We start from the raw sequence: 57,671 nt of genomic DNA, 5'->3' as shown, positions 1-57,671 counted from the left end.
GGCAAGTACTGTAATTGAATTTTCAGTTGTTCTCTCCACTTCAAAATAACCACCTGACATTGAAAGTTGACGCGCATTCAATGCGTCGGAGCCAAGTTTTTTAAACCAATACGGTGCAAGAGAGCATTGTGCTGAGCCTGTTGCTAAATCCTCAGATATGCCAATTTTGGGAGCAAAGTATCTTAAAACATAACCACTATTACCATTTGCAGCCGTTACAATCAGAGCATGGTATTCGTTGATTTCTCTCAAGCGATCGTCATCTGGCTGGAAATTCATGACAGCCTCAACCGAAGGCAAAACCAAGACTAAGTCTCGGGTAGAAAAAACATCAATCGCATCCATCGCTAAATCAGAGATTTCTACTGGAACGGCACAAGGCTTTGCTTCCCAGCTTGGTAATACCAATGAATATTGGTCATCTCTTTTAGAAATCACCACTTCACCGTATTTACTGTTGAAAACTACATTCTCCAGTTGGTACTTAGAAAGGATCGCTGCACCAGCGCCTAAACTCCCGTGACCACAAAGATTAATTTCACCATCCAATGCAAACCAACGAATGTGAAACTGTCCGTCAACGTGAGTAATGAAAGAAGTCACAGGCAGTCCAACTTCACGGGTTATTTGATGTAACTCGCTATCGGAAAGCCAGCCATTTAGCTCTAGTACCCCGCAAGGATTACCAAAGGCCGATTCGCCAATAAACACATCATAAATATCAATTTTGATAATCCACCATCCTTGACTGAAATTTAACGCCCAATTAAGGTGTAAAGCACGCAATACCGATGCTACCGCATACCGCCTTAATTAATAAAACTAATGCATAGTAAAAATGCTACGCGTGCTGAATCACTCTTAAATTGTTTGTTATGCGCACGTACCAAATGTTAGCTACCAACTTTTTTGTAAGCAACTATATGGGAAAGAAATAGTAACGAATACCTTTCGTTAAATCTTATCTTATATTCATACTCATCTTCAGATAGCTTTGCCCAACCCTCTCCAAAGTAGTCGTTTATGTCATTAACAGCTTCACTCTCTTCTTTTAAATGCTTTTTGTTCCACTGATACGTACATGATAAAACTAACACTCCATTAAAAGCAGTTGCATCCATCAATGCGTTTACTAAAGTTTTAGGCGATTCACATTGATCCAGTACATTTAGGCAAACTGTTAAATCAAACTCTTTCTTAACAACACCAGGCTCGAAAGGTGCTTCAATTAAAGTAAATGATACATGATCACACGCTTTTGCTATTGTTGAAGCATCAAAGTCCAAACACCCCAACTCTTTCAAGCTCTTGATATAAGGAAATTCACATTTAGTACCGTCAATTAGTATTTGTTTGAGATTTGATAGCAAGCGGTGAGACGGCTCAACAACTGTGACAGAACTAATGCTTGGTATGTTAGTAACTAACTCGTAGCTATTTCGTCCCAAAGCTGCCCCTACCTCTAATGCGCCAATAGGATTAATACTTTCAGCTTCGAGAGAATCAATAATAAACTTAGCTACACTTTGTGTGTGGTTTGACGAGATAAACGACTCAGGTACGTACTTGGATTTGCTCTCGAATTGTTCAGACACTCCACTTAAGCGAAGTTTATCAAGCCACTGAACTTCATAGTATGCCGCCAATCCTTTTTGATCTATGTAAAAATCGTCCACTTATAATTCCTCCTATGAAGCTTCATCTTTCGGTGCGCATAACGCCCTGTCGGCAAACAGAACTGGGACACCCACCTTTTGCCATTAGGCTGAAGTAAGCCACTATTAGGCTACTTGCAGGCCCCATAAGGGGTGTGTATTCGAACTAATGTCTTCAAAAATTGGCTGGAGAGAGATTTTCAGTCAAAAAGCTGGGTGTCCCAGATTTCCAAGATTTCCAAGATTTCCCCCTGTGAGGAACCTTGTGCGGGCCCCAGCTTGTCACTCTTTTAAGGCAAGGCTACCGCCCCTGAATTTCAGCCCCCAGTCTGCTGCTTTTCACCCGCGAGAATAGTAACCATCGCTGCCATGACGCTCTCCCTAGAGGTTGATTGTCGTTTGGCTATCATAAAGTGCCTGTTCGAGGCATGGGAAGAGGTAGTTGATAAAACCTGAGCTGGTTCAAACAATTAGTGAGCAATTGCTGTTTGAAGTCAGCTGGTTTTTGGAAAAAGGGCGGAAATAACCCTCACCCCAGCCCTCTCCCGGGGGGAGAGGGGGCATATTGGCGGTTAGGCGAGCGTTATAGGCTGACAGGGTTATGGCATGTACTCACATTGTGGGGAGTTGTAGCGCCAGCGAACACTGTCGTTGGTGGAGATCTCCGAGCGATTGGGGGACACTCCTCAGGCGTGACGGCACCCCAATCGCTCGGGCCAGCATCGAGAAAACGGATTACTCCCTATCTGGCGCGTTGTGTACGCCAAGTCCCGGCCGGTAAACGGTTACCGACTGATAGCCCGCAGGTTGCGCCAATCAACCCGACTCCGGTGACATGGGCAGCACCTGACCATCCAGCGCCTGATCACTGTTGCATGGATAGTCCGGCATCGGCTTGCAGTAGGGAATACGGCTTAACACCGGCGCATTGACCAGGGCGGCCAGTTGATCGGAGCGGCGCAGGCTGGTATCCGCCAGTTCGGCCACCAGCGCCAGACCGCAGCCGAGCCCAAGCCCGCCCACAATGCCCGCCAGCAGAAACAGTTTGAGCGGGTAGTTGCTTGGCTTGCTGGGGGCAAAGGGTTTGTCAATCACCTTGATCCGCTCCCCTTGCTCGAAGCTGCCCAGATCGCCGGTCACCTTGGCCTTCTCATAGCGCAGCAGCAAATCCTGATAGAGGGTGCGTTTGACCGCCAGATCCCGCTCCAGCTCGGCGAGCTGGCGTTCGGTATCCCCCTGGGAGTCGACCACCTTGTCCAGTTCATCCAGCAGGCTCTTCAAACCACTGGCGTGTTGCTGTGCTTCCCTCAATTGCGTTTGGGCCTGCTGCCATTCGGCCCCGCGCGTCATATCCGGCCGAGATTTGAGCTGATCAAACTCCTGCTGCAACTGGTCAATTTGATAGCGCAGACTCTGCACCTTACTATGCTCGTCACTGTAGCGGGCCCGCAGCAATACCAGATCGGTGCGCATCAGTTGCAGCTTCTCATCCAGTTGGCGGGCAAGCTGACTCTCCTGCCCCAGCGATAGCTGATCGACCCGAGCCTTGGCCTGTTGCAAGGTGATCAGACTCCCGGCATAACGCTCCTGCAAACCATAGAGCCGGGCGACGTTGGTACTCTGTTGTTGCGGCAGGGCGCTGGCATGCTCCCGTTTAAAATCTGCGAGCTGCTGCTCGGCCTCTTGCAGTTCGCTGCGGCGGCTGTCGAGCTGGCTTTGCAAAAAGCGCTCGGACGATTCTGCCGACTGGCGCCCCTTGCTGAGCAGGTTGAAAAAGAAGCGGCGGGAGATGGCCTCCAGCAGCCCGGCGCTGTTTTCAGGCGAGTCGGCTCTCACCTTGATTTCAATCACCTCGTCCCCTATCAGCCGCAGGGAAACCGAGCTGGAGAGCCAGTCCATGATGAGGTCGCGCTGGGTTGGGGGGGTCTCGTCAGTGACCAGCCCGCGATCCCGCGCCACCCCGTCCAGCACATAGCGGCTGCGCAGCAGGGCTTCGAGCACCGCAAAACGATCTTTGAGACTCTCCTGAGTCATAAGATCCTTGAGGGTCGGGGTATGGTTGGCATCTTGCGGCACCATAAAGGTGGTACGGCTCTCGAACACTTTTGGGCTGAGCAGACCGATTGTCACCCCCACCAATGGCATCACCAGCAGCGGGATCACCAGCAGATAGCGACGGCGCCAGGCGGCGAAGAGAATGATGTAGAGGTTGTAATAGAACTGGAGAGGCATGGCATCACTCCCAAAAAAGGCCTGCAGCGCTACAGTGCAAAGAGAGTCGTGCAAAGAGAGTGCCACTCTATCACTCCCTCATCCGGATCTGGGGCTGCGATGAGCTGTGTGCAAGAGTGGTACAAGATTCGCATTCTCCCGCTATCCGGGGTGTCACCCCTTCCCTTGCCGGAGCGCGAACCATGTTGTCATCAACCCCGTCGCACAGACCCCATCCCCGCAGGGGCGCCAGCGCCCAGTCCGTCGTGCAACCTGTTGTTCAACCTGTTCTGCAACCTGTCGTGCAAATCGTGCAGCACCTGCAGCCTGGCGGGCTGGAGACCATGGTGCTCAACCTCACGCAGGCGAGCCCCGCCGAGCAACCGGTGCATATCATCTCCCTCGAAGGGCGCACAGCGGATGTGCTAAGGGCATGGCCGGCCCTGCATCCCTTCGCGGGCAATATTCACTGTCTGGAAAAGCCCGCTGGCTGGTCGCTCGCAACCCTCTGGCGGCTCACCCGACTGCTGCGCCAGCTCAAGCCGGGCGCGGTGCATACCCACCATCTGGGGCCCATGCTCTATGGCGGCCTCGCCAGTCGGCTGGTCCGGGTGCCCACCCTGGTACACACAGAGCACGATGCCTGGTATCTCGATGATCCCCATCAGCGCACGCTGGCCCTGTGGGGGCTGCGCGCCTTCAAACCGCTCCTGGTAGCCGATGCCACACCGGTCGCCAACCAGCTGCTGGCCAAGCTGGGCCAGCTGTCGCCAACGGTGATCCCCAATGGCATTGATGAGCAGCGTTTTGCCCCGGGCGCGGCCACCCTCGCCCGTCAGGTGATGGGGTTGCCGCAAGGGGTCAGGTTGATTGGCTGCGCCGCCCGCCTTGAGTCGGTCAAGGGTCACACCTTGCTGCTGGAGGCGATCCGCACCCTGCCAGAGGAGGTGCATCTTGCGTTGGCAGGGGTCGGCAGTTTGCAAAATGCGTTGCAACAACAGTGTCAGCAGCTGGGGATCGCCCATCGGGTCCATTTTCTGGGGCTGGTCGAAGACATGCCGCGCTTCTATCAGGGGCTGGATCTCTTCTGCCTCCCCTCGCTGGCGGAGGGGATGCCGCTTTGCGTGCTGGAAGCCCAGGCGTGCGGGGTGCCGGTGGTGATGAGCGATGTGGGGGCGGCCAGAGAGATGGTCTGCCAGGCCAGCGGCCATATCCTGTCGGAGCGGGATCCCGACCGCCTTGCCCAGCTTCTGGCACAAGGGTTGCTGCAGTGCCATAGCCTGCGTGCCGTCACCCGAGAATTTGTGTGCCAGCAAGGCAGCTTGAGCCAGATGGCTAAAGCCTACCAACAGATTTATAGCCGTTGAGTCAACGGCCCAGTGACCGAAGGAGCATCCCATGGAGTGGATCATGATCGTGTTCTGGTTGTGCGCTGTTCTGGTGGTCTACCACCATGTCGGCTATCCCCTGCTGCTCAAATTCGGTGGTCGGCAGGCGCGCAAGGTAGCCAATCCGCCCCGCCCCCTGGATCGGGGATTCAAAACAGACGCAGCCGATGAGGCGCTGCCGACCATCACTTTGCTGATGCCGGTCTACAACGAGGCGGCGACCATCGCGGCCAAGCTGCAAAACCTCGCCAGCCTCGATTACCCCGCCGACAAGCTATGGGTGCATGTGCACTTCGACGGCTGCAGCGACAACAGCTACCCCATTGCGCTGAGTCAGCTCGGTGATCCCGCCCTGCAGCAGTTGCAGATCAGGCTGTTTGATCACCCCCGCAATCGCGGCAAGGTCGCCGTGCTCAACGAGGCCATGACCCGGGTGCACAGCGATCTGGTTGCTTTCAGCGATGTCTCGGCCCTGCTGCCCATCGACAGCCTGTTGCTGGCGGTTGCCCACTTTGCCGATCCCAAGGTCGGGGTGGTCGGAGAAGCGTACCGCTTCTGGCAACCGGGCTCCCAGGGTGAGGAGAGTTACTGGCACTATCAAAGCCAGATCAAGCTCTGCGAGTCGGCCCTTGGCGGTATGCTGGGTGCCCACGGGGCCTTTTACATGATGCGTCGGGAGTGCCTCACCCCGCTGGCCGCCGATACCATCAACGACGATTTCATCTTGCCGATGCAGGCCATCGCCAAGGGGTATCGGGCTATCTATGACAATCGCTGCGCCGCACTGGAGCTGGAAGTTTCGGATGCCGCGCTGGAGGCGACACGGCGCAAGCGGATCGGGGCTGGCAACACCCAGCAGCTGCTGCGGTTGCTGCCCCTGCTGCACCCCAAGTTCGGCTGGGTTGCCTTCAACTTTGCCAGTGGCAAGGGGCTGCGGGTGTTGATGCCGCTCTGCCTGACCCTGCTGTGGCTCTGCGCCATCCCGCTGGCCACCCAATCCCTGCTGTTTCAGCTGCTGCTGGGGCTGCAACTGCTCGGGTATCTGCTGGTCATCCTGATCCAGCTGACCCCTGTCCACCCCTGGCCCAATCTGTTTCGCAAGATCCACTATCTGGTGATCGGACACTGGTACAACGGCATGGGCACCTTGCGCTACTGCCTGCGCGCCCCCATTCGCTTCATGTCACAGGAGAAAGCGGTATGACACCCCCCATTCCAAGATTGACCCTGGTGGTCAAACGCAGCATGGATCTGCTCGGTGCTACCCTGGGGCTACTGCTGACACTGCCGCTGTGGCCGCTGATCATGCTGGCCATCCGGCTCGATAGCCCGGGTCCGGTGTTCTTTCGTCAGCTGCGGATCGGGCGCAGCCACGCCAGCCATACCGAGCTCTTTTTCATGATCAAGTTTCGCACCATGCGCGCCGATGCCGAGGCGGCTACCGGGCCGGTCTGGTGTGGCAAGGGGGACAGCCGGATCACCCGCAGCGGCGACTTTCTGCGCAAAACCCGGCTCGATGAGCTGCCGCAATTTATCAATGTGCTCAAGGGGGAGATGTCGCTGATAGGCCCCCGCCCGGAGCGGCCCGGGATCGCCAACCGGCTGGAAGATGCAGTGCCGTACTTTATCGAACGCACCTATGAAGTGGCCCCCGGCATTACCGGTCTGGCGCAGGTCAATCAGGGTTACGACGAGTCGCTGGACGATGTGCGCAGCAAGCTGGCGTTCGATCTGGCCTACTCGGTTGCCCTGCTCCACCCCTGGCGCTGGCTGGTGCAGGATGTGCAGATCATCGGCAAAACAATCGCCATCATGGTTGGCAAGAAGGGGCGCTAATTCCGCCAAGCCCAACCACATCTCAACGCCCATCAGGCCATTGCCACTGCAATGGCCTTTTTTATGGTTCTTCGCTTCATTGTGGCGCATCAACGGTGATCACAGAGAAGTCAGCGACCTGATCGCCATCATCTGGCCCCATTCATCCAAAGGCCTGATGTCCGCTTGACTCACCGCAGAAATCCAAGCGTTGCGTGATCAAAGAGGCGATCCGCACTCCTAACACCGACACATAAAAAAACGAGTGGCCAGCGGCCACTCGTTTTGGCGGGTTTCCCCTGGGGATTCAGGCGCCGTAGACAGCCAGAATATCGGTCACTCGGTTGTTGACGCTGTACCCGCGGGCGATGGTGTTGCGGGCCGCCTGACTCATTTTGCTGCGCACCACCTCATCGCTGCGCAGCCAATAGTTGACCAGCTCCGCCATATCCCGCACATGGCCAGGCTCTACCAGCCAGCCATTGGATTTGTGATCGATCAGATTGACCAGGCCCCCCACTGCAAAGGTACAGACCGGTATGCCGTGGGCCATCGCCTCAAGGGCCACCAGCGGCAACCCTTCAAAGCGGGAGGTGATGCAGAGCAGGTCGATGTTGTGCCACTCATTGGCCATGTTCTGGAAACCATGAAGCTGGACGCGATCACCATACTGCTGCAACAAGGCGCTTTTCATGGGGCCATCCCCGTAGAGATGAAACGCACCGTCCGGGCAGAAGGCGGCCAGCTGACAGAACGCCTCCGGCCCCTTTTCCGGCGAGAGGCGACCGACAAAGGCAATCCGGTTGCCTGCCACCTTAGCCGGCGTCGCAGGCATGGGCACAAAGTTGCTGATCACCGTGCTTGGCACCGGCAATTTGCGAGCGATGGGCTCGCTCACTGCAATACACTTCGCAAAACGCGCTGTGGTGCGATCCAGCCAGCTGTAAAACTTCAGCAAGCCTTCCCCGTCATCCCCACTGTGAAACGTCGAGACCACCGATTTGCCGGTGAGCCAGGCCGTCAGCCGCCCCAGCACCCCGGCTTTGTAGCCATGGGTATGAAGTAGCAGGGTGGCAGGCTGGCGGGCCAGACGGCGCATAAAGTCACGGCTGTTTTGGCACACCTCGTAGGGCAAGCCCTGCTGTTTGAGCAGGGTCGTAAAGGGGGTCATGCCGTGGTTGCTCACCAGTACTATGGTGGGACGAAATCCTCTGGCCAGCAGATCCCTGGCCAGATGGATAATGTGCACTTCAATTCCCCCGACCTGACGTGCATCGATGGCCAGCCAGATGTGATGTGTCGGCAGCATAGGCTCCTCCTCCCGTGGCTCCATGCCACTGAGACGAAGCACTGCATAGTTCGGGCCAGTCAGGCAAAGAGGGGCAAGATCAGGCGCCGGGACAGGCAACCAGCAGGAGGGTCATGTCATCGAGGGGGGCATCATTGATACGCTCATCAAACCAGCGAGCAATATGATGAGCCAGTTGCTCAAGACCGGGCCCCGAGGCCTGACAGATCTCTTTTAGCTGCGACTCCCAGCGCTGGCGCTCTGTGGCATCACGGCTATCGAGCAGGCCGTCGGTCCAGAACAGCAAGATCTCGCCGGGCTTGAGTTGACGCTCATTGGTCACGAAATGGGGATCCGGGCGCAAACCGGGCAAGGGGCCGGTCACCCCGACCTGGCGGATAGCATCAGGGCTGATGAGCCAGGGCGCCGGATGGCCCGCACTGGCCCACTGCACCCGCCCCTCGTTGCCGAGCTCAATGCAGAGGGTGGTGAGCAGGGTGGCCCCCAAGAGCGGATCACTGTGAACTGCATTGGACAAGAGCGTCAGCAAGCTGGCCGGGGCGCGAACCAGATCATGCGCCGTCAGCAAGCCACGCAGATAGCCCGCATAGGCATGGGCAAAAAACTTGGCTTCCGCATCGTGACCCATCACATCCCCAAGCCACAGCACCCGATCCTTGACCAGCAGAAAGTCTCCGCCCCCTACGGCAGCCGCGCGGGTTTGCAACGCCAGCTGGTATCCCCCTATGGAGTTGGCGGGCAGTAACGGACGCAGCGCCGAGGTCATGCGCTGATCCAGCTGCTCGCCCCATTGTGACTTGAGCTGCTGCGAGCGTTGCAGCACCCGTGACACCGCCAGCAACAGGTTCTGTTTGGTGATGGGCTTGACCAGAAAGTCATCGATCCCCAGGGCCCCTGCCCGACTCTGGGTCCACTGATCCTGATGACCGGTCAGAAAGATAAAGGGCACCCCCTTCATCTTGGGATCCTTCATTAACTGCTGGCGCAGCCCAAAGCCATCGATCCCCTCCATCTCGATATCGGAGAGCACCAGCGCTGGCGGATATTTCCCCAAAGCCAGCAGGGCGGCATGGGAGTCGGCATAACTTTCAACCCGGTAGTGCTCATGGAGATAGGCGGTGAGCAGGGCACGCATCACCTTGTCATCGTCGATCACCGCGATCACTGGCAGTTGGGTGACCGGGCCTTGCTGGCGAAGGGTCACGCGATTGCGATCACCGTCGCGAGAGAAGTGCACCTCGGCAAACAGCTGGTGCACCAGCGCCAACCCGTATCCCCCCTCCTGCAGCTCATCGGGTAACGGCGCACTGGCAAGGGCGGGCTGGGGGCCGCCATCATCCTCCAGCACCAGACTCAATCCCATCTCATCTGCTGTCAGGGTGAGCCAGAGCCGGGTAGCAGAAGGGGTTGCGTGCTTGACGATATTGGTAGCCAGCTCACTGAAACAGAGCAGCCAGTTGGCTTGATCCTTTGGGGAGACCTGAAACAGGGAGAGCCCCTGCGCCAGCCGGTTGCGCAGTTCGCGCACCGACTGCAGGGTTGCCGGAGCAGATCGCAACCAGTCATCCATAGCGGGCCTCCATCAGCGGGCGATCAGATCCGGAAATTGAGCAAGGCGCTGCGCCGGCACCAGCGCTTGAGCCATTCGGTCACCCGGTTGCTGGGCAGCCTGTTGAGTTCGCGCAGGATCTCGCTAGCCAGCCCCGGGTTGAGTTTGTCGTTATAGACAGCGCCAAGCAGATTGGCCTCGGCACGGGTCAGTTTATCTACCGCACTTTGTACCACTGTGGTCGGCGTCACTCCCGCCAGCACTACCAACAGCGCCCCTTCACAGGCACCGCATACCTGATCGGCCGGAATATTGCCCCGATTGAGGGCGGTGAGCGGGGAGGTATCGAAGATCACCACATCGTAATGCTCCAGCCAGCGAACCAGCAGCTGGCGCAAGGTATCCTTGTTGCGAAAGGCCATCAGATCCTTGCCCGGCGCCGGGAGCAAGGACAACGACCGGCCAGTGGCCACCGGCTCGGGCACATCATTGGGCCCCCAGGCAATCGCCGCGGCGCGGCCGGGATGATAGAGGTTGAGATCCACCAACAGGGTGCGCAACCCATCCGCCTCCGAGCGCCTTGCCAGCGCATCGCAGATGGAACTCACCCCCTCTCCCCCTTCCGATGAGGTGACCGCCAGCGAGCGGATCCCCCGGGCGACCGTCGCCGCGTAGAGGGATTCAAGCTCCAGATATTGAATGGGGATGCTCATATCAAAGCGTCCCGACCAGGGCCACCACCGAGATCGTGGTCAGAATGTCGCGCATGCCATCCATAAAGATGGCCCAGTTGCTGCTTTTGCTATCAGGGATAAAGACGGTGTCCCCTGCGCGCAGCACCGGCAACCGGCTAAAGTCGGGCTGTTTGGCAAAGCCGTCGAGATCGAAGCTGCGGGCCTGATCTCCCTGACCACTGGTGGCCATATTGATCACCACAATCTTCTTGATATAGGCGCTGCTGGTCGGGCCCCCCGCCTCGGCCAGCAGATCCAGCAGGGTCATGGAGGAGTCAAAGCGGTAGCGACCGGGACGGGCTATCGCCCCCAGCACCCGAACGGTGTTCTCCTTGGGCTCGTCGAGCCAGGGACGATTCTTCTCCGGCAGGTAGATGGAGTCGCCAGGCAGCACCTTGGGCAGCAAGGTTTCATCGCCGGTTTCAAAGTACAGCCCCAAATCCAGCTTGCTGACCCGCGCCGTGCTGCCACTGCGATGGGCAATGCGCACATTACGCAGGTCCGCCGCCGCCGTCGGGCCATCGGCGGCCGACAGGATGTCGATAAAGCCCATCTGCTCATTGAAGGCATAGCGACCGGGGGCCCCGACCTGACCAAAGATATAGATGGAACTGTCCGGCGCCTGGCGCACCCACTGGGACTTGTTGTCACTGGGATCGGTGGGCAGCTCGGGGATCATGATGGTAAATCCGGCCCGGATCTTCGGCAGGCTGGCGAGCGCCCCCCCCTGATGGAGAAACTTGTCGAGATCAAACAGGGTCGGCGTGGCCTGCCCCCCTTCGGCAGTCAGGATCTGCACCTTGGCGATATCGGCCCGCTCGTTGGGGCCACCGGCGTGGGCGATCAGATCCAGCAGCGACATTTCGTCAGACCATTCATAACGACCCGGGATCCGCACCGCTCCCATCACCATCACCGCCCGCCCGGGCGCCACTTTCAACCAGGACTTCTCGTTAATATCGGTCTTTTCCGGCACAAAGATGGCGTCACCGGGTTTGACTTGGGGTAGCGCCTTTTGCATCCCTTCGGTATAGGCCTGCAGGTCGATGGGTTCGATCGTGCCATCGGTGCGCAGCAAACGGATCTGGCGACTCTCGGCATAGCGGGTCGGGCCGCCGGCATTGGCCAGAATGTCGAGGAAGGAGTCCCCTTCCCGCCCCTCATAGGCGCCGGGTTTGAACACCTCACCCATGATGTAGATGGTGCGTGCCCCCCGTTTTATCTGCTCTTCATCCTTGGGCACGAAGATGGTGGCGCCCGGCGCCAGATTGGGCAGCAACTTGTTGTTGCCGGAATCAAGATAGGCTTTGAGATCGAACAGCTCGGGGGCATCACCATTGATCACCCGGATCCGCTCCACCCCGGCAAAACGGGTCACCCCACCGGCCCGCATCAGCAGATCCACGATGGAGTTGCCACTCTTGAAACTGAAAGCGCCGGGGCTGTTGACCTCGCCAAACACCTTGATCGCCTTCTCGGTATCACCATCCCCCCCGGCCGCCAGGGTTGCCGCATCAAAATCGATCTGGACGTTGCCGATCAGCGGAGAAGCGGGTACGAACACCACATCCAGAGATTGCAATGGCGGCAACACGCTGGCATCGCCGGTATCGAGATAGCGCTTGTAGTCAAAGTGCGAGACCGTACTACCACGACGCACCTGCATATTGTTGAGCTGGGCACCGGGCACCAGACCGCCGGCGGCATCAAGCGCCATCTGCACGTTGCCATCGGGTGCCAGATCATAACTGCCGGGTTTTCTGACATAGCCCATCACGCTGATCAGCAGCCGCTTCTCCAGCAAGGTGACGGTCAATTGGGAGAGGTTGTTGTAAACAGGTTTGAGGGCGGAGCGGATCAGCTCATCCGCCTGTGGCAGGGTCTTCCCCCCCACCACTATGTTGCCGACTTCAGGCAGTGCAATCTCCCCCTGCTTGTTGATCTGGAAAGGTTGATCAAAAGCAGGCTCACCGGGTTGTGCTATGGCCAACCGATCACCGGGAGCCAGCAGGGTGGAAGCCAGTAACGGGCAGGTGAACAACAGCAAGAGAACACAGATCAATCCTTCGCGCGCGCCCCGTTTCATAGACATCCTTTTCGTCTGTTACGTCTGCCCCCATTGGCGTAAGGGGAGCCCTGACCAATCAGCACGACAGCCATCCGCTGTTGTCTGTTGTAGCCGCAAACGTACTTGTTGTAGTGATTGTGCCAACACGCTCTGACGCCAGGCTACCTCCGCCCAGAGCCGTCCGTGCATATCCCGTTCGATATCAATACGTTGAGATTGTAGCCGTTTCAACTCGCCAGGCATACATCCCCGCAAGCTCGCTTGCTTTAATTGCGTCAGCTGCAAGTCGAGTTCCTTCTGACGCTCATCATAACCAGACCAGACCCGCCGTTCATCCTCATTGACCGGAATACGGGTGGGTCTTGCCTCTGCCATGCCGCCATATCCCTGTGGCGGCCACTGCGCACAGCCCGACAGCATGATGGAACAGAGCAGAATACCCCGGCGTTTCATGATGAGGTCACCATCATGCCACGGGCTCTCATATAGGCTTTGATGCTCTCATGGCAAGGGATCACCCGGTCGATATGCAGCATCTCGAGCAGGTCGTGAGGTTGGCCGGGCCCACAAACAAGGGCCATCTGATGCCCATTCATAATCAGTCTCTTATAGAGGAACACCAGGGCACCGATACCCGACGAGTCGATAAAATGGACATCACTGATATCGGCCAGGATATCCCCGGGATGGGTCGAAAGGGTTTCAAACAGCGGGCGGAGCTCACTGATGGCCATCGCGTCAAGCTCGTTTTCCAGTACCACTACCTGGGTATCATTAAGGGTATAAGTCATGCTTTCCATCGCTAGCTCCTTGTCGATTCTCAGACTCTGCTTTGTCACGGCATCCACCTCGTTGCAAATGTTATGCCTGGTAACGGCCTGCCTGTTGCCCTCCATATAATTCGCTTTTGAGACGCTTTATGGCTTGTTTGCCCACCACGGCCCCTCTTTTTTGTTACCAAATTGCAATTGACAGATCCAGAATGTTGCAAACTGCAATTCTCTCCCTCAATTCCCCTCTCGGTGACAGCTTAAATTGCTGATTAATCGGACGTATTACACCAGGCCCGATAATTGCTTACCTCAGCATTAACCACACCACTTTCGGCTCTGCAAGCACACCGCCCTGTTCCAGGAAGGAGAGAATATGAAATCATGCCTATATATCGCACCGCTGCTAGCAGCCCTTTGTGGCACGGCGCAGGCTGCCCCTTCACCTGAAAACGCCCTGCTAAAGGTAGAAGGCGCCATCAGCAGCCCGACTCATCAGGCCCTGGTCCTGTGGGACAGCGCCATGCTCGATCAATTGCCGGTACACGAAATCAAAACCCATACTCCCTGGTATGACGATGCCAAGACCTTTAGTGGCCCACTACTTAAAGAGGTGTTGGCCAAAGTCGGGGCAACGGGCAAACAACTCACCATTACCGCCCTTAATGACTACTCGGTACAAGTGCCGGTCAGTGATGCTGAACAATATCAGGTCATCCTCGCCCGCACGATCAATGGCAAGCCCCTGTCGGTGCGTGACAAAGGGCCGCTGTTTCTTATCTATCCGTTCGATCAATATCCCGAACTGCAAAACAAGCTCTATTATGGTCGGGCTATCTGGCAGATCAGTACGATAAAAGTGGAGTAGATCTCATCATGCGTTCCATGGCCGCGAGTCAACGTTTCTTGTTTGTGGTGCTTTGCGTGCTGCTCCTGGCCTTTGCCGGTATTGGTACCATCCAGTATCGGCAATTTCAGGATCTGCAGCGCAGCACCAGCCAGGGCGAAGACAACGTGATGTGGAGCTATTTCCAGCTCTATAACGAAGCGCTGCGCTTTCAGAATGCGTTGCTGCATGAGTCGCAACCGACCTTTCAGCTCAGATACGATATTCTGGTCAGCCGCATGGACCTGGCGCTTGAGAGCAAGGATCGCGGCCTGCTTCAGCAAACCGAGATCTACCAGCAGGCAAGCAAGGCTATTCGCGCCTACATCTCTCTGGCAGATATCTGGCTCGGCCCGGATGCCACCAAACCGCTGGACACGCTGGCCCATCAGGAGCTACGCCAACAGCTTTCCTCGCTGCTCCCTCTGCTCCATCAGCTGACACTGGAGGTGAACCAGCAGGTGACCCTGTTTGATGTGGCCCGCCGCGACAACGTCAGGGAGCAGATCATCACCACGACGCTCATCGCAACCCTGCAATTTGCTCTGCTCTTTGTGCTCGCCCTGCTGATCTGGCGGCAAATGAATATCTCGTTTCTGCAGCACAAACTGATGCAGCAGCTCAATGACAAACTGCTGCGGGCAAATCAGGCTGCCGAGGCCGGCACCAGAGCCAAAAGCAGCTTTTTAGCCAACATGAGCCATGAAATTCGCACCCCCATGAATGGCATTCTCGGCATGCTCTCACTGCTGGCCGACCGGGATATGGACCCGAGGGAGCGCGACTATCTGGAGACGGCACGTGAATCGGCGAACCATCTGCTCGGCCTGCTCAACGACATTCTGGATGTATCCAAGCTGGAAGAGGGCAAGATCGAGCTGCAACTGGCCCCCCATCACCTGCCCCAGCTGCTGGAGGATATCCGGGCCCTGATGCAGAGCAGCTGCGATAAGAAAGGGATCAAACTGACCCTGACCCTTGCCCCCGATACGCCGGAGTGGTTGATGTTCGATCCGCTGAGAGTGCGCCAAATCCTCTTCAACCTGGTGAGCAATGCCATCAAGTTCACCCATCAGGGGGAAGTAAAGATCCACGTTGATAGCACCCTGTTGGAGCAGGATCGCCACTCGATACGTATCTCGATTCAAGACTCAGGGATCGGCATGAGCAAACGTCAGCTGAAAAACCTGTTCCAACGTTTCGCCCAGGCGGATGTCTCGATCACCCGCCAATACGGTGGTTCGGGCCTGGGGCTTGAAATATCCCGTAACCTCGCACGGCTGATGGGCGGCGATATCTCGGTAGAGAGCAGCGAAGGGCATGGCAGTACCTTTACCTATATCTGGCCTGCCAGAGCCACGACCCCCTCGATTGTTTGCCTGCCGTCCAAGCCGATTGATCAGGAGAGCCATCGCATCTTGCTGGTTGATGACAATGCCACCAACCGCAAGGTGATCGGCGCCATGCTCGACTCCGTGGGTCATCAGGTCACACTGGCCGTTCAGGGAGAAGAGGCGCTGGAGAAACTGGGTCACACCGAATTTGATCTGGTGTTGATGGATGTCCAGATGCCAGTGATGGATGGCCTGGTGGCCACCACCCGGATCCGCACCTCCCAGACGACTTGGGCAGATATCCCCATTATCGCCTTGACGGCTGATGCGATGCCGGAATCCAGGCAATATTATCTCTCCCATGGCATGAATGGATATATCACCAAGCCCATCAATAAAGAGACGCTGCTCAGCGAGATAAACAGACATATTTCCCATGGGCGGCTCAAATACAACGCCACCCTGCGTGTCACCAAGCAATAAACACCCCCGGATCCCGGGCTACTGATTGCTCATGTGCGGCAACATTGACCTCTGCAGGCAACTGCATGGGCTTGGGTCTGGAACGCACACAGGCAAGCAGCTGGGCAACCTTGCTTCGTGCCGTCAGCTTGTCTCGGGTATGCAGGGATTTTTTGATCTCTTTGCGGCGACCACAGGGGAGCGTGGTGACTTTCCGGTAATACCAGATGCCGTGGGGACTGAGCCAGAGATTCATCGATGAGCTCCTCGTCGTCCACACAAAGTGGATGACCAAGGGCTTTAGGAAGCTAACTTATTGAATAGCAGAAACAAGTGGTGGCCCTACCAGCCACATCCCGGCACTCGAGTCCCCCGCCTTGGCTGCTACCTTCCGGTCCTGACCAGGTCGACGGGTTATCAATGCGAGAGGACCAATAGGACCACCGGCGAGGAGAATAGGCAAACTGACCTCGCAATGCAATGGCTTTCTACCCTTCGACAGTTCGTTTGCCTTATTTTTCAACAATCTGCCGAATGAATCAGCTAAACAGCATAAATTTGGCCCCTACCAGCAGCATCAGCAGGGCAAATGCCTGCTTGAGGCGTTTGGGTGACAATCGGTGTGCCAGCTTGGCACCAATGCGGGCGAACTGGGTACTGGTCAGCACAATGCCGAGCAGCGCGGGCAGATAGATATAGCCCACACTCCATTCGGGCAGATCGGCATGATCCCAACCCGCATAGAGGTAGCTGAGGCTACCTGCAAACGCGATAGGCATGCTGCAGGCGGCGGAGGCGGCCACCGCATTGCGCATCGGCACCGAATTCCAGCTCAGATAAGGGACGGTGAGCGAGCCCCCGCCAATGCCAAACAGCGCCGACAGCCAGCCAATCAGGGTGCCTGCGAGGCCGGTACCGAGCGGACCCGGCAGATGGCGCTCCGCTTTGGGTTTGAGGTTCAGCCCCATCTGCAACGCCATGGTCCAGGCGAAACAGCCGATGATGATATTGAGGGTACTGGCACTGAGCAGATTGGCGGTCATGCCGCCAAGCCAGGCGCCAACCAGCATGCCCGCCCCCAATCTGCGGATCATCACCCAGTCGACAGCGCCCGCCTCTTGGTGGGCCCGCAGCGAGCTGAATCCGGTGAAAATCATGGTGGGCAATGAGGTGCCGAGGGCCAGATGGGTAATTATTTCGGGCTCAAACCCCATCGCACGAAAACTGACCACCAGTACCGGAACGATGATCAATCCACCGCCGATCCCGAACAGTCCCGCCAGCATGCCGGCAAAGGCCCCCAGTAGGAGGTAACCCATAAACAGCATAAAAATTCCTGCGTTAAACGAAAAATGGCCGCAACGGCCGGACAACAGTAAATATCAGCATGAAAAAAAAGAGATGGCGCCAGGGCCATCTCTTTATTGTGCCGGTTAGCTTAAGGGAATGGTACCGTCCATCACCTTGTAGAAGGCCAGTACGGCACAGCCGAGCAGCGCCGCCGTCATCCCCTGCTCCAACCGGTTAAGGCCACGCAGACCGTGATGCTGGCGCGCCTTCCAGTAGATGAAGATACCCGGACTATAGAGCAGCGCCACCAGCAGCAGGTACTCCACACCGGCAGCATAGACCAGCCAGCAGCCGTACACGGTCGCCACCAGGGCCAACAGCAGGTCACGCTTGCGCTGATGGGGTTGACCCTGATAGGTCTCCCCTTTCAATGCCAGCTTCAGTCCATAGGCACCGGAGAAAACGTAGGGCACCAGCGCCGCCGAGGTAGCGATATTGACCAGCGCCAGATAGGTGCTGCTCTGGAAGTAGATGATGATCAGGAAGATCTGCACCAGACAGGTGGAGCACCAGAGGGACACCTGCGGCGAGCCGTTCTTGTTCTCCTTGGCAAACCAGCCCGGGAACACGCCAGTCTTGCCCGCAATGTAGGGTACTTCAGCGGCCAGCACGGTCCAGCTGAGCAGCGCCCCCATCACCGACACCACCAGACCGATGTTGATAAGCCAGGCGCCCCAGGGGCCGACCACGGCTTCGAGGATCATGGCGGTCGAAGGGTTCTTGAGCGCCGCCAGTTGCGGCTGGCTCATGACACCCAGCGAGAACAGGGTCACCATCACGTAAAGCGTCAGGGCGCCGAGCAACGCCAGCACGGTAGCACGGCCCACATCCTTGCGATGACGGGCACGGGCGGAGACCACCACGGCCCCTTCAATCCCGATAAAGACCCAGAGGGTCACCTTCATGGTGGACTTGACCTGATCCATCACGGAGCCCAGCTCCATGTTACTCTGGCCCCAGATATCCAGAGTGAAAGTATCCATGTTGAAGGCGAGCAGGATCGCGACACAGAAGACGATGAGCGGCACCATCTTGGCGATAGTCGTGACGATGTTCACCAGCGCAGCGACCTGTACCCCGCGCAGTACCAGCGCATGGACCGACCAGATCAGGATGGAGGCCAAGGTGATGGCCACCGGTGTGTTGCCATCACCGAAGATAACGTTGTCCGGCGTATCGAAGAAGTAGCTCAGGGCGCTGAACACTACGATGGCGTAGGAGACGTTGGCCAGCAGCTGGCAGAGCCAGTAACCCCAGGCGGCGTTGAAGCCGATAAAATCGCCGAAACCGGCTTTGGCATAGCTGAAGATACCGCCATCGAGATCCGGGCGGCGCATGGAGAGGTTCTGATAGACCAGCGCGAGACAGATCATGCCAAGACCAGTGATGGCCCAACCCAGGGCGACCGCCCCGGCACTGGCATGCGCTGCAATGTTTTGCGGCAGACTGAAGACCCCGGCGCCGACCATGGAGCCGATCACCAGCGAAATGAGGGCGCCCAGCCCTAGTTTCTTGTCCATCTCAATCCTGTTTTTTTAGGCGGCGGCAGAGCGTCCGTATTCATACTGCACGCAATATGGGAGGGGCTGGGAATCCTGACCCCGTGAAAAAGGTGGCAACTATATTGCATGACTATGCCGACCGCAATCCCTCGTCCCGTCAATCATGCACCGCCTTGACCGGGCGCAATTTTACAGCACTGACCCATATGGCCTGTGAGCTGGCTCAAATTAACCAAGACCGATTGATATTTCTCATTTTTCTGCCAACACAACCTGACTCGCATGGTTCCTGTGCATCGTCATTCAGGCACGCTTTGTATAAATAATCTGCATAAAAAAGCCCCGGTGGAAACACCGGGGCCCATTATGTAAATCCCTATAAACGCAAACCGCCATCCAGCTCTATCATCCGTCCCGACAGGTAGTCGTTGGCGAGAATAAAGCTCACCGTCTCGGCCAACTGCGACGCCTCGCCAAGGGTGCCGACCGGAATGGCCTGCTGCATCCGCGCCATCGCCTCCGGTTTCATCACCGCCGTCATGTCGGTGGCAAACACCCCGGGGGCGATCCCCATCACCCGAATACCGTGGCGGGCCAGCTCCCGCGCCCAGGTCACCACCAACGAAGCGACCCCCGCCTTGCTGGCGGCATAGTTGCTCTGGCCGATATTGCCGGCGCGGGCAATGGAGGAGATATTGATGATAACGCCCCCCTGCCCCCCTTGCGCCATCAGCACCGCCCCTTCGCGACCGCAGAGAAAAGTACCGGTGAGGTTGACATCAATCACGCTCTGCCACTGGGCCAGCGTCATCTTATCCACCAGCTCGCCCTCTTTCACCTTGATCAGCATGCCGTCGCGCAAAATGCCGGCGCAGTTAATGAGAGCGTGCAGCACACCAAAACGCCCCTTGATGGCAGCAAACGCGGCCTCGACCTCGGCTTCGCTCGCCACATTGCAGACAAACAGCTCGCACTGGCTATCTTGAGTGCCCTGATCATTCTGGCTGTGCACCATGGCGGCGGTCGCCTCCAGATCGGCGCGATTGATGTCGAGCAGTGCCAGCGTCGCCCCCTGTGCGCCCAGGGCCAGCGCAATGGCCCGTCCCAAGCCACGTCCGGCGCCGGTAATAACGATGACCTTATCTTTGATATCCATCAATGCTCCTTGTAGCTGGCAGAAGGGAGATGCTTTGAAGAGAGGTAACCCGTCAGGCGGGATCCTGTTTATCCAGATAGAGTTCGACGATGCTGGAGAAATCGCGGCTCCCCTGCCCACGGGCGGCATGGAGGTTGAACAGGTTGCGGGCCAAGGCCCCCATGGGCACCGCGCTGTGGCCATGCTCGGCCAGCGCCATGGCCAGCCCCAAATCTTTCACCATCAGGCGGGTCATAAAGCCCCCCTGATAGTGGCGGGCAGCGGGCACATTCTCCATCACCCCGGGCCAGGGGTTGTAGCGCTCCAGACTCCAGTTGTTGCCGGAGCTCTTGCCCATGATGCTGGAGAGCACCGCAGGATCCAGTCCCTCCTTCACCCCGAGGGCCAATGCTTCGGCAGTACCCGCCATATGGATGGCGAGCAACATGTTGTTGCACATCTTGGCGATCTGCCCCGCCCCCAGCGTCCCGGCGTGAAACAGGTTCTGCCCCATAGAGGCGAGCAGAGGTTTCGCCGCCTCGAAATCCGCCGCGTTGCCACCCACGATAAAGGTGAGCGTTCCGGCGGCCGCACCGGCGACACCACCAGAAACAGGGGCATCGATAAAGCGCAAACCGCGGGCGCGAGCGGCCTCCCCGACCTGACGGGCAGAGGCCACATCAATGGTTGAGCAGTCGATCACCAGTGCCCCTTCTCGCAATGCTGCCAGCAGATCCTGCCCACCCCGCTCACCATCGCTCTCGCCCAACCAGAGGGCGCGCACATGCTCCCCCGCCGGCAACATGCTGATCACCACTTCGCAGTCAGTCATCGCTTCGCGGGCATCCCCGACCGCAATGCAGCCAGCAGTGATAGCACGTTCAATGTTTTCGGCAACCAGATCAAACACCTGCACTGTGTGGCCTGCCTTTGCCAGATTGGCTGCCATGGGGCCGCCCATATTGCCAAGCCCGATAAATCCTATCCTTGTCATCCGCTTGCTCCTTGCGTTGCTGATGGCGGCGTCCGCCGGTTGCCAACTGTTATTTCTTGCAGGCCAACGGATTGCGCCCCTGCGGCCAGCGATAATACTCATCCAGCCACTCCCCCTCCGGGGGTAACTGCTGCCAGCGGGGATCTTTATCCTTGTCGATCAGCAGTGCCCGTACCCCTTCCACAAAATCCCCCTTGAGCACACAGTTGACCGAGAGGGTCAGCTCCTCGGCAAATACCTCGGCCAGGGAGTAGCGGCGCGCTCGCCAATATTGGCGCCACAAAATGGCACGGCTGATGGGGCTGCCGGTGCGGCAGAGCTGCTGCGCCTGCTGGAGTACCGCCTCCTGTTCATCGAACTGAGCTTCGAACAACCGCGCCAATACCCCTTGCAACGTGCGTCCCGCCAGCAGGGCATCGATCCTCTGTTGATGGGGCAACAGCACTGGCGCAGGCAAGCGAGCCGCCACCTCAGCATGCAACCCCCTGAGGAGCTGATCGATCTGCGCACGGGGCTCACCACTGCCAGCCCACTCGAGTACGGCGAGGCGTGCCAACAGCGCACTGCGCTCACCACTGGCGATGGCGTGATCCGCCAACCCGACCCCAAGGGCATCGGTGCCATTAAAGCGGGCGCCAGTCAAACCAAGCCAAAGCCCGAGTCGCCCCGGCATCCGGCTTAAAAACCAGCTCGCCCCCACGTCGGGGTAAAGTCCTATGGTTACCTCCGGCATGGCGAACAGGCTCCTTTCGGTCACCACCCGAAAATCGGCGCCGGCAAACAGGCCAATCCCCCCCCCCATGCAGATACCGTCCGCCACGCAAATAAGGGGCTTACGGTAACAGTGGATGTGGTGGTCAAGCCGGTACTCCTGCTCGAAAAAGTCGCGGGCATACTCGAACAGTTCCGATCCGCTTGCCTCCTGTTTGCGGTAATAGAAGGAGCGGATATCGCCACCGGCACAAAATGCCTTCTCACCCGCCCCCTGCAGCAGCACACAGACGATGGCGGGATCCTGCTCCCAACGAGTCAGCGTCTGTTGCAGGATCTGGATCATCGGCAGGCTCAATGCGTTGAGAGACGCAGGGCTGTCGAGGGTCAACACCCCGATCTGATGGCCATCTTCGGTGGGATAGTAGCTAACTTTGACCGGCTCACTCATAAACGGCTCCGTATGGATTATTTTGTTGGGCCATATTGCCAGCGCGGGGAACGTTTCTCCAGAAAGGCGGCCACCCCTTCACGCTGGTTGGCATCGCTGAAGAGATCGAGAAACAGCGACCGTTCAAGGGGCAAGGCCGCATCGCGCGGGCCGCTGCGGCCCTGATTGATCAGGATTTTGCAGGCGCGCAGGGCGCTCGGGCTCTGGCGCTCCACCAGATGGGCCATCTGATGAGCAGCCTCCCACCCCTGACCGGTTTTCACCACTTCTTCCACCAGCCCCATCTCGTAGGCCAGGGTGGCGCTCACCTTCTCACCACAGAGGATTATCCGTTTGGCCCAGCCTGGCCCCACCAGTTCGGTGAGACGTTGGGTGCCACCGGCACAGGGGAGCAAACCCACCGAGGCTTCCGGCAGTCCCAGCAATGCCTGCTGCTCGGCGATGCGGATATCACAGGCCAGCGCCACTTCCAGCCCACCTCCCATGGCATAACCATTGATGGCGGCGATACTGACCCCGTGAAAGCGGGTCAGCGCGTCGAAGGCCTTGCCAAAGGCCTCGGCTACTTCACTGGCCTTCTCGATGTTGCCATCGACAAACATATTGAGGTCGGCACCGGCGCAGAAAAATTTGTCGCCTGCCCCGCGGATCACCAGCGCCACCACATCGGGGCGGCTGTCGAGCTCCACCATCATCTGCAAGAAGGCCTGCAGGCTGGCGAGAGTCCAGGTGTTGGCGGGTGGATGGTCGAAGGTGATATAGGCCACATGGCCATGATATTCGAGTCTGATCCTGGTCATAACCTTGTCCTTGTCGATGAAGCTGCTGCCATGATGACAGGCTTGAATGACGCCAACCTGTGGCTGGCTCACCAAGCCGAAACCGGCATCGCATGGTGCAAATCGGGTGGCAGGCAACACCCCCTTGATGCGACCACCGGTTAGCCCAGCGACAAACCGGGATCGGCCAGCATGCGGCGCGCGATGATGAGTCGCATCACCTCGTTGGTGCCCTCCAGAATGCGGTGTACCCGGCTATCGCGCAGATAGCGCTCGAGCGGATACTCGCGGATATAACCATAGCCGCCAAAGAGTTGCAGAGCCTCATCGCAGATTCGATAACCCACATCGGTGGCAAACCGTTTGGCCATGGCGCACCAGGCACTCTTGTCCGGTGCCCCGCGATCCAGCTTGTCAGCGGCCTGACGCACCAGCAGACGAGCGGCAGCCAGCTCGGTCGCCATGTCGGCCAGACGAAACTGCACGCTCTGGAATTCGCTGATCGGGCGCCCAAATTGCTGGCGCTGCTGCACATAGGCCAACGCATCATCCAGCGCCTGCTGGGCGGTGCCCACCGAACAGGTGGCGATATTGATGCGCCCCCCATCGAGGGCCTGCATGGCGAATTTGAACCCTTCCCCCTCCTCGCCCAACCGATAGCAGGCGGGAATACGCACCCCGTTGAAAACAACCTCCCGGGTCGGCTGGCTGTTCCAGCCCATCTTCTCTTCTGCCTTGCCATAGCTCACGCCGGGGGCATTAGCCGGCACCATAAAGGCAGAGATCCCCTTCGCACCTTCACCACCGGTCCGGGCCATCACCACCAGCACGTCAGTGCTGCCCGCCCCCGAGATAAAGACCTTGGTCCCCTCGATGAGGTAGCTGTCACCCTCGCGCACCGCCCGGGTCTTGAGGGCCGCAGCATCAGAGCCCGCCCCCGGCTCAGTGAGGCAATAGGAGCCCAGCAATTCGCCGCTGGCCAGTTTCGGAACCCACTCCTTGGCAACCTCGGTGGGCAACCAGCTGCCCAGCATCCAGCTCACCATGTTGTGGATGGTCAGATACGCCGTAGTCGAGGTACAACCCATGGCGAGGCGCTCGAAGATGAGGCTCGCATCGAGGCGCGGCAGCCCCAATCCGCCAAACTGCTCCGGGGTATAGAGACCACAAAAACCTAGCTCTGCCGCCTGCTTGATGGTCGGGATCGGAAACTCGTGCTCTTTATCCCAGCGCGCGGCATGGGGTTTGAGCGCCTCATCGGCAAAGGCGGCGGCCGCCTCCACATACGCCTGTTGATCATCGGTCAGGGTAAAATCCATCTTGTCGTTCGCTCCCTTGTTGCCCCGCGCTTATTTTCCTGCGTTAGCGCTTTATGACGCGGCGCCCACACGCTGCGTCAGTCGGATCTGCCACTATGGCGCTGTTGTCGTGGTAGCTGATAACGCGCTCACTACCACCGCTTTATCGATACACAACAGATTAACAATTGATTTACGTTTACGCTAACGTAAACTTGTGGCAGAAGTGAAGTACAAAATGGACCGACCACTGCCAGCCTTGAAGCCGAGTCAGCAGGTCGAGCCAACCTTCCTACCCGATTGTCATATCCGCAAGGAGAGCATGGATGCAGATGGATGAGACCCTGAATGCCCTGACCGAACAGGTTGCGGCCTTCTGCCGACAAGTGATCGCCCCGCGCGCCAGCGAGATCGATCAGAGCAACGCCTTCCCCCGCGATCTCTGGCCCCGGATGGGTGAGCTGGGGCTGCACGGCATCACGGTGGCGGAGGAGTATGACGGGGTGAACCTTGGCTATCTGGCCCATGTGCTGGTGATGGAACAGGTAAGCCGCGCCAGCGCCTCGGTCGGCCTCTCCTACGGCGCCCACTCCAACCTCTGCATCAACCAGATCCACCGCCACGGCACGGCGGAGCAAAAAGCGCGCTACCTGCCGCCGCTGGTGAGCGGCGAGCATGTGGGGGCACTGGCCATGAGCGAGCCGGGCGCCGGTTCAGATGTGGTCAGCATGCGCCTGAACGCGGAGCGCGAGGGCGATCACTTCGTGCTGAACGGCAACAAGATGTGGATCACCAACGGCCCGGATGCCGACACCTTCGTCATCTATGCCAAGACAGATGCAGCTGCCGGTCCCAAAGGGATTTCTGCTTTTATCGTCGAAGCCGGCACTCCCGGTTTTTCTACCGCCCAGAAGCTCGACAAGCTGGGGATGCGCGGCTCCAGCACCTGCGAGCTGGTGTTCGACAACTGCCGGGTGCCGCAGGAAAACCTGCTGGGTACCCTGCACGGCGGGGTCAAGGTGCTGATGAGCGGGCTCGATTACGAGCGGGTGGTGTTGGCTGCGGGCCCCCTTGGCATCATGCAGGCCTGCATGGATGTAGTGCTGCCCTATGTGCGTGAGCGCAAGCAGTTTGGTCAAGCCATCGGCGAGTTTCAGCTGGTGCAGGGCAAGCTGGCCGACATGTATACCCGCCTCGCCAGCAGCCGGGCGCTGGTCTACTCGGTGGCGAGCGCCTGCGATCAGGGTCGCACCAGCCGTAAAGATTGCGCCGCAGCCATCCTGTTTGCCGCCGAAAACGCCACCCAGATGGCCCTCGACGCTATCCAGCTGCTCGGCGGCAACGGTTACATCAACGAATACCCCACTGGCCGCCTACTGCGGGACGCCAAACTCTACGAGATAGGCGCCGGCACCTCGGAGATCCGCCGCTGGCTCATCGGCCGCGAGCTGATGGGAGAAAATGCATGAGTCGTATCCACTCCCGCCTCGACACGGCGAGCCCGGAATATGCGGCCAATCGAGCCGCCATGCAGGGGCTGGTCGACGATCTCCATGCCCGCATTGCCGAGATCGCGCAAGGGGGCGGCACGGCCAACAACGCCCGCCATCAGGCCCGCGGCAAGTTGCTGCCCCGCGAGCGCATCAATCAACTGCTGGACCCGGGCTCCCCGTTTCTCGAACTGTCGGCGCTCGCTGGCTGGCAGGTCTATGACGAGCCGGTGCCCGCCGCCGGCATCATCACCGGCATCGGCCGGGTCTCGGGGCACCTGTGCATGCTGGTGGTGAATGACGCCACCGTCAAAGGCGGCACCTACTATCCGCTCACGGTGAAAAAGCACCTGCGCGCCCAGGCTATCGCCGAGCGGCTGCGCCTCCCCTGCCTCTATCTGGTGGATTCCGGCGGCGCCTTTCTGCCGATGCAGGATGAGGTGTTCCCCGACCGGGATCACTTTGGCCGCATCTTCTACAACCAGGCCCGTATGTCGGCCCGGAACATCCCCCAGCTGGCGGTGGTAATGGGGCTCTGTACCGCAGGCGGCGCCTACGTCCCCGCCATGGCGGATGAGTCGATCATGGTCAGGGAGCAAGCCACCATCTTTCTGGCGGGCCCACCGCTGGTCAAGGCCGCCACCGGCGAGGAGATCAGCGCCGAGGCCCTGGGCGGCGCCGAAGTGCACTGCGCCCACTCGGGGGTGGCAGATCACATGGCCCGCGACGATGCCCACGCACTGGCTATCGCTCGCACGCTGGTGACTCATCTGGGTAACGAGCCGGTAGAGACCAGCCCCGGCTACGAGCCCCCCTGCTACCCGATCGAGGAGCTCTACGGTCTGGTGGGCACCAGCCTCAAACGCCCTTACGACGCCCGCGAGCTGATCGCCAGGCTGGTGGATGGCTCGGATTTCGACGAATTCAAGGCGCTGTTCGGCACCACCCTGGTGACCGGCTTTGCTCGTATTTGCGGCATGGCGGTGGGGATCCTCGCCAACAACGGCGTGTTGCACAGCGACAGCGCCCAGAAGGGGGCCCACTTTATCCAGCTCTGTAACCGCCGCGCCATCCCGCTGCTCTTTTTGCAGAACATCACAGGTTTTATGGTGGGGAGCAGCGCAGAAAAGGAGGGGATCGCCAAGCACGGCGCCAAGCTGGTCACTGCCGTGGCTTGCAGCCGGGTGCCCAAGATCACCCTGATCGTCGGCGGCAGCTTTGGTGCCGGCAACTACGGCATGTGCGGGCGCGCTTATGAACCCGATTTTCTCTTTAGCTGGCCCAACAGCCGCATCTCTGTCATGGGTGGCGAACAAGCTGCCGGAGTGCTGGTACAGGTGCGTCGGGACAAGCTGGCGGCCGAGGGCAAAGATTTGAGCGAGCAGGAAGCGGCCGCCATCCGCGCGCCGGTGATCGAACAGTATGAGCGCCAGGGCCACCCCTACTACGCCAGCGCTCGTCTGTGGGATGACGGTGTTATCGACCCGGCCCAGAGCCGCACCGTGCTGGCGTTGGCATTGGCGGCCTGTCAGGGGGTCCGCATTGAACCCGAGCAGTACGGCATCTTCCGGATGTAAGGAGCAAACCTATGTCAGACCCACTCACTTCCTCCCAGAACCCGTTTCGGCTGGAGCGACATGGCCCGCTGGCCGAGCTGGTGCTGTCGCGCCCGGCCCGCCACAACGCCTTTGATGCCAACCTGATGCTGGGGCTGCTCGACTGCCTCGATGATCTCTCCCATCTCCATGGCCACTCCCTTGCCGAACGCCCCCACGCCTTGCTGCTGCGGGCCGAGGGCAAACACTTTTGCGCGGGCGCCGATCTCAGCTGGATGCGCAATCTGGCTCACGCCGATTTCGAACACAACCGGGAAGATGCCCGAGTATTGGCCCGGCTGATGCAGACCCTGGACGAACTCCCCTTCCCCACGGTGGCACTGGTACAAGGGGCTGCCTATGGCGGGGCGCTGGGCTTGATCTGCGCCTGCGATCTGGTGCTGGCCAGCGACGATGCCCGCTTCTGCCTCTCCGAGGTGAGCCTCGGGCTGGTGCCTGCGGTGATCAGCCCCTACGTGGTGCGCACCATGGGAATGCGTCAGGCGCGCCGCTACATGCTCAGTGCCGAGCCATTCGATGCCATCACCGCCTGTCGGCTCAATGTGGCGCATCAACTCTGCAAACCGGATCAACTGCTGGCACAGGGGCGAGCGCAGGCCCTGCGTCTGTGCCGCAACGGGCCGGAAGCGATGAAAGAGACCAAACGACTGCTGGCGGCGATAGAAGCCCATCCGGCCCGCCTCTACGAAGAGAAAACCGTCGAGACCATCGCCCGGGTACGGGTCGGACTCGAAGCCCAGGAGGGGATGCAAGCCTTCTTCGACAAACGTCCTCCCGCCTGGCGCCCCCGTTTCAAGGATGAAGCATGACTCAATACCAGCCCATCAAACGCTTGCTGATCGCCAACTGTGGTCAATATCACTGGCGTGTGGATCAACACGCTTCGCATTTGTGCGCCTTGAACAACAGGGAGCCAGCATGACCCATCACACTCCAATTAAGCGCCTGCTGATTGCCAATCGCGGCGAAATCGCCGTGCGCATCATCAAAACGGCGAAACGCCTCGGCATTCACACCATCGCCCTCTACTCGGACGCCGACGCCCGCGCCATGCATGTGCGCGAAGCCGACGAAGCCTGGCATTTGGGGCCGCCCCCCGCCCGCGAGAGCTATCTCGACACCGGCAAGGTGCTGCACATTGCCAAAGCTGCACAGGCCGATGCCATCCATCCCGGTTATGGTTTTTTGTCTGAAAACAGCGATTTTGCCACCGCCTGCGAGCAACATGGTCTGCGCTTTATAGGACCAAGCGGCGCCGCCATTCTCGCTATGGGCGATAAATCGGGCGCCAAGGCGCTGATGCAGGCTGCCGGTGTACCTGTGCTGCCCGGCTATCACGGCACCGATCAGCGGCCGGACTTCTTGCGCGATCAGGCGAGCCAGATTGGCTTCCCGCTACTTATCAAGGCCGCCAGTGGCGGCGGTGGCAAGGGGATGCGCCGGGTCGATCAGCTGGCCGACTTTGCCGAGTCGCTGGCGGCAGTCAAACGGGAAGCCAAGGCCGCCTTTGGCGACGATCTGGTGCTGCTGGAGCGCTATCTGCCCCAGGCTCGCCATGTTGAGGTGCAGGTGTTTGCCGATAGCCTAGGTAACGCCATCTATCTGGGGGACAGGGACTGCTCCTTGCAGCGGCGCCATCAGAAGGTGATCGAAGAGGCGCCCGCCCCCGATATCCCTCCTGCGCTGCGCCGCGCCATGGGCGAGGCTGCCGTGGCCGCCGCCCGGGCCATCCACTATCAGGGGGCGGGCACCATCGAATTCCTGCTCTGCAAGGATGAGTTCTTCTTTATGGAGATGAATACCCGACTGCAGGTAGAGCATCCGGTCACCGAAGCGGTGACCGGGCAGGATCTGGTGGCCTGGCAGCTGGCGGTGGCCGAAGGCAAGCCGCTGCCACTCACCCAGGATGAGGTGGTGCTGCGCGGCCATGCGGTGGAGGCACGTCTCTACGCCGAGGATGTGGCGGCCGGTTTTCTGCCCGCCAGCGGGCCTATCCATTGGCTCCACTGGCCCGTTGGCGTGCGCATCGACACCGGCGTTACCGCAGGCGATGAAGTCAGCCCCTATTACGATCCCATGATCGCCAAGCTGATCGCCCACGGCCAGAGCCGTGCCGAGGCGTTCGCCAAACTGGCCGATGCGCTGGCAGCGCTGGATCTCGGCCCGCTGGTACACAACGGCCCGCTGTTGCTGCGCCTGTGTGAAGAGCCTGACGTCCTGGCCATGGGTCACCATACCCAGTGGCCCATTCCCACCGATGCCCTGCCTATCCCAACGCTTGCCTGGCCGCTGGCAACTCTCTGGCTGGCGAGCCGCCCTGGGGGCACCTCCCCCTGGCAGCAAGCCTGCGGATTTCGGCTGGGGCCGGATCGCGGCTGGACGGCGGCGGTGCGCATCGGCGATGAGCGCCGGGTATTGACCCTTCACGATCGTGACGGCCAGTTTGCGTGGCAAGGGGAGACCCGTTGCTACCAAAAAGGCGATGACCATATGCGGCTGCAACAGGGTGGTTGCTGGCAGCTAATCCCCATTCAGACAGTCCCAGGCTCGGAGGCAACCTTCATCATGACCCTGGGGGGCCAGCGCATCCGCTTCACGGCCGATGATCAGCTGCACAGTCACCACCATGATCAAGCAAACGAGAAGGCGCAGGGCGCCATCGCCCCTATGCACGGCATCGTGGTAGCCGTGCTGGTCGAGCAGGGACAAACTGTCAGCAAGGGGCAACCCCTGCTGGTGCTGGAGGCGATGAAGATGGAACACCAACTGCGTGCAGAGCGGGACGGGGTAATTGAAGCCCTGCAGTGCAAACAGGGCGAGCAGGTGAGCCAGGGGGCCGTTCTGGTGCGCTTTGCCGAAGAGATAGCTTCACAGGAGGATCACCCATGAATCGATCGCAGCAACCCCATGACGACAGGGTCAGTCTGGTGGAGATGGGTCCGCGGGACGGCTTGCAGAATGAAGCCGCGCCCCTCTCCCTGGTGCAGCGGCTGGAGCTGATCCAGCGCCTGGCTGACAGCGGTCTGCAGCGTATCGAGGTGGGCGCCTTTGTATCGCCCAAAAAGGTGCCGCAGATGGCGGACTCTGCAGCGCTGTTCGAGGCACTGCCGCGCAAGGGACCGACCCGTTACGGCGCTCTGGTACCCAATCTGCAAGGCTTGCAGGCCGCCATTGCCGCCCGTGCCGACGAGATTGGCCTCTTCACCGCCTGCTCCGATGGCTTTACCCGGGCCAATATCGGCATCAGCGTGGAGGAGTCGCTGGTGCGCTTCGCCCCGCTGGTGCAGGAGGCACGCCGCCTCGGCATCAAGGTGCGCGGTTATCTCTCTACTGTCATCGCCTGCCCGTTCGATGGCCCGACCCGCCCGAAACGGGTCGCCGCCATGGCCGAGCAGTTGTTCGATCTCGGCTGCCACGAGATATCGCTGGGGGACACCATAGGCGTCGGCACCCCGGGCACGGTGGCCCCCATGCTGGATGCGGTGCTGCACGAGATCCCGGCGGGGCGGCTCGCTGTCCATTTTCACGATACCTACGGCCAGGGGCTGGCCAACCTGCTGCCCGCACTCGAGCGCGGCATCCGCACCATCGACTGTTCGGTGGCGGGGCTCGGCGGTTGCCCTTATGCCCCCGGTGCCTCTGGCAACATCGCCTCGGAGGAGGTGGTCTACCTGCTGCACGGCCTTGGCATGAGCACCGGGGTCGATCTCGACAAGCTGGCCGCCACCGGCCAGTGGGTCAGCGAGCAGCTCGGTCGCCCCAACGGCTCCCGGGTAGGCCGGGCCCTGCACGCCAATGCCGAGCGGCTGCGGGCCCGTCTCTGCCAATCCACCTCCCTCTGACAGGAGCCAGATCATGTCCAAGCCGCAGGCAGGGAATGAGACCACCTACAGCATTTCGGAGCTGGCCCATGAGTTCGATGTTACGCCCCGTACTATCCGCTACTACGAGGATGAGGGGCTGCTGACCCCACAGCGGGAGGGGCAAACCCGCATCTACCACCACAGGGACAAGATCCGGCTCAAGTTGACCCTGCGCGGCAAACGGCTGGGGTTTAGCCTCGCCGAGATCCGCGAGCTGTTCGATATGTACGACACCGACAAATCGAGCAAGACCCAGCTCCACTCCATGATCCAGTTGATAGAGGCAAAACGCGGCGTGCTGCGCCAGCAGCTGGAAGATATCCAGATGGTGATGGCCGAACTGGCGGCCGCCGAACAACGCTGTGTTAATTCCCTTAACAGCTTGAAAAAACGCGCAGATTAACCGAATCTGGGAGCACGCTATTGCCCTGGGGATCCCATGAGATATTGGTGCTGTTTTTTGCTTTTATTCAGCCTCTCTGGCTGGAGCCATCCCCTCGTCAAGGTTGGCGGTTACCCCTATGCCCCCTTTGTGGTCAAACTCTCCGATTCGCACTATGAAGGGCTCACTCTGGATCTCATCACCAAGCTCAACGAAATCCAGCAAGAGGTGAAATTTATCTTTGTGCCCACCTCGGCCGCCAACCGTTACAAGGCGCTCGAGCTGGGCCGTTTCTCGCTGATGCTGTTTGAAGACACCAAGTGGGGCTGGAGCACTGATAACATCAAGATGACCGCGCCCTTTCTCGGTGGTGGCGAGGTCTACGTGGCCCTGCGCAAAGCGGGCCGGGATCAACACTTTTTCGATGACCCCTCCCGGCACCACCTGATCGGGGTAACCGGCTATCACTACGGCATCGGCCAGTTCAATGCCGACCCCGTCTACCTGCATCGCAGACTCAATATCACGCTGTTCAAAGACAACATCAGCGCCCTGCAAGCGCTACTCAAAGAACGTGGCGAAGTGGCCATACTCAACATCTCGTACCTTAACCAGTACCTGCTGGCCCACCCCGACACAGCCGAGCGGCTGCTGATCTCGCAAAAATGGGATCAACACTATCAGCACCGCGCCATTCTTCACCCTGCGGCCCCCATCACCCCTGCTCAGCTGGAGCAGTGGCTGGCAGCCCTGCAACAAAAGGGGGAACTGGATCGCCTTTGGACAAAGTACGGCGTACAACAGCACGCAACCCCATGATTTTTATCCGGCTTTTCTGTACCATGGCGGGAACCGAATGGGAGTGCACCAAATGAACACCACCAAACCCGCGTCCCCCAAGTTTCGCTTGCTGCGCTACCTTGCCTACGCTTTTCTACTGCTGCTTATCCTGATCACCCTGCTGCTGTGGCAGACCCCCCGTCTGGTCCAGCACTATCTGCCCGGCTGGCTGGCCGAGCACTATGGCCTGCAACTAACGCTGGGGGAGATTAATCTAGGACTGCGCAACCCTTCTCTCACCCTCGGCGCCACTGCCCTGCTTGATGCCAAACAGCAGCCCATCATCGGTTTTGAACAGCTCTTTATCACCCCAGACCTGCAAGCAAGCTGGCAGCAGCAAGGGGTCGTGCTTTCCACTGTCACCCTGACCAAACCCGTGGTGCAGTTGCAACGGCTGGCAGACAAAGAAGGGGATGTTCGACTCAATCTCACCGATGCCCTGACCACCCTGCTTGCCCCCTCTCCCGAGCCCGACACAACCAGCGCCCCGCTGCTGGTGGACATTGCCAGTCTCGCGATCATCGACGGCCATGTGCGCTATCGGGATCAACGCAAGAAGAGCGAGCCCGGCTGGTTACCGCCCCTCACTCTGGAAAAAGTGACCCTTAAGCTCGATAACCTGCGCACCGAGGCAAACCATCCAACAACCTATCAGCTGAGCGCCGCCATCAACGGCAAAAGCTGCCTCACCGCTCACGGCAAACTCGATATGATGAGCGGCATGGGTCAGGGCAAGGTGAGCCTCAAACAGGTCGAGCTGAAACCCTTCGCCCCGCTCTGGGCTCCCTATCTCAAGCTGGATCTGGCCAAGGGCCACGCCAATGCAGAGGTGGAGTACCTGTTCAAAGAGGGCAAGCAAGGGGTGCAGTGGCAATTGTCCAAAGGCAAGCTGACCCTGGACAACTGGCAACTTAAAAAACACCAGGGCGACGAGTTTGCCCGCTTCAGCCAGCTGGCCCTGAGCGATCTGGCTGTCGATGGCCAGAAACAGTCGCTACAGATCGGCAAGATAACCCTGCAACAACCCCTGATCAAAGCCACCCTCACCCCACAGCTGGAACTGGATCTGGCTGACTTGCTGATTGAACAGGCCCCCGCCAAGCCCGTCAAAGAAACCAACACCGCAAACGAGGTGCCCAGCAATGCGGCGCCCAAGTCGGCACAACAAGCAAAGGCAGCCGGTAACGGCAAGCAAGAGACGGCTGACACCCCCTGGCAGTGGCAGATCAGGCAGATCGCCATCGACAAGGGCGATCTCACCCTCACCGAGTCGAGCAGCGGAAAACCGCTGGTCCGCCAGCTCTCCGCTCTCCAGCTGACACTGGGGCCGTTGGGCAACAAGGAGCAGCAACCGAGCAAAGTGACCCTGGCCACCCACATCGATCAGAGCAGCCCCCTCACCTTTGATGGCCAATTGACCCTGACCCCTTTCGCCTTAAGCGGCGACATCAACCAGCAGGGACTGCCCCTGACGCTGGCGCAGCCCTATCTGACCGATCTGGTCCGTATCAAGGTGCAAAACGGGCTGCTAAACAGCAAGACCCGACTCGAGCTCGCCACCACGGAACAAGGAGAACTGAGCAAGCTGACCCTGCAAGGGGGGCTAGATATCAACGGGCTCAAGGTAGTCGATCGGGCAGACAATCAGCGGCTGCTGGAGTTCAGCACCCTGGCCCTCACCGGTCTGGCCTATGACGGCATCAGCCAGCAGATGCGAGTCAAGGAGATAACCCTGAACAAGCCCTTCGCCCGTATCGAGATCAACGAAGATGGCACCACCAACCTGCAACAGCTGCTGTTGCCGCAATCGACGGCGAGCAACAAGCCACAAGCGGCTGCAGACAACAGGACGAGCGCAGACAGCAAGGCCCCTGACTTTCGTTTCACCCTTGACCAGCTGCGCACCGAGCAAGGCAACCTGCGCTTTGCCGATCGCAGTCTGAGTCAGGATTTTGTGGTGGACATCGCCTCGCTGGACGGCCAAAGCAGCCATATCAGCAATATTCCGGGACAACGCTCCGATCTCGCCTTCAACGGCAAGGTGGATCGCTATGCACCTGTGACCATTCGCGGCGGCACCAACCTGCTGATCGATAATCCGGTTCTCGACATCGCGGTGGCCTTCAATAATCTGGAGCTCACCACCTTTACCCCCTACTCGGGCACCTATGCCGGTTATGCCATCGACAAAGGCCAGCTCTCCATGAAGCTGCACTACAAGCTGGAGGGCAACCGGCTTGAGGGGGATAACGATATCACCATCAAGAAGCTGCAACTGGGTGAGAAGATCAAAAGCGAGCAGGCCAAAGAGCTGCCACTGGGGCTGGCCATCGCCCTGCTGAGCGATGCCAACGGGGTGATAAAGATGAACCTCAAGGTGAAGGGCGATCTCGATCAACCGGACTTCAGCATCGGCAATATCTTCTGGGATGTGCTCGGCAACACCCTGCGCAAAGCCATCACTTCTCCCTTCTCCCTGCTCGCCTCGCTGAGCGATGGCACCGATGATCTCGATGAACTCCCCTTCCTGCCGGGGGATCCCAATCTCACTCCCACCCAGCAGGAGAAACTGATCAAGCTGGCGCAGGCCCTCAAGGAGCGCCCCAAGCTCAGCATGAACATTCGCGGCAAGGTCAACTTCAACGAGGAGCGCCCCATCCTGCAACGGCAAAAACTGGAGCGGGTACTGACCAAGCTCACCGGCAATCAGGCCAACCTCAACCTGCTGGAACAAGACCCAGCGCTGCAACAGGCGCTGGCCCGGGCTTACGAGGAGCGTTTTGGCGAAGACCTTGATGAATTGGCCGAGCGTTTTGAACTGGATAGCAAGAGTGCCGCACTGCGGGATCTGGCGGTGACCCTGCTACGAGATCAGCAGCTCATCACCGCCAAATCCCTGCGCAGTCTCGCCATGCGCCGGGCGCAAAATACCAAGGAGTTTCTGGTCGACAGCCAGGGGATCACGCCGGAACGACTGTTCGTGCTCGACAGTCAAGTCAAAGAAGGCGACAAGGAAGCCAAAGTGATCCTGACGCTGGATCAGTAACGCCGCCGCACTGCGCAAAAGCGTAATAAAAATACAAGCCTTCAACTATTTTGACACCAAATGCTCACCAAACCGCCTGATTTGGTGAGCATTTGGCCGCTGACGCAAATAAATACGTAGTTTTTTTACGATTTATCCCCCTTGCCCCCTTGCAGGCGCGCCCTAGCCTGCCTAAAATCGCGCGTCTTTTGTTAACCCCCACCTCTATGTTTGGAGAACGCCACGTGAGCGAAAAATTGGCCAACCCTGCCCCTCTGGGTCTGATGGGTTTCGGTATGACCACCATCCTGCTGAACATCCATAACGCAGGTTTCTTCCCCATCAGCGCCATGATCCTGGCGATGGGCCTGTGCTACGGCGGCATCGCCCAGATCATTGCTGGCATCATGGAGTACAAGCGTGGCAACACCTTCGGTGTAACCGCGTTCACCTCCTACGGCCTGTTCTGGCTGAGCCTGGTGTTCCTGCTGATCATGCCGACCATGGGTCTGGCCGAAGCCACGCCGCACGCCTACATGGGTTGGTATCTGCTGATGTGGGGCATGTTCACCCTGTTCATGCTGGTTGGCACCATCAACTACCCGCGCGCCAAGCAGTTCGTGTTCGCCTCCCTGACCGTGCTGTTCTTCCTGCTGGCCGCCCGTGACTTCACCGGCAGCGAACTTATCGGCACCATCGCCGGTTTCGAAGGCATCATCTGTGGCGCCAGCGCCATCTACCTGGCCATGGCCACCGTGATCAACGAGCAGTTCGGCCGCACCGTGATGCCGATCGGCGATCACAAGAAAGCCGCCGCCGTACAGCTGAAAGCCGCTGCCTGATAGGCAAGCCATTCAGATTGTGAACAGGCACCTTCGGGCTTAATACAGGTCAGTTAAGGATCCATTGATTGACCCTTCTGATCAGTAAAAATCCGAAACCAGTTGATTGGTTTCGGATTTTTTATGCGCATCGAGCAGGCCCTCATCCTCCTTTATACCAGTAATACCGCCCGCTTTGAGACACTCGCCGACCTCATGCTCCCCGAGTTAATCACCCCCCTGCTCGCCGAAGAGGATGTGGTGACCCTGTCTCGTCACCACATCTCCATGGGTCTCTGGTCTGGACCATCACCGGCATGACCATCTTTCGCGACATCCCCATGACCCGGCAGGTTAATCAGCTCGATACCCTCTTGCCCAGTGATCAACAATCTCCCCTTTGTCGCCCCAGCACCTTCCAGCCAACCCGCCAAGAACGCGGGGACAAAAGCATAGCGCGGCAGCAGGCGGGGCAGTGTGTACTACTGGAACGACGGGAGGAGTTACCCCGCTGTGTGAAGCCAGGGCCACAGACGCTCAGGGTGCAACAACCAATAAAAACAATGCCAGTCAGGCTTAACTGACTGGCATTACACTCCGGCAACCTCTTTTGCTGCCTTATTCAAGAGCCTGTCTGGCTCGCACCGCATCGTGTGTACAATCAATCCTGCTCAACATAATCCGCAGGCACTGCGACCACAGCACCGGTCGACACCTCTTCGGCGATCACCTCTGCCAGAGGGCGCAGATGAAACTTGATCTGACCGGAGGGTAACATCAGGCCGATATCGGGATTGCGGGTATCTTGCATGTTACCGGTTTTGAATGGCAGCTCTGGATAGCGCGCGACCAGATCCTGCAGTGAGGTGACCACCAGCTCGATATGCTCCAGTCCCGCCTGATGAACACGACCGGGTTTCGGCGCAGCCAGTTCGATACAGGGGACCTGTACCTCATCAACCTGCAGTGGTTGATGCAACTGATAAGTAGCGATAGGACGACCGCCAATCATCCCCTCCACCAGTAAGGTGCCCGCTTCGGCCAGCACTGCGCATAGCGCGCGGTACTCCTGCAAGGTGGCCGACCGATAACAGAGGTGATCGACCGTTGGCCGGGAAATTGTGACGCCAGTAGCGGCCAGTTCCGCCAACAGCTGAGAAACAAATGGGGCCATTGGCCCCAGTGTGGAATCGAGTGGATGAGACATGCTTACCATTTTTTCTTGGGTTGAAACAGGACATCGAGCTCATCGGTCTCTTTGTCCTTGATGTTTTGCAGATCCTGCGCACTATTCTGCTGCTGCAGCTCTTCAAGCTCATTGAGACCCTGGCGCATATCCTCTTCGCGGGCCAGCAGATAGGGATCCTTGTCAGCAACATTCGCCAGCGCCGACAACCCCTTGGTATAGAGTTGGCGGCAGGTGCCATATTGACCCTGAATGCGGGCATCCATCGCCCGCTTGACCAGGTTTGAGATGTTGATTTTCAGCTGCATCAACTCAAGACGGCGCTCTTCCTGGGCAAACCCCTGAGGGTCAATCTTGCCCTTGTTGTGCTCCACCCGCAGCACGGCTCGCAGCTTCTTGACCAGCTGCAGCATCTGGATCGCCTGACGATCGGACTCCGGGGTCTTGAACTGCCCCTCATCCTGCGTACTGTAGTTCTCCTGTACATTCTTGATCTGGATCTGCACATCGGTAATACGCTGCTTGACCTGGTTGTTGGGCATCACCTGGGCAATGGCACGATAGGCATCTAGGATCCGGTGCTGCAACAGCAACACCATATTCTTGGAGAAAGGCACCAGATTGACGTTCAGCAGCACCTCTTCAGTCTCATCCGCCACTGTCTTGTGTTTGGCAACCGACTGACGCTTGTCCGCCTCCGCTTTCTGCTTATATTGCTGCACCACGTTATAGGCGATAACCAAAAACAGGAGTGCGCCAATAGACAGCAATACCAAAGTTAAAATCATAGGATATCCAAACCCCTGTTCCTATCCAATTGCGTGATCCTACAACAGCTTACCCACTTAAGGTAGCCTGCAGATCCCCCTTTGCCCACGATTTCTCACCAAGCTGTGCCCCCGGTCTCAGGGAGAGATTGCAGGATCAGGGGACGATGACTATGAGGTCGCCTCCCCATAGTATCGCCCATCAGCGCCATTACTTGAGGTTAAAGCCCCGTGATTGCAGGAAACCCAGCATAAAAGGACGGGACTCCTTGCCCAGAATGGCGCGGATCTGGCCACTCCAGGTCTGCTGTTTGTTGTTACTGCTGCGGGCCTGATAGTAGTCCGCGATCTGCTGATCGTACCGGGCCAGCAAGTCGCGATCCAGATCGTGCTGGTAGCGCTCCTGATGCACCACCAATCCCCTGGGCAGCCGGGGTTTCTGCTCAGGCTGCTGGGCAGGATGGCCAAGGCAGAGGCCAAACAGCGGGATCACCTGATGGGGCAAGCCCAGCAGCTCACTCACCTCCGCTGGATGATTGCGAATACCGCCGATATAGACCCCCCCCAGCCCCAGCGACTGTGCCGCCAGCAAGGCATTTTGCGCCATCAGGGCGCCATCGATGGCGCCGATCAGCAGTTGCTCCGCGTAGCCGGTCTGGGCCTCGAGCACAATCTGGCTGTGACGATGGTAATCGGCGCAGAACACCAAAAACTCAGCAGCCTGCACCACATAGGGTTGATTGCCCGCCAGCATGGCCAGCTGCTGGCGCGCCTCGGATCTGCTCACTCGCACAATACTGGTCACCTGCAAAAAGCTCGAAGTCGAGGCAGACTGGGCAGCGGCGAGGATGGCACCCAGCTGTTGCGGGGAGACCGGCTCGGCCGTGAACTGACGAATGGAGCGATGAGAAAGGATAAGATCGATGGTCTGATTCATGACACCTCCAAAATAAGGTCATACCATAACGAAAAAAACAAGGGAACCCAAGGCTGTCCCCTATACAACCGTCCCCGACATTGGTCGTCGATTTTGTTGGACAACTCGTCCATTGCATACCCTGACTCTTTATTAGCTGATTGGCCCCAGCGGCGGCAGGATTGACATAGCGTGATTTGTAGGTTGGCGCAGAGCGTAGCGAAGCCCAACAAGCGAGCATGATTACGCCAACCTGCGCGGAATAAACACTGATATGGCGAAGCCTTAAACAAATAGACTGGCGTATTTCACGGTAAACGTTGGGCTTCACTTCGTTCAGCACCAACCTACCTTTTTAGCCCAACATACGAGATGACTCTTTATTAGCTGATTGGCCCCAGCGGCGGCAGGATTGAAATAGCGTGACTTGTAGGTTGGCGCAGAGCGTAGCGAAGCCCAACAGGCGAGCATGATTGCGCCAACCTGCGCGGAATAAACACTGATATGGCGAAGCCTTAAACAAATAGACTGGCGTATTTCACGGTAAACGTTGGGCTTCACTTCGTTCAGCACCAACCTACCTTTTCAACCATTTTTATACAGCCACGTGCCATACCATGATGGTTGTTTCCCAGTGACCGTGGGTTGATTTATGTATTGCGTTGAAACCTTGCTCACGATAGAAATCCACGTTATGTGTTTCACACTGCAAGTACAGTGTCGCAACACCACGGGAAACGGCCATATTCCTGGCGACATTGATCATTTTTTTGGCGATACCTTTCCTGCGATGCACTGCAGGAACATAGATACCACCAATCCAAAACTCATATTCCGGGTAATTTTTATTTTCCTGGATTTTCAGCTCCAATGTTCCAACCAGTTCTCTATCGTCATGCGCCACTAAACTAAATGGGAATGCTCTATTAAAGGCTGTCACTTCAACCTTTTTACGTACCATCTCTTTCGTAACGCCGGGCACATGAGAGGCCCATTCATCAAAATACCAGCCGACTATCGTCGATATATGATGCGGATGATCTGCAAGCAATGAAATTTCCATATATCCTCTTTGCCCAGGGCAAGATCATGAATGTTTTTTGTTCAAATGTCTCCAGTTGTTGACTCCGAAGATCGTGGTGTGACCTTATGCTCACTTTTTGAGGACATAAGCATGGATATCGACAGCATCAAGGAACATTTCATCCTGATCCACGATGATAGGCAAAGCGCCAAAGTCGACTATCCGCTATTTGATGTCTTATTCGGCAGTTTGTGCGCCATCATGGCCGGAGGTCGCGGCTGGACTGACATCCGTGAATATGTGATGGGGCATCACGAATGGTTTCTGAAACACAGGTTGTTTGAAAATGGCGTACCGGTGGATGACACCTTTGCCCGTTTGATTTCAAGCATTAAGCCAGAGGCATTTCAGGAGTGCTTCCTCAATTGGATGCGATCGGTACACAAGCTAACGCAAGGCGAGGTAGTAGCCATTGATGGCAAGACACTGCGAGTGTTCTTACAATCGCAGTGCTCGCGGCAGCACAATCCACATGATAAGTGCATATGCCAGTGCCAACCAACTGGTGCTCGGGCAGCTTAAAACCGATGCCAAAAGCAACGAGATCACCGCGATCCCTGCATTAATAAAGATGCTCGAGTTGCGTGGAGCGCTGGTGACCATTGATGCGATGGCCTGTCAGACCAACATTGCCAAAACGATTTTAGAGCAAGGGGCTGACTATCTGCTGGCAGTGAAAGGCAACCAGGGCAAACTGTCTGATGCGATAAAGGCCGCATTTGCACTTCAGCGGAAAGCTGCGCTTGAAGCCCATGATGTGCTCAAATTACAGCGTGGTCGAGTAGAGTTACGCACGAGCCATGTACTGGATGCCAATGAATTAATCGGGGATTTCTCAGGTTGGCCTGGGCTCAAAAGCATCGTCATGGTGGAGTACTTCCGTGCAGAAAAAGGAAAATCCATCAACCTGGAGCAGCGCTATTACATTTGTTCGAAGGAATTAACCTCAAGTGAAGCTGGTGACGCAGTTCGAGCACATTGGGGCATTGAATCGATGCACTGGATTTTGGATGTAAGCCTTCGCGAAGATGCGTGCCAGATTTACCGTGACAATGCAGCGGAAAATCTAGCGGGTCTGCGGCATATGGTTCTCAACATGCTACGAGCAGAAGAAACGAAGATAAGCATTCCGATGAAACAGAAACGCTGCATGATGAATCCGGCATTTTTAGAGCGGGTTTTATTGGCTGGATTTGCCTCGGTGGTTAATTAACGAGCATTCATGCGGATGCCCTGCCTCTTTGCCAAGGTACAAAACATACTTAAATTCGCGAGAATGGATAATAATGAGGTCAATTCATCAGGAACCAAAAAGCCGCCCATCGGGCGGCTTTTGATTAGAGATAACGGGCTAAACAGAATTACCAGCCGGTCACTTCACGCAGGGCTTTGCCGATATCGGCAAGCGACCGGACGGTTTTCACGCCAGCATCTTCCAGGGCGGCAAACTTCTCGGCGGCGGTACCCTTGCCACCGGAGATGATGGCGCCAGCATGGCCCATCCGCTTGCCGGGAGGGGCAGTAACACCGGCGATATAGGAGACCACCGGCTTGGTGACGTGGGCCTTGATATAGGCGGCCGCGTCTTCCTCGGCGTTGCCGCCGATCTCGCCGATCATCACGATCGCTTCGGTCTGCGGGTCGTTCTGGAACATCTCCAGAATGTCGATAAAGTTGGAGCCCGGAATGGGGTCGCCACCGATACCGACGCAGGTGGACTGGCCAAAGCCCTCGTCAGTGGTCTGCTTGACCGCTTCGTAGGTCAGGGTGCCGGAGCGGGAGACGATGCCCACCTTGCCCGGTTTGTGAATGTGGCCCGGCATGATGCCGATCTTGCACTCACCCGGGGTGATCACACCCGGGCAGTTGGGGCCGATCATCCGCACGCCGGTCTCTTGCAGCTTCACTTTGACGTCCAGCATATCCAGCGTCGGGATGCCTTCGGTGATGGTGACGATGAGCTTGATGCCCGCGTCGATCGCTTCCAGGATCGCGTCCTTGCAGAACGGTGCCGGAACATAGATGACGGTGGCGGTGGCGCCGGTCGCTTCGACCGCGTCACGGACGGTGTTGAATACCGGCAGGCCCAGATGGGTGGTGCCGCCCTTGCCCGGGGAGACGCCGCCCACCAGCTGGGTGCCGTAGGAGAGCGCCTGCTCGGAGTGGAAAGTACCCTGACCGCCGGTAAAACCCTGGCAGATGACTCGGGTGTCCTTGTTGATCAGTACGCTCATCAGTTGGCCTCCGCTGCTTTGACGACTTGCTGCGCGGCATCGGTCAGACTCTTGGCCGCAATGATGTTGAGGCCGCTCTCGGCCAGCTTGATACCACCCAGCTCGGCGTTGTTGCCTTCCAGACGGACCACGACGGGCACCTTGACCCCCACTTCCTTGACCGCACCGATAATGCCTTCCGCGATCATGTCGCAGCGCACGATGCCGCCGAAGATGTTGACCAGCACCGCTTTGACGTTGCTGTCGGAGAGGATGATCTTGAACGCCTCTGTTACGCGCTCCTTGGTGGCGCCGCCGCCGACGTCAAGGAAGTTGGCCGGCTTGCCGCCGTGCAGGTTGACGATGTCCATGGTGCCCATGGCCAGACCCGCGCCGTTGACCATGCAGCCGATGTTGCCATCGAGGGCCACATAGTTGAGCTCCCACTGGGCGGCGTGCGCTTCGCGGGGGTCATCTTGTGACGGGTCGTGCATCTCGCGCAGCTTGGGCTGACGATACAGTGCGTTGGCGTCGATATTGATCTTGCCATCCAGGCAGTGCAGGTTGCCCTGCGCGGTGATCACCAGCGGGTTGATCTCCAGCAGCGCGAAATCGCAATCCAGGAACATCTGGCCCAGACCCATGAAGATCTTGGTGAACTGTTTGATCTGATCGCCGACCAGACCCAGTTTGAAGGCCAGTTCGCGGGCCTGATAAGCCTGCGGACCCACCAGCGGATCGATGGCCGCCTTGTGGATCAGATGGGGGGTTTCGTGGGCGATCTTCTCGATATCCACGCCACCTTCAGTCGAGGCCATGAAGACCACGCGGCGCGAACCACGGTCAACCACGGCGCCCAGGTAGAGCTCTTTGGCGATGTCGGTGCAAGATTCCACCAGGATCTTGGTGACCGGCTGGCCGTTGGCGTCGGTCTGGTAGGTCACCAGATTTTTGCCAAGCCAGTTTTGGGCAAAAGCACGGATCTCATCCTTGCTCTTGGCCACTTTCACGCCGCCCGCTTTACCGCGGCCACCGGCGTGTACCTGGCATTTGACGACCCAGGTATTGCCGCCAATCTTGTCGGCCGCTTCGGCCGCTTCTTGTGGGGTAGCACAGGCATAACCTTCGGAGACCGGCAGGCCATACTCGGCAAACAGCTGTTTTGCCTGATATTCATGCAGATTCATAGATGCTCTATCCGTGTTGTAGGTATTTCCGTCCGGGGCTGGTGTTTCTCAATCCCCTGTGAATGGGGGCCTAGGCGGCCCCTCGTTATCTTTCAATCGCTCGGGTATTACTCAAACGTCCAGCAGCACACTCAGCTCGGGGCGCAAACCCCTTGCCCGGGTGCCACAGGCTTAGACGTCCAGCAACAGACGGGTCGGGTCTTCCAGCAGCTCCTTGACGGAGACCAGGAAGCCTACCGATTCGCGTCCATCGATGAGACGGTGATCGTAGGAGAGCGCCAGATACATCATCGGCAGGATCTCGACCTTGCCGTCAACGGCCATCGGGCGATCCTGGATCTTGTGCATGCCCAGAATGGCGCTCTGGGGCGGGTTGATGATCGGGGTGGACATCAGGGAGCCGAACACGCCACCGTTGGTGATGGTGAAGTTGCCGCCAGTCAGTTCATCCACGGTCAGCTTGCCGTCACGGCCCTTGCCCGCCAGATCCTTGATGGCCTTCTCGATGTCCGCCAGGCTCATGTTGTCGCAGTCGCGCAGCACCGGCGTCACCAGACCACGGGGGGTCGAGACGGCGATGCTGACGTCGAAGTAGTTGTGGTAAACCACGTCATCACCATCGAGTGCCGCGTTCACTTCCGGATAGCGCTTGAGGGACTCCACTACCGCCTTCACGTAGAAGGACATAAAGCCGAGCTTGATGCCGTGCTTCTTCTCGAAGATCTCGCCGTACTGCTTGCGCAGATCCATGATGGGCTTCATGTTGACCTCGTTGAAGGTGGTCAGCATGGCGGTGGTGTTTTTCGCTTCCAGCAGACGCTCGGCAATGCGCTTGCGCAGACGGGTCATCGGTACCCGCTTGTCGGTGCGACCACCCAGCGGGGCAACCTTGGCTGCCGGGGCTGCAGTTGCGACCGGTGCGGCTGCCGCAGGCTGGCTCTTGGCCTTGATGAAGGCTTCCACATCATCCTTGGTGATGCGACCGCCCTTGCCGGTACCGGTCAGCTTGGTCACGTCGATGTCGTGCTCGCCAATCAGGCGGCGCACCGAGGGGCTCAAGCCATCGGCACCATCATCGGCCACCGCTTCAGCGGGTTTCTCTTTGGTCTCTTCACCGGCCACCGGAGCGGCGGTGAGGATGGCAATCAGTTGACGGGACAACACGGTCGCCCCTTCCCCTTGCAGGATCTCCCCCAGCACACCGGCTTGCGGTGCCGGCACTTCCAGCACCACCTTGTCGGTCTCGATGTCGACCAGCACTTCGTCACGGGCGACCAGATCACCCGGTTTTTTGTGCCAGGTGGCGATAGTGGCATCGGCCACTGATTCCGGCAGATCCGGTACCTTGATCTCGATAGTCATCTAATCAGTTCCTTGTTACTTCTTGGCCAGCAGGCTTATTCCAGAGTCGGAGAGGGTCGGCACAACGGCGTACCCTCTCCTTTGCAACGGGTTTATTCCAGGGTCAGCGCATCTTCCACCAAGGCTTTTTGCTGCTTGGCGTGGACAGACATGTAACCGACGGCCGGTGAGGCGGACGCAGGGCGACCGGCATAACGCAGGGTAGCTCCGGCTGGCAGCACGCCATCGTAGTGGTGACGGGTGCAGTACCAGGCGCCCTGGTTCTGCGGCTCTTCCTGACACCAGACAAAGTCGGTGACATGGCTGTAATCGGCCAGAATGGCGCGCACTTCCTCTTCCGGGAAGGGGTAGAGCTGCTCAATTCGTACCAGTGCCACATCTTGCTGCTCGGCCTTGCGACGGGCATCGAGCAGGTCGTAGTAGACCTTGCCGGAGCAGAACACCACACGCTTGACCGCTTTCGGATCCAGCGCGTCAATCTCGCCGATGGCGTTCTGGAAAGTACCTTCCGCCAGCTCTTCGAGCTTGCTCACCGCCAGCGGGTGGCGCAGCAGGGATTTAGGCGTCATGACGATGAGCGGACGGCGCATCGGGCGTACCACCTGACGACGCAGCATATGGAACACCTGCGCCGGGGTAGAGGGCACGCACACCTGCATGTTGTGCTGGGCGCACATCTGCAGATAACGCTCCAGACGGGCGGAGGAGTGCTCCGGCCCCTGCCCTTCGTAACCGTGTGGCAGCAGCATGGTCAGGCCACACATCCGGCCCCACTTCTGCTCGCCGGAGGAGAGGAACTGATCCACCACTACCTGGGCACAGTTGGCGAAGTCACCAAACTGGGCTTCCCAGATGGTGAGGCCAGCCGGCTCGGCGCTGGCGTAGCCATATTCAAAGGCCAGAACCGCGTTCTCGGTCAGCACAGAGTCATACACCTCGAACGGGCCCTGTTCGTCGTGCAGGTGGCACAGCGGGGTATAGGTGCTGGCATCGGTCTGGCTGTGGAGCACGGCGTGGCGGTGGAAGAAGGTGCCACGGCCGGAGTCTTCACCGGTAAAGCGGATGCGGGCCCCCTTGTCCACCAGGGTGGCGTAGGCCAGGGTCTCGGCAAAGCCCCAATCCACCAGCTTCTCGCCAGCGGCCATCAGACGGCGGTCTTCGTAAATCTTCTCGACCTGACGCTGCAGCACGTGGGTGGCCGGATACTGGCTCACCCGCTCGCCGAGGCTCTTGAGGTGATCCATTGGCACGGCACTCTCATAGGCCATGTTCCAGTCGTGGCCCAGATACGGCGTCCAGTCGACGGAGTGCAGCTCCATCGGCCGCCACTCTTTGCTCACCCGCTCGCCGCGATCCAGCGCTTCGCGATACTCGTTGACCAGTTCGGTCGCCCGCTCCTGAGCGAGGCTCCCCTCGGCCACCAGCTGATCGGCGTAGATCTTGCGCGGAGTCGGGTGCTGCTTGATCTTCTGGTACATCAATGGCTGGGTGGCGCTCGGCTCGTCCGCTTCGTTGTGACCGTGACGACGGTAGCAGACCAGTTCGATCACCACGTCGCGTTTGAAGGTGTTGCGGTAATCCAGTGCAATCTGGGTCACCAGCACCACGGCTTCCGCATCATCCCCGTTGACGTGCAGCACCGGCGCCTGCACCGCCTTGGCGATGTCGGTGCAATATTCGGTGGAGCGCAGGTCACGGATATAGGAGGTGGTGAAACCGACCTGGTTGTTGATGACGATGCGCACTGTCCCGCCCACGCCATAGGCGCGGGTCTGGGACATGTTGAAGGTCTCGGCCACCACCCCCTGACCGGCCATGGCCGAATCACCGTGAATGGTGATGGGCAGCACGCTGGAACCATCCTTGTCACCGCGACGATCCATCCGGGCACGGACCGAGCCGATGACCACAGGGTTGACGATTTCGAGGTGAGAGGGGTTGAACGCGAGCGCCAGGTGGACGTTGCCACCCGGGGTGGCGAAGTCGGAGGAGAAGCCCATGTGGTACTTCACATCGCCGGTACCCCAGGATTCGCCATGCTTGCCGGCAAACTCGTCGAACAAGTCCTGCGGCCGTTTACCGAGCACGTTGATCAGCACGTTGAGACGGCCGCGGTGGGCCATGCCGATCACCGCCTCTTTGCAGCCCTGCTCCCCAGCGCGACGGATCAACTCTTTCAGCATGGGGATCATGGCATCGCCACCTTCCAGCGAGAAGCGCTTGGCTCCCGGGAACTTGGCACCCAGATATTTCTCCAGCCCTTCGGCAGCAGTCAGGTTATCCAGAAAACGGGTCTTCTCTTCGAGGGTGTAGCTCCCCTTCCCTTCAATGGATTCGAGACGCTGTTGCAGCCAGCGCTTCTCTTCCGTGGAGGTGAGGTGCATGTAGTCGGCGCCAATACTGCCGCAATAGGTCTTCCTCAGCGAGGCATAGAGATCGGAGAGCACCATGGTCTCGCGACCGATGGCGTAGGAGCCCACATTGAAGGTGGCCTCCATGTCCGCGCCTTGCAGGTTGTGAAACGCGGGATCCAGCTCGGCAACGGTTTCACGGGCCCACAGGCCCAGCGGGTCCAGATTGGCATTCTGATGACCACGGAAACGGTAGGCGTTGATCAGCTGCAGCACCCGCACCTGCTTGGCATCCACTTGCGGATCGGAGACGGGGGCACTGTAGCGAGAGGGATCCTTGGCCAGACGACGGAAATAATCGCGGACCTGGGAGTGGGGTTGTTCAACCCCATGGCCATTGACCTGGGGCAGCTCGCTAAACAGGCTGCGCCACTCATCGGACACGGAGTCAGGATTCTCTAGGAAGGATTCGTACAAATCCTCGATATAGCTTGCATTCGCACCAGCCAGGTGAGATGACTCCAACCAGGCCTTCATCACGCCGTTATGCATTTCTATCCCTTGTACTTCTTGTTACTGCTGCGCAGCTTGTAGGGGTCAAATAGCCATCCTGCCACGGGTGGGATGGCTATCCAGAGGTCGGGCCAGCACCTGGCCGGCCCTGATACTAAACAGCCCGATTGAGCAACATCGACTTGATCTGGCCAATCGCCTTGGTCGGGTTCAAGCCTTTCGGACAGACGTTCACGCAGTTCATGATGCCATGGCAGCGGAACACGCTGAATGCGTCGTCCAGATTCCCCAGTCGCTCGGTGGTCGCGGTGTCGCGGCTGTCAGCCAGCCAGCGGTAGGCGGCGAGTAGCCCGGCCGGACCGATGAACTTGTCGGGGTTCCACCAGAAGGAGGGGCAAGAGGTGGAGCAGCAGGCACAGAGAATACACTCGTACAGGCCATCCAGCTTGGCACGCTCTTCGGGGGATTGCAGGTGCTCACGCACCGGCGGCAACTTGTCGTCGTTGAGGAGGAAGGGTTTGACCTTCTCCCACTGGGTGTAAAACTGGGTCATGTCGATCACCAGATCGCGGATCACCGGCAGGCCAGGCAAGGGGCGAATGACGACCTTGTTGCCCTTCTTCAAGAGATCGGAGAGCGGAGTGATGCAGGCAAGACCGTTCTTGCCATTCATGTTGATGCCGTCAGATCCACAGACCCCTTCGCGGCATGAGCGACGGAAGGCAAGTGTGGGATCCAGCTCTTTCAACTGGATCAGTGCATCGAGCACCATCATGTCGGAACCTTCAGGAATATCAAGATGATAATCCTTCATATGGGGGACGTTATCAACATCCGGATTGTATCTGTAGACAGAGAATGTGACGTTCATAGGGCTGGCTCCGCAATCAGTAAGTCCGGACCTTGGGCGGGAACGCCTCACGGGTCTTGGGTGACATGTTGACAGCGCGACGGGTCATGGACTCGGTGTCCGGATGATAGAGGCTGTGGCACAGCCAGTTCTCATCGTCGCGATCCGGGAAGTCGAAGCGGCAGTGGGCGCCCCGGCTCTCGGTACGGAAGTTGGCCGCCACCGCGGTGGCAAACGCCGTCTCCATCAGGTTGTCCAGCTCCAGACACTCGATGCGCTGGGTGTTGAACTCTTTGGAGGTGTCATCCAGACGGGCTGATTTGAGGCGCTCGCGGATCACCTTGAGCTCTTCAAGTCCCTCTGCCATCGCCGCCCCTTCACGGAACACAGAGAAGTTGTTCTGCATGCAGCGCTGCAGATCTTTGCGGATCTGCACCGGGTCTTCCCCGTCACGGCAATGTTCCCAGCGGTTGAAGCGGGCCAGTGCGGCGTCCAGATCCGACTCGGAAGCATCGCGGCCGTGATCCATCTCGCCCAGGGTGTTGACCAGATGCATGCCGGCGGCACGACCGAACACCACCAGATCCAGCAGGGAGTTGCCACCCAGACGGTTGGCACCGTGCACCGAGACGCAGGCAATTTCGCCCACCGCAAACAGCCCCACCACCGGCACATCGTTGCCGTTCTTGTCCTGGGTCAGGCACTGGCCATTCACGTTGGTCGGCACGCCGCCCATCATGTAGTGGCAGGTCGGAATGATGGGGATGGGCTCTTTGACCGGATCCACGTGGGCGAAGGTGCGAGATAGCTCGCAGATCCCCGGCAGACGGGATTCCAGCACCTCTTTGCCGAGGTGATCCAGCTTCAGCTTGATGTGCGGGCCCCAGGGACCGTCGCAACCACGTCCTTCGCGGATCTCGATCATGATGGAGCGGGCCACCACGTCGCGACCGGCCAAGTCCTTGGCGTTCGGCGCATAACGCTCCATAAAGCGCTCGCCATCTTTATTGAGCAGATAGCCGCCTTCACCACGGCAGCCTTCTGTCACCAGCACCCCTGCCCCGGCGATGCCGGTCGGGTGGAACTGCCACATCTCCATGTCCTGCACGCCGACGCCGGCACGCAGCGCCATGCCGACACCGTCACCGGTGTTGATGTGGGCATTGGTAGTGGACTGGTAGATACGACCGGCACCGCCAGTCGCCAGCACGGTGGCCTTGGCCTTGAAGTAGACCACTTCACCGCTCTCCATATCGATGGCGGTACAACCCACCACATGGCCGTCCTGGTTTTTCACCAGATCCAGCGCATACCACTCGGAGAAGACAGTGGTCTTGTTCTTGACGTTCTGCTGATAGAGGGTGTGCAGCAGAGCGTGACCGGTACGGTCGGCCGCCGCCGCGGTACGGGCAGCCTGCTCGCCACCGAAATTCTTGGACTGACCACCAAACGGACGCTGGTAGACAGACCCGTTGTCGAAACGGGAGAAGGGCAAGCCCATGTTCTCCAGCTCATAGATGGCCTCGGGGCCGGTTTTGCACATGTACTCGATGGCTTCCTGATCACCGATGTAATCGGAACCTTTTACCGTGTCATACATGTGCCACTGCCAGTTGTCATCGTGGGCATTGCCCAGTGCAACCGTGATGCCGCCCTGGGCGGACACCGTGTGAGAACGGGTTGGAAAAACCTTGGACAACAGCGCGCAGCTCTTGCCGGACTGGGCAATCTGCAGCGCGGCGCGCATACCGGCACCACCGGCACCAATCACCACCGCATCAAATTCACGAGTTGGAATAGTCACCTTACACACCCCACAGCACGACGAAACCCGTCATCAGATAGACAAACAGCACCACGACCAGGGCAAATTGCAGCGCCCCGCGCAGCCCTACCGGCTTGATATAGTCAGTCAGCACCTGCCACAGACCAATCCAGGCGTGGATCAGTACGCATAGCAGGGTCAACAGGGTGAATACTTTGGTGAATGTTTTGGCGAAGAAGCCTGCCCACACCTCGTAGGTGATGTCGTTGAACGCGACAAAGCCCACCAGATAGAGGACATAACAGGTCATGATGAGGGCGGTGGCACGGATCAGGATGTAATCGTGAACGCCGCTGCGCCCGAAGGTTGCAGAATTGGTTACCATACAAGCACTCCCGCCAATACAGCCAGGATCGCGGTGATCACGAAGGCCACGCGGGCGCTCTGATTGCCGGATCCCAGCTCTTCCCAATAGCCCATATCCATGACCAGATGACGCAAGCCGCCCACAATGTGGTATGCCAGCGCAGTCAGGATCCCCCACAGCACAAGTTTGACCAGGAAGTTGTCCATGATGGCAACCACGGTTGCAAACCCTTCGGGAGAGGCGAGTGAAGTACCAAGCATCCACAGCAAGATGCCCAGTGCAACAAAGGTAATGACCCCTGAAACACGGTGCAGGATGGATGCAATGGCAGTGACAGGAAAGCTTAACGTCTGTAGGTCGAGGTTGACCGGTCTCTGTTTGTTTTTCACGCTTGCCCACTCAGCTCCATTGAGCACGTTAGTTATTGTTTTAACTCACTCTTGAGGGCACGGAATGGTGATTGTTGGTTTTTTGTTACCAAAACACTCTGAAAAAGCCAAAACGTGAGTTTTCGGTTTCACATCAGGCTTTGCCAAAGCGTTTCAAACACCCGCAGCCATGACCCACGTGGCGCAGTATATCGGCGCCCTTAACCGAAGACAATCAATTAGCTACAAAGAAAACACAAAAGCGCAAACCTGATCGCATATTTAATTTAACATTTCATTAATGCCATTAATGGGGTTTCAGCAAAATTGACATTGATAAGGAACTCTGTTTCAAATAAGGCGCTCCAGCCACTTCGGTATGGGTAACAACCTTTGCCTGCGTCATAAAAGTCGTAATAGAGTAGGACTGGAACCAAATTATAAAGAGCAAAGGAGACGTGCTATGGCTGATAAGATAGCCACCCTACACCTGCCCGGAAAAGACCCGGTCGAACTGCCGATCCTCTCCGGCACCATCGGCCCGGATGTCATCGATGTCAGAAAATTGGGATCACAGGGGTATTTCACCTTTGACCCCGGTTTTATGGCCACCGGTTCTTGCAAATCTGCCATTACCTACATTGACGGTGATCTGGGTGTCTTGCTGCACCGGGGTTATCCCATCGCCCAGTTGGCCACCCAGGCCAGCTATCTGGAAGTCTGCTATATCCTGTTGTACGGCGAAGCGCCAACCAAGGCCCAATATGCCGAATTCGAACGTCTGGTTACCCGCCACACCATGGTGCACGAGCAGATCGCCTTCTTCTTCCGCGGCTTCCGTCGCGATGCGCACCCCATGGCCGTCATGTGCGGTGTGGTCAGCGCCCTCTCCGCCTTCTATCACGATGCCCTCGACATCAACAACGAGCAGCATCGCGAGATCTGTGCCTTCCGTCTGCTCTCCAAGATGCCGACCCTGGCCGCCATGTGTTACAAGTACTCCATCGGCCAGCCGTTCATGCAGCCGCGTAACGCCCTCTCCTATGCCGGTAACTTCCTGCACATGATGTTTGGCGTGCCGACCGAAGAGTACAAGGTCAACCCCATCGTTGAACGGGCCATGGATCGTATCTTTACCCTCCATGCGGATCACGAGCAGAACGCCTCTACCTCCACCGTTCGTCTGGCTGGCTCCTCCGGTGCCAACCCGTTCGCCTGTATCGCCGCGGGGATCGCTTCCCTGTGGGGACCGGCCCACGGTGGTGCCAACGAAGCCTGCCTGCGCATGCTGGAAGAGATCGGCTCGGTGGATCGCATTCCCGAGTACATCGGCCGCGCCAAGGACAAGAACGATCCGTTCCGCCTGATGGGCTTCGGTCACCGTGTCTACAAGAACCACGATCCCCGTGCCACCGTGATGCGCGAAACCTGCCACGAAGTACTGACCGAGCTGCAGATCAAGGATCCGCTGCTGGACGTGGCCATGGAGCTGGAGCGCATTGCGCTCTCCGACCCCTACTTCATCGAGAAGAAACTCTACCCGAACGTGGACTTCTACTCCGGCATCATCATGAAGGCGATCGGCATCCCGATGAGCATGTTCACCGTGATCTTCGCCATCTCCCGTACCATTGGCTGGATTGCCCATTGGAATGAGATGCACTCGGACCCCGATCAAAAAATTGGCCGTCCCCGTCAGCTCTATACTGGCCAACCACAACGAGACTTCACTCCACTCGACCAGCGTTAAGCCAGACTCCACATACTTTGTTACAAAGGCGGTCATTGACCGCCTTTTTGTTTGCCGCTCTAATGCCCCCTTTCGTGTTGAAGGAGTCCATCATGAAACCACTGTTTATCAGCGCAGCCTTGCTGCTGACCGCCTGCCAGAGCGCCCCTACCCCGTCAAAGGAAGAGACCCTCTATATCAACAGTCAGCTGGTCGATTGCGTCGGGGTTGGCCCGATGCAGTGCATGCAAGTTCGCAGCGATGAGCTGCAGCCCTGGACACTGTTCTACCAAAATATTGAAGGCTTCCAGTTCGAGCCGGGTTACCGCTATCAGCTCACCGTCAGCAAGGAGCAGCTCACCCACGTGCCCGCCGATGCCCCCTCCCTGCGTTATCAGCTCGTCAAGGTGGTGAACAAGGTCGCCAGCAAGTAACAAACACGATCAAAAAACGGGGGATGGCTGATGCCATCCCCCGTTGGTTTATGGGTACTGCGCCTCATCAGGTGTGATCAGTTCGGCGCCAGCGCCATATGCAACAGCGGATAGAGCTTGCCCGGCGAGCGACCCGTCACGGTGAATTCCATCTTCAGATAGAAGTCCACCGCCTGTTCGTTCTGCTCGTTGACGTCAACCTGCACCGCACCGCGCGGCGTGACGCCAATGCCACAAAGCACAGTGTGCAAAAAGCCAATCAAAACAATACCCGTCAGGTTTCACTGACTGCTATTACCCTCGGGTTGCCTTATTTGCTATTTCGAATAAACCATTTTGCTGATCGGTTCTCAGATAAGTGACCCGGCGTCCGCCTCCCCCGCCAGCAAGCGGGTTGCGGGGAAACGCACAGCGGGATCCTGGCTAAAGAACTGGCTCAGTTGCCGGTATACCGAGGGATAAACCTGCTGCAGCCGTCGCGGATCGGTAAAGAAACACTCGCAGCTGACGGCAAAAAATTCGGCAGGATGTTCGGCCGCATAGGGATCGATATCGGTCACCTCGCCCCGCTCGAGCTGCTGGCAGAGCGCATCGAAGGCGGTCTGAAAGGCCTGTTGCCACAGCTGGCTGCTCATCTGCCCAAGTAGCGGTGGCGCACCGTCCGCCTCACCGCCCAGCATGTCGAGTTTGTGGGCCAGCTCGTGGATCACCAGATTAAAGCCGTCCCAGTCACCATCTTGCTGCAGTTCGCTCCAGGCCAGCACCAGCGGCCCTTGCGGCCAGGATTCGCCGGCGTTCTCCTCTTCAATCTCGCTCACCAGCCCGAACTCATCCTGCACCTCCTGGCGCCGGGTCACGGGCTCGGGAATGATGATGATTTCGTGAAAACCGCGATACCAGTCAAGGCCGAGATGCAAGATGGGCAACGCCGCCTGCAACGCCAGCACCGCCTGTTGACGGCGGCTGAGCGCAACCCCGATCAGGGTCAGGGTCTTGCGCTTGAGCAGCTGCTGCCCCAACCCGATAAGGGTGGTCTGCTCGGCCTCGTTGAGCCCTTGCAAGATGGGCACAGCCGCCAGCGCCTGACGCCACAGCGCCAACTCATCCTCACTCATGGACGTTTGCGGGCGACCACCCAGCCATTTGAACCATCCCAGCACGCCTACTCCTTCTTTTGATACAAAAAACAGCTCACAGCAGTTTGACGAACCGTTTTGGCCGCTCCTGATAATCCTGCGCCAGATAGAAACGATGGGCCCCCTCGCGCTTGAGACTGCTGGAGAGCTCCAGTTGGGCGCAACCTGCGGCCCGCGCCATCTGCTCGGCTCCCTTGAGCAAGGCGGCGCCCACTCCCGCCCCTCTTGCCCCTTCATCGACAACCAGCGCCGAGATCAGGCCCCAAGCTGGTGCAACATGCAGCGGTGCCAGCTTGTGCCACACCAGCACGCCGACCACTTTGTCGGCCCGGGAGGCGAGCAGCACCGAGCTCGCGGGATCCGGTGTCAACAGGCGCGCCGTCACGTCAGCGCCTTCGGCAGGATACCCCAATTGGCTGAACAGGTGGGCGATAGCGCTGCTGTCGTCGGCCTCAGGGGGACGGATCGTCAACGTCTCAGGGACATTTTTCATTGTTGGCCTCATGTTTGCTTTCCATTGTGTTACGCCCGTCACATTGTCCGGCGCAGATCAACAAGGAGGATCTCATTTTTGCTCACAGAAAACGCTGCTTGCCATTATCCCCCCACCCTTGTCAATTCACAAATTTGCAACAAGACAACATTTTTCGCTGGGAAGCACCGATGCAACTCGATATGTTACACCCCATGCATGGCGCTTGTTTGCGCTCTGCTTAACCCCTCAACCTCGTGCTCATTTGTTAAGTGGATTGTTAACAGACCGGGCCGAGAACAGTGACAAAGAGCGAGGCCAAGATCTCGCCAAGACAGCGCCACAAACACAACAAAGGAGTTGTTGTACATGAATGAAATCGTCAATGCCATCAATGGTATAATCTGGAGCCCTGCGCTCATCTATCTGTGTCTGGGGGTCGGTCTTTATTTCTCCCTGCGCACCCGTTTTTTGCAACTGCGTCACTTGAAAGGAATGATCAACCTGATGTTCAAAGGCAAAGCCAATGCAGCAGGGGTATCGTCCTTTCAAGCACTCTCCATGACCCTGGCGGGCCGGGTGGGTACCGGTAATATCGCCGGGGTCGCCACCGCCATCACCTTTGGTGGCCCGGGCGCCCTGTTCTGGATGTGGATGGTGGCCTTCCTCGGCGCCAGCTCCGCCTTCGTGGAGTCCACCCTGGGTCAGGTCTACAAAGAGAAGATCAATGGCGAGTACCGTGGCGGCCCGGCGTTTTATATCGATAAAGGGTTGGGTATCAGCTGGTTTGCCTGGATCTTCGCCATTGCCACCATCTTCGCCTGCGGCATGCTGCTGCCTGGCGTTCAAGCCAACTCCATCGGCTCCAGCCTGAAAACCGCCTTTGATATCGATCCCAACGTTACCGCCGCCGCTCTGGCGCTGCTGCTCGGCTTTATCATCTTTGGCGGCGTCAAGCGTATCGCCACCTTCGCCAGTACAGTGGTGCCCTTTATGGCGCTGGGTTACATCATCGTTGCTTGCGTTATCATCGCCCTCAATATCGGCCAGCTGCCGGGCGTGATCCTGCTGATCTGGAAGAGCGCCTTCGGTCTGGAAGCCGGCTTTGGTGCCATTCTGGGTCTGGCCATCATGTGGGGGGTCAAACGTGGGGTCTACTCCAACGAAGCGGCTCAAGGTACCGGCCCGCACGCCTCCTCTGCGGCGGCGGTGAGCCATCCTGCCAAACAGGGTCTGGTGCAGGCGTTCTCCGTCTATATCGATACCCTGTTCGTCTGCTCCGCCACCGGCTTTATGCTACTGATCACCGGTCTCTATAACGTGCAAGGGCCGGACGGTGGCGCCATCTACACGGGGATTGCCGGTATCGCAGCGGGCCCGGGCTATGTGCAGACCGCTATGGAGAGCATGATGCCGGGCTTTGGCAACTACTTCGTCGCCATCGCGCTGTTCTTCTTCGCCTTTACCACCATCGTGGCCTACTACTACATAGCCGAAACCAACATCGCGTTTATCAACCGCAAGATCAATCGCCCCTGGCTCACCTTCTTGCTGAAGGTCGCCCTGATGGCCGCCACCGTCTATGGTACCGTCAAAACGGCGGATCTGGCCTGGGGCCTGGGCGATATCGGGGTCGGCCTGATGGCCTGGCTCAACATCATCGCCATCCTGCTGCTGCAAAAGACCGCATTTACCTGCCTGAAGGATTACGAAGCACAGCTGGCACAAGGGGTTGACCCCGTATTCCATCCGGAAAAGCTGGGGATCAAGAACGCAGACTACTGGATTGACAACCGCGCCGAAGTAAACCTGATGCGCGAGCAAACCGGCCACTCATTCGAACCGGATCCGGACCCCAAGACCTCCTGAACCAACTCGATATAAGACATAAGACGTTAATAAAAATGGCAGCCCAGGCTGCCATTTTTTATTTATTTTCAATATTTTGCATCAACTCAATTAGTTGAGTGCCAAGAATATCGACGGCGCTTGCCTGGACGATGACGAATAGGCTGGCACCGCCGCCGATGAGGGTGCCCTGCATGCCGTGGCTTGGGCCAGTTGGTGGGGCATTCGCACCTTCCAGCAGATCGGCGGCGCCCCGGTCGGGGTATGGCGTGTAGAGTGACCTGGTAGAGTGACCTGGAGAGTGACCTGGAGTGACCTGGGACATCCACCTCTTTTAGTGACCTGAGGACCTGGGATAGAGTGACCTGGGACACCTAGAGTGACCTGGGACACCCACCTTTTTGACAAATGAGAGTGACCTGGGACATCCACCTCTTTGACACGAGAGTGACCTGGGACATCCACCTCTTTGACAAAGACGTAGCAGGGATTGTCAGACCATGGGGCTTGCCCCAGCATCCACAGGTCGACCTGATATGGATAGTGACCTGGGACACCCACCTTTTTGACAAAGACGTAGCAGAGAGTGACCTGGGACACCCACCTCTTTGACAAAGACGTAGCAGGGATTGTCAGACCATGGGGCTTGCCCCAGCATCCACAGGTCGACCTGATATCAATGCAA

At 58.4% G+C, this 57,671-nt stretch carries 50 protein-coding genes, 1 other RNA gene and 2 pseudogenes (1 of these 53 running past the window's edge); 19 read left to right on the top strand and 34 right to left on the bottom strand.

Annotation, left to right across the window (positions count from 1 at the left end):
- The 3 genes from BN1117_RS19035 to BN1117_RS09895 all read right to left on the bottom strand — a co-directional run.
- On the bottom strand, positions 1-711 hold the 5' portion of the coding sequence (locus tag BN1117_RS19035) for a PhzF family phenazine biosynthesis protein (RefSeq protein ID WP_082032585.1). The gene continues 30 nt to the left of window position 1, outside the view; only the first 711 of its 741 coding nucleotides appear in the window; it begins with the start codon at positions 709-711; the stop codon falls past the left edge of the window.
- Between the two features lie 182 nt (positions 712-893).
- Positions 894-1,676: a class I SAM-dependent methyltransferase gene (locus BN1117_RS09900; protein WP_040096961.1), complete on the bottom strand. Its 783-nt coding sequence runs from the start codon at positions 1,674-1,676 to the stop codon at positions 894-896.
- Positions 1,677-2,471: 795 nt separating this feature from the next.
- Complete coding sequence (locus BN1117_RS09895) at positions 2,472-3,887, bottom strand: GumC family protein (protein ID WP_040096959.1); 1,416 nt, start codon at positions 3,885-3,887, stop codon at positions 2,472-2,474.
- 281 nt (positions 3,888-4,168) lie between these two features.
- On the opposite strand from BN1117_RS09895, the gene BN1117_RS09890 reads away from it, so the two are divergent.
- The 3 genes from BN1117_RS09890 to BN1117_RS09880 are packed head-to-tail and all read left to right on the top strand — an operon-like array spanning position 4,169 to position 7,090.
- Positions 4,169-5,233 carry a glycosyltransferase gene (locus tag BN1117_RS09890; protein ID WP_244463534.1) on the top strand — a complete coding sequence of 355 codons (1,065 nt, stop codon included), beginning with the start codon at positions 4,169-4,171 and terminating at the stop codon, positions 5,231-5,233.
- Positions 5,234-5,264: 31 nt separating this feature from the next.
- Entirely contained in the window at positions 5,265-6,458 is a 1,194-nt protein-coding gene (locus BN1117_RS09885) for a glycosyltransferase family 2 protein (protein ID WP_040096956.1), read from the top strand.
- Positions 6,455-7,090, top strand: a complete 636-nt coding sequence (locus tag BN1117_RS09880) for a sugar transferase (RefSeq protein ID WP_040096954.1) — start codon at positions 6,455-6,457, stop codon at positions 7,088-7,090. Before BN1117_RS09885 ends, BN1117_RS09880 begins: the two co-directional genes overlap by 4 nt.
- 286 nt (positions 7,091-7,376) lie before the next feature.
- On the opposite strand, the gene BN1117_RS09875 is transcribed toward BN1117_RS09880, so the two are convergent.
- From BN1117_RS09875 to BN1117_RS09850, 6 genes are all read right to left on the bottom strand, one after another.
- Positions 7,377-8,378 carry a glycosyltransferase family 4 protein gene (locus BN1117_RS09875; RefSeq protein WP_040096952.1) on the bottom strand — a complete coding sequence of 334 codons (1,002 nt, stop codon included), beginning with the start codon at positions 8,376-8,378 and terminating at the stop codon, positions 7,377-7,379.
- A gap of 79 nt (positions 8,379-8,457) precedes the next feature.
- Positions 8,458-9,948 carry a SpoIIE family protein phosphatase gene (locus BN1117_RS09870; protein WP_040096951.1) on the bottom strand — a complete coding sequence of 497 codons (1,491 nt, stop codon included), beginning with the start codon at positions 9,946-9,948 and terminating at the stop codon, positions 8,458-8,460.
- A gap of 23 nt (positions 9,949-9,971) precedes the next feature.
- Positions 9,972-10,640 (bottom strand): P-loop NTPase family protein, encoded by a 669-nt coding sequence (locus BN1117_RS09865; RefSeq protein WP_040096949.1) that lies wholly within the window; start codon positions 10,638-10,640, stop codon positions 9,972-9,974.
- A gap of 1 nt (position 10,641) precedes the next feature.
- Positions 10,642-12,747, bottom strand: a complete 2,106-nt coding sequence (locus tag BN1117_RS09860) for an SLBB domain-containing protein (RefSeq protein ID WP_040096947.1) — start codon at positions 12,745-12,747, stop codon at positions 10,642-10,644.
- An 18-nt stretch (positions 12,748-12,765) separates the two neighbouring features.
- Positions 12,766-13,182 carry a hypothetical protein gene (locus BN1117_RS09855; protein WP_040096945.1) on the bottom strand — a complete coding sequence of 139 codons (417 nt, stop codon included), beginning with the start codon at positions 13,180-13,182 and terminating at the stop codon, positions 12,766-12,768.
- Entirely contained in the window at positions 13,179-13,529 is a 351-nt protein-coding gene (locus BN1117_RS09850) for an STAS domain-containing protein (protein WP_052441480.1), read from the bottom strand. The genes BN1117_RS09855 and BN1117_RS09850 overlap by 4 nt, the downstream gene beginning before the upstream one ends.
- 346 nt (positions 13,530-13,875) lie before the next feature.
- Between BN1117_RS09850 and BN1117_RS09845 the strand changes: the two genes are divergently transcribed.
- The gene (locus BN1117_RS09845; protein WP_040096943.1) at positions 13,876-14,367 is read left to right on the top strand and encodes a putative pterin-binding protein; all 492 of its coding nucleotides are present in this window, start codon (positions 13,876-13,878) and stop codon (positions 14,365-14,367) included.
- Positions 14,368-14,375: 8 nt separating this feature from the next.
- The gene (locus BN1117_RS09840; RefSeq protein ID WP_040096942.1) at positions 14,376-16,202 is read left to right on the top strand and encodes an ATP-binding protein; all 1,827 of its coding nucleotides are present in this window, start codon (positions 14,376-14,378) and stop codon (positions 16,200-16,202) included.
- Here the strand turns inward: BN1117_RS09840 and BN1117_RS09835 are convergent.
- From BN1117_RS09835 to BN1117_RS09800, 9 genes are all read right to left on the bottom strand, one after another.
- On the bottom strand, positions 16,189-16,437 hold the full coding sequence (locus BN1117_RS09835; RefSeq protein ID WP_040096940.1) for a hypothetical protein: 249 nt from the start codon (positions 16,435-16,437) through the stop codon (positions 16,189-16,191). The two genes, BN1117_RS09840 and BN1117_RS09835, sit on opposite strands and share 14 nt — an antisense overlap.
- An 84-nt stretch (positions 16,438-16,521) precedes the next feature.
- An RNA gene (gene ffs / locus BN1117_RS19025) (signal recognition particle sRNA small type) lies at positions 16,522-16,618 on the bottom strand.
- Positions 16,619-16,720: 102 nt separating this feature from the next.
- A complete protein-coding gene (locus tag BN1117_RS09830) occupies positions 16,721-17,509 on the bottom strand; it encodes a sulfite exporter TauE/SafE family protein (protein WP_040096938.1) in 789 nt (262 codons plus the stop codon).
- A 105-nt stretch (positions 17,510-17,614) separates the two neighbouring features.
- A complete protein-coding gene (gene arcD, locus BN1117_RS09825; protein WP_040096936.1) occupies positions 17,615-19,051 on the bottom strand; it encodes an arginine-ornithine antiporter in 1,437 nt (478 codons plus the stop codon).
- A gap of 358 nt (positions 19,052-19,409) precedes the next feature.
- Positions 19,410-20,189 carry an SDR family NAD(P)-dependent oxidoreductase gene (locus BN1117_RS09820; protein ID WP_040096934.1) on the bottom strand — a complete coding sequence of 260 codons (780 nt, stop codon included), beginning with the start codon at positions 20,187-20,189 and terminating at the stop codon, positions 19,410-19,412.
- Positions 20,190-20,241: 52 nt separating this feature from the next.
- Positions 20,242-21,162: a 3-hydroxyisobutyrate dehydrogenase gene (mmsB, locus tag BN1117_RS09815; RefSeq protein WP_040096933.1), complete on the bottom strand. Its 921-nt coding sequence runs from the start codon at positions 21,160-21,162 to the stop codon at positions 20,242-20,244.
- Positions 21,163-21,211: 49 nt separating this feature from the next.
- On the bottom strand, positions 21,212-22,324 hold the full coding sequence (locus tag BN1117_RS09810) for an enoyl-CoA hydratase/isomerase family protein (protein ID WP_040096931.1): 1,113 nt from the start codon (positions 22,322-22,324) through the stop codon (positions 21,212-21,214).
- A gap of 17 nt (positions 22,325-22,341) precedes the next feature.
- Positions 22,342-23,124 (bottom strand): enoyl-CoA hydratase, encoded by a 783-nt coding sequence (locus BN1117_RS09805; RefSeq protein WP_040097239.1) that lies wholly within the window; start codon positions 23,122-23,124, stop codon positions 22,342-22,344.
- A gap of 140 nt (positions 23,125-23,264) precedes the next feature.
- A complete protein-coding gene (locus BN1117_RS09800; RefSeq protein ID WP_040096930.1) occupies positions 23,265-24,422 on the bottom strand; it encodes an acyl-CoA dehydrogenase family protein in 1,158 nt (385 codons plus the stop codon).
- Positions 24,423-24,727: 305 nt separating this feature from the next.
- Between BN1117_RS09800 and BN1117_RS09795 the strand changes: the two genes are divergently transcribed.
- From BN1117_RS09795 to BN1117_RS19860, 10 genes and pseudogenes are all read left to right on the top strand, one after another.
- Positions 24,728-25,870 (top strand): isovaleryl-CoA dehydrogenase, encoded by a 1,143-nt coding sequence (locus BN1117_RS09795; protein ID WP_040096927.1) that lies wholly within the window; start codon positions 24,728-24,730, stop codon positions 25,868-25,870.
- Positions 25,867-27,468, top strand: coding sequence for a carboxyl transferase domain-containing protein (locus tag BN1117_RS09790; protein WP_040096926.1), 1,602 nt, complete (start codon positions 25,867-25,869; stop codon positions 27,466-27,468). Before BN1117_RS09795 ends, BN1117_RS09790 begins: the two co-directional genes overlap by 4 nt.
- 11 nt (positions 27,469-27,479) lie before the next feature.
- Positions 27,480-28,316: an enoyl-CoA hydratase-related protein gene (locus BN1117_RS09785; RefSeq protein ID WP_040096924.1), complete on the top strand. Its 837-nt coding sequence runs from the start codon at positions 27,480-27,482 to the stop codon at positions 28,314-28,316.
- Positions 28,317-28,425: 109 nt separating this feature from the next.
- Positions 28,426-30,396 carry an acetyl/propionyl/methylcrotonyl-CoA carboxylase subunit alpha gene (locus tag BN1117_RS09780; RefSeq protein ID WP_040096922.1) on the top strand — a complete coding sequence of 657 codons (1,971 nt, stop codon included), beginning with the start codon at positions 28,426-28,428 and terminating at the stop codon, positions 30,394-30,396.
- Positions 30,393-31,349: a hydroxymethylglutaryl-CoA lyase gene (locus tag BN1117_RS09775; RefSeq protein WP_040096920.1), complete on the top strand. Its 957-nt coding sequence runs from the start codon at positions 30,393-30,395 to the stop codon at positions 31,347-31,349. The genes BN1117_RS09780 and BN1117_RS09775 overlap by 4 nt, the downstream gene beginning before the upstream one ends.
- Before the next feature lie 13 nt (positions 31,350-31,362).
- On the top strand, positions 31,363-31,773 hold the full coding sequence (locus tag BN1117_RS09770) for a MerR family transcriptional regulator (protein ID WP_040096919.1): 411 nt from the start codon (positions 31,363-31,365) through the stop codon (positions 31,771-31,773).
- 36 nt (positions 31,774-31,809) lie between these two features.
- Positions 31,810-32,571 carry a substrate-binding periplasmic protein gene (locus BN1117_RS09765; RefSeq protein ID WP_040096917.1) on the top strand — a complete coding sequence of 254 codons (762 nt, stop codon included), beginning with the start codon at positions 31,810-31,812 and terminating at the stop codon, positions 32,569-32,571.
- A 52-nt stretch (positions 32,572-32,623) separates the two neighbouring features.
- Positions 32,624-35,638: a DUF748 domain-containing protein gene (locus tag BN1117_RS09760; protein WP_040096916.1), complete on the top strand. Its 3,015-nt coding sequence runs from the start codon at positions 32,624-32,626 to the stop codon at positions 35,636-35,638.
- Positions 35,639-35,862: 224 nt separating this feature from the next.
- The gene (locus tag BN1117_RS09755) at positions 35,863-36,459 is read left to right on the top strand and encodes an acetate uptake transporter (RefSeq protein WP_040096914.1); all 597 of its coding nucleotides are present in this window, start codon (positions 35,863-35,865) and stop codon (positions 36,457-36,459) included.
- Between the two features lie 123 nt (positions 36,460-36,582).
- Positions 36,583-36,899, top strand: a pseudogene (locus BN1117_RS19860) (transposase domain-containing protein); the annotation flags it as partial.
- Between the two features lie 200 nt (positions 36,900-37,099).
- Here BN1117_RS19860 and BN1117_RS09750 read toward each other — a convergent pair.
- The 4 genes from BN1117_RS09750 to BN1117_RS09735 form a co-directional block, all read right to left on the bottom strand.
- A complete protein-coding gene (locus BN1117_RS09750) occupies positions 37,100-37,654 on the bottom strand; it encodes a VOC family protein (protein ID WP_040096912.1) in 555 nt (184 codons plus the stop codon).
- Positions 37,648-38,412 carry a hypothetical protein gene (locus tag BN1117_RS09745; RefSeq protein WP_040096910.1) on the bottom strand — a complete coding sequence of 255 codons (765 nt, stop codon included), beginning with the start codon at positions 38,410-38,412 and terminating at the stop codon, positions 37,648-37,650. Before BN1117_RS09745 ends, BN1117_RS09750 begins: the two co-directional genes overlap by 7 nt.
- Positions 38,413-38,602: 190 nt before the next feature.
- Positions 38,603-39,328, bottom strand: coding sequence for an oxygen-insensitive NADPH nitroreductase (gene nfsA, locus BN1117_RS09740; RefSeq protein WP_040096909.1), 726 nt, complete (start codon positions 39,326-39,328; stop codon positions 38,603-38,605).
- A 574-nt stretch (positions 39,329-39,902) separates the two neighbouring features.
- The gene (locus BN1117_RS09735) at positions 39,903-40,370 is read right to left on the bottom strand and encodes a GNAT family N-acetyltransferase (protein ID WP_040096907.1); all 468 of its coding nucleotides are present in this window, start codon (positions 40,368-40,370) and stop codon (positions 39,903-39,905) included.
- 111 nt (positions 40,371-40,481) lie between these two features.
- Between BN1117_RS09735 and BN1117_RS09730 the strand changes: the two are divergent.
- A pseudogene (locus BN1117_RS09730) lies at positions 40,482-41,604 on the top strand (ISAs1 family transposase).
- 148 nt (positions 41,605-41,752) lie between these two features.
- Here the strand turns inward: BN1117_RS09730 and sucD are convergent.
- From sucD to sdhC, 8 genes are all read right to left on the bottom strand, one after another.
- Entirely contained in the window at positions 41,753-42,625 is an 873-nt protein-coding gene (gene sucD, locus BN1117_RS09725) for a succinate--CoA ligase subunit alpha (RefSeq protein ID WP_005346088.1), read from the bottom strand.
- The gene (gene sucC / locus BN1117_RS09720) at positions 42,625-43,791 is read right to left on the bottom strand and encodes an ADP-forming succinate--CoA ligase subunit beta (RefSeq protein ID WP_005361097.1); all 1,167 of its coding nucleotides are present in this window, start codon (positions 43,789-43,791) and stop codon (positions 42,625-42,627) included. The genes sucD and sucC overlap by 1 nt, the downstream gene beginning before the upstream one ends.
- 171 nt (positions 43,792-43,962) lie before the next feature.
- On the bottom strand, positions 43,963-45,153 hold the full coding sequence (odhB, locus tag BN1117_RS09715; RefSeq protein WP_040096905.1) for a 2-oxoglutarate dehydrogenase complex dihydrolipoyllysine-residue succinyltransferase: 1,191 nt from the start codon (positions 45,151-45,153) through the stop codon (positions 43,963-43,965).
- 92 nt (positions 45,154-45,245) lie between these two features.
- Positions 45,246-48,056 carry a 2-oxoglutarate dehydrogenase E1 component gene (sucA, locus tag BN1117_RS09710; protein ID WP_040096903.1) on the bottom strand — a complete coding sequence of 937 codons (2,811 nt, stop codon included), beginning with the start codon at positions 48,054-48,056 and terminating at the stop codon, positions 45,246-45,248.
- A gap of 115 nt (positions 48,057-48,171) precedes the next feature.
- On the bottom strand, positions 48,172-48,888 hold the full coding sequence (locus BN1117_RS09705; RefSeq protein ID WP_040096901.1) for a succinate dehydrogenase iron-sulfur subunit: 717 nt from the start codon (positions 48,886-48,888) through the stop codon (positions 48,172-48,174).
- Between the two features lie 16 nt (positions 48,889-48,904).
- The gene (sdhA, locus tag BN1117_RS09700) at positions 48,905-50,671 is read right to left on the bottom strand and encodes a succinate dehydrogenase flavoprotein subunit (protein WP_040096900.1); all 1,767 of its coding nucleotides are present in this window, start codon (positions 50,669-50,671) and stop codon (positions 48,905-48,907) included.
- Between the two features lies 1 nt (position 50,672).
- A complete protein-coding gene (sdhD, locus tag BN1117_RS09695; protein ID WP_005333558.1) occupies positions 50,673-51,017 on the bottom strand; it encodes a succinate dehydrogenase, hydrophobic membrane anchor protein in 345 nt (114 codons plus the stop codon).
- Positions 51,011-51,388 (bottom strand): succinate dehydrogenase cytochrome b556 subunit, encoded by a 378-nt coding sequence (sdhC, locus tag BN1117_RS09690; protein ID WP_040096898.1) that lies wholly within the window; start codon positions 51,386-51,388, stop codon positions 51,011-51,013. Before sdhC ends, sdhD begins: the two co-directional genes overlap by 7 nt.
- A 442-nt stretch (positions 51,389-51,830) precedes the next feature.
- Between sdhC and BN1117_RS09685 the strand changes: the two genes are divergently transcribed.
- Both BN1117_RS09685 and BN1117_RS09680 read left to right on the top strand, forming a co-directional pair.
- Complete coding sequence (locus BN1117_RS09685) at positions 51,831-53,117, top strand: citrate synthase (RefSeq protein ID WP_040096896.1); 1,287 nt, start codon at positions 51,831-51,833, stop codon at positions 53,115-53,117.
- A gap of 92 nt (positions 53,118-53,209) precedes the next feature.
- The gene (locus tag BN1117_RS09680) at positions 53,210-53,530 is read left to right on the top strand and encodes a DUF4377 domain-containing protein (RefSeq protein ID WP_040096895.1); all 321 of its coding nucleotides are present in this window, start codon (positions 53,210-53,212) and stop codon (positions 53,528-53,530) included.
- 77 nt (positions 53,531-53,607) lie between these two features.
- Here BN1117_RS09680 and BN1117_RS09675 read toward each other — a convergent pair whose 3' ends face one another.
- From BN1117_RS09675 to BN1117_RS09665, 3 genes are all read right to left on the bottom strand, one after another.
- Positions 53,608-53,781 carry a GNAT family protein gene (locus BN1117_RS09675; protein WP_425283262.1) on the bottom strand — a complete coding sequence of 58 codons (174 nt, stop codon included), beginning with the start codon at positions 53,779-53,781 and terminating at the stop codon, positions 53,608-53,610.
- 99 nt (positions 53,782-53,880) lie between these two features.
- On the bottom strand, positions 53,881-54,645 hold the full coding sequence (locus BN1117_RS09670; RefSeq protein ID WP_052441497.1) for a M90 family metallopeptidase: 765 nt from the start codon (positions 54,643-54,645) through the stop codon (positions 53,881-53,883).
- 76 nt (positions 54,646-54,721) lie between these two features.
- Entirely contained in the window at positions 54,722-55,159 is a 438-nt protein-coding gene (locus tag BN1117_RS09665; RefSeq protein ID WP_040096891.1) for a GNAT family N-acetyltransferase, read from the bottom strand.
- Positions 55,160-55,507: 348 nt separating this feature from the next.
- Between BN1117_RS09665 and BN1117_RS09660 the strand changes: the two genes are divergently transcribed.
- Positions 55,508-57,007: an alanine/glycine:cation symporter family protein gene (locus BN1117_RS09660; protein ID WP_040096890.1), complete on the top strand. Its 1,500-nt coding sequence runs from the start codon at positions 55,508-55,510 to the stop codon at positions 57,005-57,007.
- Positions 57,008-57,065: 58 nt separating this feature from the next.
- Here the strand turns inward: BN1117_RS09660 and BN1117_RS19660 are convergent, their stop codons facing one another.
- The gene (locus BN1117_RS19660) at positions 57,066-57,311 is read right to left on the bottom strand and encodes a hypothetical protein (RefSeq protein WP_167334825.1); all 246 of its coding nucleotides are present in this window, start codon (positions 57,309-57,311) and stop codon (positions 57,066-57,068) included.
- Positions 57,312-57,671 lie beyond the last annotated feature (360 nt).

Origin of the sequence: Aeromonas australiensis (assembly GCF_000819725.1) — a bacterium.
Lineage (GTDB): Bacteria > Pseudomonadota > Gammaproteobacteria > Enterobacterales > Aeromonadaceae > Aeromonas > Aeromonas australiensis.
Note: the sequence above shows the minus strand (reverse complement) of the source record. Positions and strands in the feature narration are given on the sequence as shown.

What these genes read in the sequence shown, in the direction of transcription:
- BN1117_RS09845 (WP_040096943.1), top strand. Translation starts at nt 13,876, where the DNA reads ATGAAATCATGCCTATATATCGCACCGCTGCTAGCAGCCCTTTGTGGC.
- BN1117_RS09875 (WP_040096952.1), bottom strand. Translation starts at nt 8,378, where the DNA reads ATGCTGCCGACACATCACATCTGGCTGGCCATCGATGCACGTCAGGTC.
- BN1117_RS09735 (WP_040096907.1), bottom strand. Translation starts at nt 40,370, where the DNA reads ATGGAAATTTCATTGCTTGCAGATCATCCGCATCATATATCGACGATA.
- BN1117_RS09665 (WP_040096891.1), bottom strand. Translation starts at nt 55,159, where the DNA reads ATGAAAAATGTCCCTGAGACGTTGACGATCCGTCCCCCTGAGGCCGAC.
- BN1117_RS09750 (WP_040096912.1), bottom strand. Translation starts at nt 37,654, where the DNA reads ATGGTAAGCATGTCTCATCCACTCGATTCCACACTGGGGCCAATGGCC.
- BN1117_RS09685 (WP_040096896.1), top strand. Translation starts at nt 51,831, where the DNA reads ATGGCTGATAAGATAGCCACCCTACACCTGCCCGGAAAAGACCCGGTC.
- BN1117_RS09895 (WP_040096959.1), bottom strand. Translation starts at nt 3,887, where the DNA reads ATGCCTCTCCAGTTCTATTACAACCTCTACATCATTCTCTTCGCCGCC.
- BN1117_RS09840 (WP_040096942.1), top strand. Translation starts at nt 14,376, where the DNA reads ATGCGTTCCATGGCCGCGAGTCAACGTTTCTTGTTTGTGGTGCTTTGC.
- BN1117_RS09800 (WP_040096930.1), bottom strand. Translation starts at nt 24,422, where the DNA reads ATGGATTTTACCCTGACCGATGATCAACAGGCGTATGTGGAGGCGGCC.
- BN1117_RS09660 (WP_040096890.1), top strand. Translation starts at nt 55,508, where the DNA reads ATGAATGAAATCGTCAATGCCATCAATGGTATAATCTGGAGCCCTGCG.
- BN1117_RS09865 (WP_040096949.1), bottom strand. Translation starts at nt 10,640, where the DNA reads ATGAGCATCCCCATTCAATATCTGGAGCTTGAATCCCTCTACGCGGCG.
- odhB (WP_040096905.1), bottom strand. Translation starts at nt 45,153, where the DNA reads ATGACTATCGAGATCAAGGTACCGGATCTGCCGGAATCAGTGGCCGAT.
- BN1117_RS09855 (WP_040096945.1), bottom strand. Translation starts at nt 13,182, where the DNA reads ATGAAACGCCGGGGTATTCTGCTCTGTTCCATCATGCTGTCGGGCTGT.
- BN1117_RS09705 (WP_040096901.1), bottom strand. Translation starts at nt 48,888, where the DNA reads ATGAACGTCACATTCTCTGTCTACAGATACAATCCGGATGTTGATAAC.
- sucA (WP_040096903.1), bottom strand. Translation starts at nt 48,056, where the DNA reads ATGCATAACGGCGTGATGAAGGCCTGGTTGGAGTCATCTCACCTGGCT.
- BN1117_RS09745 (WP_040096910.1), bottom strand. Translation starts at nt 38,412, where the DNA reads ATGATTTTAACTTTGGTATTGCTGTCTATTGGCGCACTCCTGTTTTTG.
- sucC (WP_005361097.1), bottom strand. Translation starts at nt 43,791, where the DNA reads ATGAATCTGCATGAATATCAGGCAAAACAGCTGTTTGCCGAGTATGGC.
- BN1117_RS09835 (WP_040096940.1), bottom strand. Translation starts at nt 16,437, where the DNA reads ATGAATCTCTGGCTCAGTCCCCACGGCATCTGGTATTACCGGAAAGTC.
- BN1117_RS09770 (WP_040096919.1), top strand. Translation starts at nt 31,363, where the DNA reads ATGTCCAAGCCGCAGGCAGGGAATGAGACCACCTACAGCATTTCGGAG.
- arcD (WP_040096936.1), bottom strand. Translation starts at nt 19,051, where the DNA reads ATGGACAAGAAACTAGGGCTGGGCGCCCTCATTTCGCTGGTGATCGGC.
- BN1117_RS09820 (WP_040096934.1), bottom strand. Translation starts at nt 20,189, where the DNA reads ATGGATATCAAAGATAAGGTCATCGTTATTACCGGCGCCGGACGTGGC.
- sucD (WP_005346088.1), bottom strand. Translation starts at nt 42,625, where the DNA reads ATGAGCGTACTGATCAACAAGGACACCCGAGTCATCTGCCAGGGTTTT.
- BN1117_RS09880 (WP_040096954.1), top strand. Translation starts at nt 6,455, where the DNA reads ATGACACCCCCCATTCCAAGATTGACCCTGGTGGTCAAACGCAGCATG.
- BN1117_RS09775 (WP_040096920.1), top strand. Translation starts at nt 30,393, where the DNA reads ATGAATCGATCGCAGCAACCCCATGACGACAGGGTCAGTCTGGTGGAG.
- BN1117_RS09795 (WP_040096927.1), top strand. Translation starts at nt 24,728, where the DNA reads ATGCAGATGGATGAGACCCTGAATGCCCTGACCGAACAGGTTGCGGCC.
- BN1117_RS09760 (WP_040096916.1), top strand. Translation starts at nt 32,624, where the DNA reads ATGAACACCACCAAACCCGCGTCCCCCAAGTTTCGCTTGCTGCGCTAC.
- nfsA (WP_040096909.1), bottom strand. Translation starts at nt 39,328, where the DNA reads ATGAATCAGACCATCGATCTTATCCTTTCTCATCGCTCCATTCGTCAG.
- BN1117_RS09785 (WP_040096924.1), top strand. Translation starts at nt 27,480, where the DNA reads ATGTCAGACCCACTCACTTCCTCCCAGAACCCGTTTCGGCTGGAGCGA.
- BN1117_RS09830 (WP_040096938.1), bottom strand. Translation starts at nt 17,509, where the DNA reads ATGCTGTTTATGGGTTACCTCCTACTGGGGGCCTTTGCCGGCATGCTG.
- BN1117_RS09850 (WP_052441480.1), bottom strand. Translation starts at nt 13,529, where the DNA reads ATGGAAAGCATGACTTATACCCTTAATGATACCCAGGTAGTGGTACTG.
- BN1117_RS09765 (WP_040096917.1), top strand. Translation starts at nt 31,810, where the DNA reads ATGAGATATTGGTGCTGTTTTTTGCTTTTATTCAGCCTCTCTGGCTGG.
- BN1117_RS09885 (WP_040096956.1), top strand. Translation starts at nt 5,265, where the DNA reads ATGGAGTGGATCATGATCGTGTTCTGGTTGTGCGCTGTTCTGGTGGTC.
- BN1117_RS09780 (WP_040096922.1), top strand. Translation starts at nt 28,426, where the DNA reads ATGACCCATCACACTCCAATTAAGCGCCTGCTGATTGCCAATCGCGGC.
- BN1117_RS09680 (WP_040096895.1), top strand. Translation starts at nt 53,210, where the DNA reads ATGAAACCACTGTTTATCAGCGCAGCCTTGCTGCTGACCGCCTGCCAG.
- mmsB (WP_040096933.1), bottom strand. Translation starts at nt 21,162, where the DNA reads ATGACAAGGATAGGATTTATCGGGCTTGGCAATATGGGCGGCCCCATG.
- BN1117_RS09870 (WP_040096951.1), bottom strand. Translation starts at nt 9,948, where the DNA reads ATGGATGACTGGTTGCGATCTGCTCCGGCAACCCTGCAGTCGGTGCGC.
- sdhD (WP_005333558.1), bottom strand. Translation starts at nt 51,017, where the DNA reads ATGGTAACCAATTCTGCAACCTTCGGGCGCAGCGGCGTTCACGATTAC.
- BN1117_RS09805 (WP_040097239.1), bottom strand. Translation starts at nt 23,124, where the DNA reads ATGACCAGGATCAGACTCGAATATCATGGCCATGTGGCCTATATCACC.
- BN1117_RS09810 (WP_040096931.1), bottom strand. Translation starts at nt 22,324, where the DNA reads ATGAGTGAGCCGGTCAAAGTTAGCTACTATCCCACCGAAGATGGCCAT.
- BN1117_RS09670 (WP_052441497.1), bottom strand. Translation starts at nt 54,645, where the DNA reads ATGAGTGAGGATGAGTTGGCGCTGTGGCGTCAGGCGCTGGCGGCTGTG.
- BN1117_RS19660 (WP_167334825.1), bottom strand. Translation starts at nt 57,311, where the DNA reads ATGTCCCAGGTCACTCCAGGTCACTCTCCAGGTCACTCTACCAGGTCA.
- BN1117_RS09790 (WP_040096926.1), top strand. Translation starts at nt 25,867, where the DNA reads ATGAGTCGTATCCACTCCCGCCTCGACACGGCGAGCCCGGAATATGCG.
- BN1117_RS09860 (WP_040096947.1), bottom strand. Translation starts at nt 12,747, where the DNA reads ATGAAACGGGGCGCGCGCGAAGGATTGATCTGTGTTCTCTTGCTGTTG.